Genomic DNA, 56,758 nt, shown 5'->3' with positions numbered 1-56,758 from the left:
CGAGGGACTCTCCGCCGTTTGGCGGTGCAAAGACAGAAAGTAGAACACCAACACCACCGGGACCAGGGCGAACGCGATATCCAACAGCTGGTAGGTTAAATCGAAGTACTCGCGTGTGCTCTGCGAGCGGTTGAGGGTGGACGTCGCATGGGCCAACGGCCCCTGGGTCATCTTGTCCAACAACTGCACCACGGAGTACACAGCCGATTGGCCCAGGGACAGGCCAAGGACAATCAGTACTTCGGCGCGCAACCGGCGCGTTGAGGCTAGGAGCATGCTCCTATCTTGCCTGCATTTGGCTGATGTTTTCCTTGGAGCCGAGTCGCAGATGTCCGCTTGCATGGCCGGGGCGGCTCCTGACCCTATGCTTGGTGGGATGAGCGCGCCAGCACGAATCTTCATGATCCGGCACGGCCAGTCAGCAGCCAATGCCGATACCTCCATCTACAACCGTGTGCCCGATTACCGCATCCCGCTGACGGAGCTTGGCATCGAGCAGGCACGGGCCGCGGGTGAGGCGCTGCGCAGGAAGCTCGACGGCGAGCCGGTGTGCGTTTATGTCTCGCCATACCTTCGGGCATACCAAACACTCGAGGCACTGAATCTGGGCAGCCTCACGGAAAGGGTGATCGAGGAGCCCCGGCTGCGTGAACAGGACTGGGCCAACTTCCAGATTGCCGGAGACATCGGGGACCAGAAGGAGCTGCGCAACCTCTATGGGCACTTCTTCTACCGGTTCCGCGAGGGCGAATCAGGCTCCGATGTCTACGACCGGATTTCGTCCTTCATGGAAACGCTGTACCGGCATTGGGAAAAGCCCGACTACACGCCCAACACCCTGCTGGTGACCCATGGCCTGACCATGCGACTCTTCTGCATGCGATGGTTCCACTGGTCGGTGGAGTACTTCGAGTCCCTCAACAACCCGGGCAATGCCGCCCTACGGACCCTTATCCGCAACGACCAGGGCAAGTACGATCTCGACACGCCCTTCAGCCAGTGGGTGCAGCGCAGCACGGACGAAACCGTGCTCAACGCTCCCCCGATGGTCTTCTAACGGGACGTTTCCGAAGCTACGCGTCCTTGGCCACGATCACTTCGGTGCCGCTGGCTTCAAATGCTGCCTTGTCCTCTGCCGTGATGCCCGAATCCGTGATGAGCCGCCGGAAATCGTACCCAGCCATCGCCGCGAACGCACGCTTGCCGATCTTCGTGGAATCGGCCAGGACATAGGAGTCCGTGGCGCGTCGGGCCATGACGGTATTCACCATGGCTTCCCCCTCGTCGGTGATGGTGGGCCCGATCTTGGGATCGACCCCGTTGACGCCGATGAAGGCGATGTCCAAGGCAACCTTCTGCATGATGACATCGGTGTAAGGCCCCACAAGTTCATACGAACGCGGGTTCAGGATGCCGCCGGTGACCATGATCTTGATGTTGGGGCGCACGGCAAGCTGGGCGGCGATGTTGATGGCGTTGGTGACCACCGTCAGCATGGGCCTGTTGGAGGGCGCGTTCAGGTCTTCGCGGGTGGACAGCACCTGGGCCAGGGCCGTATTGGTGGTGCCGCCGCTGAGTCCGATCACTGCCCCGGGCATGATGAGCTCCGAAGCTGCCAAGGCAATCTGCTGCTTGGCCTCGGCATGATCATCCCTGTTGTAGCGCCCCGGAAGTTCGTAGGCAACTGATCCCGTGGTTGCACCGCCGCGGGTACGGCTCAGGAGCCGCTGCTTGGCGAGGCTGTCCAGATCACGGCGCGCCGTGGCCGGCGAAACGGCCAGGCGGGTCACGATATCCTCGACCTCAACATGCCCTGACTCGGCGAGGAGATCAAGGATGGCTGTCAGTCGATCGTTGCGGGTCATCACGAACCTTCCGGAAATTGGGACTAATTCACTTTCGCGAACAGCGTCAGCAGACGTGCGGTTTCCAACACCAGAGCGTCCCGTCCGGCCTTGATGTACTTGCGGGAGTCCACCACGGAAGGGTTGGCATCCAGGTACTCACGGACGGCGCGGGTGAAGAACCCGTTCAAGTGTGTGGATACGTTGATCTTAGTCATACCGGCCCGGATTGCCGCCACCAGCGTTTCATCTGCGACACCGGAGGACCCGTGAAGGACGAGCGGCAGCTGGACGGCCTGCTTGAGCCGGGTGATGAGGGCCAAATCCAGGGCTGCGCTGCGTTCGGTCATGGCGTGCGAGGAACCGACGGCGACGGCGAGGGCGTCAACCCCGGTGGCGTCCACGAAGGAGCGGGCCTCGGCCGGATCGGTCCGGACTCCCGGAGCATGGGCACCATCCTTGCCTCCCACCTTTCCAAGCTCGGCCTCGACGTAGACCCCGTGGTCCTGGGCGTATCGGGCGACCCTGCGCGTGACTTCAACGTTCGAGTCATAAGGCAAGTGCGCGCCGTCGTACATGACGGACCCGAACCCGAGGTCGACGGCCTGCAGGGCCAGCTCTTCGGATTCGGCGTGGTCCAGGTGCAGGGCCACGGGCACCGAAGAGTCCCGGGCGATGGACATTGCGCCCCGGGCGATCGGCACGAGTCCGCCGTGGAAACGGACGCAGTTCTCCGAGATCTGCAGGATCAACGGGACGCCTGCCGCCTCCGCCCCGGCAACCAGGCCTTCCGCGGTTTCGAGGTGGATGACGTTGAAGGCGCCCTGTCCGATTCCGTTGGCCGCGGCGGTGTCCATGAGTTCCCGTGTGCTGACGAGTGTCACAGGGTCTCCTTCCAGCTGAGAATGAGTTGGTCTTCGAGGTCCGCGTAGAGCGGCGAGATCTCACCGGCGGCAGGCATGAGCACTGCGGCGGCGGACCAGGCTGTTGCCCGGCGGAGGATCGTGGGAATGTCGGTGATGCCGGCGGCGAGCGCGACGGCGGCTGCTGCCACCCCGGCGTCGCCGGCTCCGGTGGGGTTGCCGCTGAGTGGTTCCGGGAGCCGCGCGCTCCAATAGCCGCCGGGGGCGGCATGGTCGAACGCAAGCATGCCTTCGGCGCCGGCACTGACCAGGACCGTCTTGGCCCCGAGTGCGATCAATCGTTGTGCTGCGACGTCCAGGCTGCTTTCCCCGGTTGCTTCGAGGAGTTCGTGATTGTTGGGCTTGAGCAGATCCGCCCCGGCCCGTGCGGCGGCGATGATCCCGGGACCGGAGGTATCGACGACGGCGGGAATCCCGGCGTCGTGCGCCAAACGCACCAGCGCCGGGTAGAAGTCGACCGGCGCGCCGGGCGGCAGGCTGCCGGAACCGACAAGCACCCCCGCGCTTTGCCCGTCCAGGTTGTCGATCTCCAGGGCGTCGACGACGGCGGCGGCCAGCGCCTGCCATTCGGACGCTTGGAGAGGGCTCCCCTCTTCATTGAAGATGGACGTTTCGCCGCCCACCGTATCGACGAGGGCGATGCTGCGCCGTGTTTCCGCGACGACCGGAATCAGGCGATGCGGCACACCGCTGCTGCGCAATTCGGCTGCGAATTCGGCACCGGCCGGGCCGCCCGAGGGCGCGAGTGCCAGAACGGGATGGCCCAGCTGATGAGCCACGCGCGCAACGTTGAGGCCCTTTCCACCTGCGCGGCTGAGGGGTGCGGCTACGCGATGGCTTGCTCCGGGGGTGATCCCGGCGACATGGTAGCTGAGGTCTACCGCCGGATTGGGCGTGACGGTAATGACCCGTTTCATCGCCTGTTTCATGGCCTGTTCCCCGTGGCGGAGGCGGCCTTCGCGGCCGGGAGCAGCGCCCGGGCCCTCATGGCAGCGCCGAGCAAGCCTGCATCTTGGCCCAGTTGGGCGCGCATGATGATGGGCCGGCGCTGGAAATCGAGCAGCTCGTCGAGGCGGGAACGGAGTGGCTGCAGGAGTCCTTCTCCCGCTTCGGCTAGGCCGCCGCCCACCACCACTGCTTCGGTGCCGATGATGCTGACGCATTGGCTGAGGCTGAAGGCGAGGGCGTCCACCGCGTCGGCCCAGATCCGGGCAGCAAGGGCGTCGCCCGCATTGGCCCGCTCGAGGACTTCACGGGCACCGGTGCGCGGAGTTCCGGCTTTGTCGCTGTAGCGCCGGGCGATCGCTCCGGCGGAGCCGACGGCCTCGAGGATCGTGTGGCCAGGGCCGTCGGGGTCCGGAACGAGGGCGTGGCCCAGTTCCCCGGCGAAGCCGCCCGCGCGCACCGGGTACCCGTCGGAGATGACGGCGGCGGCAATCCCGGTGCCAACCACCATCACCACGACGTTTCGAAAATCACGGGCCCCTCCGAACCGGAATTCGGCTTCGGCCGCCGTGCTGACGTCATGGCCGAAGGAGACCGGCAGCCCGAGGCGCTGCGCGGCCTTTTCCCCGAAGGGAAAGTTCCGCCACCCCAGGTTCGCCGAATAGATCCCCACTCCGGTGTCTGAGTCCACGATTCCCGGAACAACAATGCACGCGGCCTTCGCCGGGTGGCCTGGGAATTCAGCCGCAAATTCCGAGGCTAATACCTCAACGGCGTCCAGGATCGCTTCGCCCGGCCGCAAGGGATCATGCGGAGTGGCAGCGCGGCGCAAGCCCAGGACATTCCCGGCCGTGTCGACAAGTCCTGCCTTCAGATCCGTCCCGCCGACATCAAAGGCCAGGACTGCGGATTCAGCGGCTCCGAGAACCATGGGATTACCTAGGCCGTGGCGTTCAGGACGACAGAGCGCGTGAGGTTGCGCGGCAGATCGGGGTTGAGGCCGCGCACGCGTGCCCGTTCCAGGGTGACCTTGTGGACGCGTGCCAACTCCGCGAGCGGGTGCTTGCCGGTGTTGACATAGAGGGCGCCCGTGCGGCTCATATCAGCGTCCAAGCCCTCGGGCTGCGGGCCGAAGATCCACGTGACCCGGCCAGGGGCCGCGATGGCAATGGGCCCGTGCCGGTATTCCATCGCCGCGTAGGATTCCGTCCAGCCCTGCACTGCCTCGCGCATCTTGAGCCCGGCTTCGTGTGCCAGGCCAACGGTCCAGCCGGTGCCAAGGAAGGTGAACTGTTCGGCGTCGAGCAACTCCTGCGAAACAGGCTCCGTGACGGCAGTGCGGGCGTCCTCTATTGCCTCCCCGAGTTCGATGCCAAGGCTCGTCAGAAGGTACACGAGGGCCGTGGTGGCGAAGCGGGTCTGGACCACCGATTTCTCGTCGGCGTACGGAAGGCCGATCACGGCGTCGGCCAAGGTGGTGATGGGCGAATTCACGTCCCCGATTACCGCAACAGTACGGACTTTTCCGCGCAAGGCTTCCAGGAGCTCAAGTACCTCCGTTGTGGTGCCGGAGCGGGTGATGGCGATCACGGCGTCGTACTGGCGACCGGGGCTGTTGTGATTAAGGAAGGCTTCGGACGCTGCGAACGCGTCGGTGACGCCCTTGCCCGCGGCTTCGCGGGCAGCGGCGTAGCTCTGCGCCATAAACCATGAGGTGCCGCAGCCGACGACGGCGATCCGCTCACCGTCAGCGGGCAGCAGGTGCTCCGCCTTGGACTGCCCGATGGCCCGCTTCCAGACCTCGGGCTGCGAAACAAGCTCTTCTTCCATGAAGGCCCCGAGGGTGTTGTTACTCATCGCACTTACCATTCCTGTCCGCGCTTCTTCAACGCGCTCTTCAACACTCAACGATTTGACGTTTTATGATCCATATAAACACTAAACGATCATATTCAATCGCACAAGGATCGTGGGGAGCTGTGGCGAGTCAAAGGAAAAAGCAGGGCCCCTCTGTCTGGAGGGGTCCAGCTTGGTGCTGCGAGATTGAGTTGTTGGAGCGAGCGCACCCCGGCCCTCTACACTCCGAAAAGTCAGCGGGATACCGGGCCGGTATGCCAGGTGCGTGGCCGACGGCGCCTTGTCAGCCAAACCCTGCATGCCAGTTGCAGGAGTAACGACGCTCCGGGTCAGATCCATCACGCCAACACACAGAGGACCTTCTGATGACACTCAAATTCTCCACTTTCGGTACTCATTTCGGCAGTTTTGGCACTCATTTCGTCGGAAATCCATACCTATCTGTGGGGACGGCTGTTTAGGATCAGCTAGGACCGGCGCCGATCCTGACCATCCAAATCACTTATGAGCATTGGGGAACATGAGAATGAAAAGACTCACCAGGATCGTATCTGTCACGATCGCAGCTCTCGCGGTTGCCGGAGCTACCATCGCACCCGCAACTGCCGCCCCTGCCAGCCACGGCGAGGCGACGCTTACGGTCACGCAGTTCGAGGCTGAACTGGCGCAGAACGCTGGACTGGCTCCTGAGGCGAAAGCAAACTACGAGAAGTTTGCGGCCTTCCATCAGGCGAAGAAGCAGAAGCTCGTCAACTACCTTAATGATCCAATCTTCCTGGCTGAGGTCATTTACGAGATGGGGCTACTTTCATCCGCAAACTCACCACAGGAAGTCAAAGTTACTCACGACGGTGACGCCGTAGTCACGAAGACCAGCAACCAAGAAAATTCCTTTGCCCAGAGTGCTGAGAAGAATGCGATGACGTTGGCAGCTGATCGAACGTTCGCTCGGGTTTCTCAGTACACATACTCATTGATGGGTATCACTCTGACGCGAGTTCGTTTGGACATGAACTTCGCCTACAACGCGTCCCGGATTACCGCCGTCAACTCTTGCGTTCCGAGCCACACCAACTACTTCCCGCTTCGTGGAATGGCAGCCACGCCTTCGTCCTACCTCAGCGGAAACAACGGCGTTTGCCAGGCAACCTGGCAGATTGCTGTCGGCTGGGTCAACGGATTGAACCTGGGCCAGCGTGCCGCACTTCAGAAGGTAGTTCAAGGGCCCTGGGGTTTGGTGAGTGATACCTTTGGCAACATCTGAGAGGGAGCCAATGTACTCGTCAATTTCAGCTGGCAATGATGTGCTCGCACCTACCGGATACGAGGTCTTTGCAGCCATGATTGCATTGATCGCAATCAGCCTGTTCATTTGGGCCCTGGTATCGCTTGCCCGCGACGCAAAGGCCTTGACGAATCGGGAGACCGTCCTCTGGCTTCTGCTGGTCGTTTTCGTCCCCCTCGTCGGGCCCGCCGCTTGGCTCGTGACGAGTCGGAGGTACCGGAGAAAGCCTGACGTCCAGTAGATTGTCGCGGGGACCGTGAACACAGTCCCCGCCGCGGCCCTAGACCGCGCGGACTCCTGCCCGCCACACCGCGAAAGTCAGCGGGATACCGGGCCGGTATGCCAGGTGCGTGGCCGACGGCGCCTTGAGCATGTGCAGGTCGGCGCGGTGCCCGACGGCGATCGAACCCACCGCCCGTTCGCCGTCGACGTCGTTGCCCGACTCCCTGCCCAGCGCCAGCGCACCGCCATACGTGGCCGCCCGGACGGCCTCGTGGACGCTCAAGTGCATCTGCAACACCGCCGTGGTGACGCAGAAGGCAATGGAGCTCGTGTAGGAGGTGCCGGGGTTGCAGTTCGCGGCCAAGGCAATCTGCACCCCGGCGTCGATCAGTGCGCGGCCCGGGGCGAGCGGCTGGCGGGTGGAAAGATCGCAAGCAGGCAGGCACGTGGCCACCGTGCCGCGCGCACCCGTTCCGGTGGAGGCATCCCAGCCGCTCCAGGTACCTGCGAGCGCCTCAATATCAGCCGCTGAAAGGTAATTGACGTGGTCAACGCTGGCCGCACCGAACTCCACAGCCAGCTGCACACCAGGTCCTTCACCCAATTGGTTGCCGTGGACACGCAGGCCCAGTCCCGCGTCGCGGCAGGCGGACAGGACGCGGCGCGACTGTTCCTCGGTGAAAGCGCCGCGCTCGCAGAAAACGTCGGCCCAACGAACGTACGGGCGGACGGCGTCGAGCATCGGACCGCAGACGAGGTCCGTGTATTCCTCGGCGTCGACTCCGGCCGGGACCAAATGCGCGCCCAGGTAGGTGACTTCGTCCACGGTGGCTGCCGCGATGCGAGCGCTGCGGGCCTCGTTCTCGAGGTCCAGGCCGTAGCCGGTCTTGCTCTCGAGGTAGGTGGTGCCCTGGGAGACGGCTTCGGCAACGCGTCCGGCGGCGAGGCGGGTCAGTTCCTCGTCGCTCGCGGCGCGCGTGGCGCCGGTGGTGACGGCGATGCCGCCGGCACTGTAGCTCTGGCCGGCCATCCTGGCCTCGAATTCGGCGGTGCGGTCGCCCGCGAAAATCAGGTGCGAGTGCGAGTCCACCCAGCCCGGGAGCACGGCGCGGCCTTCCGCGTCCACGTGCTCATCAGCCGAGGGAGCGTCCGACGCCGGACCGATCCAGGAAATCCGCTCACCTTCGATCACCACGGCGGCGTCCTTGAGGACACGATGCTCCGCGTCCTGGGTCATCAGTTCGCCGATGTTGCTGATCAGTGTGCTCGTCTGCCCGCTCATGAACCTATTGTTCAACGCCGGATGGACCAACGGGCCGCTGCCAGCTCCCTCGGTGTCCGGGATGCCGGACTGATGCCCGACGCGGAGCCAACCATCGCCGAACCCAGGATTTCCGCGGCCGCGAGCTCAGCGATGGCGGAAGAGGTCTGGAAACCGTAACCGCCTTGGCCCGCAAGCCAGAAGAAGCCGGGAGCCTCGGCATCGAAACCCACCGCCGGAACGCCGTCGGCAGCTTCGGTGCGCAACCCGGTCCAGGCTTTGGCCACGGAGCGGATGCCCAGGGACGTGAGCGAGTTCAGCCGAGCCACGAGCTCTTCCACGTCGCCGGGCCACGGCTGTGCGTCTTCGGGGCCGCTCGGCACCGTCTCCGACGGCGAGATGAGCACCTGTTCGCCCTCCCTCCGGAAGTAGTAGGTGTCATCCGCTGCCGCCACCATGGGGCTTCCGAGCGGAAGCGGGCGTTCGACGTCGACAATTGCCGCCGTGCGCCGGAACGGCTGCAAGCCCAGCTTCTCCACCCCGCTGAGCACCGCGAGCTCATCCGCCCAGGCACCTGCTGCGTTAACGACGACGGCGGACTGGAAGCCTTCCAGCCCGGCGCCCAATTGCCAGCCGGAACCAAGGCGTTGGGCCGAATGGACCCGGGCGCCGGTGATGATGTCCACTCCCCCGGCCTCGGCGCGTTGCCGGTGGTCTTCCAACAGCACGGGGGCGTTGCAGGCGAATGACCCTGTATCCAGGCCAGCGGCCGTGAAGGATCCGGGATTCAGTGCCGGGCACAACTCAAGGGCTTCGGCGTGCGTGATGGGGTGCATGTGCCCGCTGGCTTCTGCCTTGACGGTGGCTTCGTCGCCCACCAACATGAACGAGCGCGGTTCCAGCACCGGTACCGGCAACGCGGCGTCGCGGGCTGCCATCAGTTCCAGGGTGCGGACGGTGAGTTCCTGCACGACGGCGGGTCCGTAGCTTGGGTTGAGCTGCCGGGCCGAGCGGGAGGACGTGTGGTAGGCCAGCGTTTGTTCGGCCTCCACGAGGGCCACCGAGCACTGGCCGGCCAGCGCTGAAGCCAGCGACAACCCGGCGATGCCTCCACCGACAATTACCACATCATAATTTGCAGCCATCCCACCATCCTGTCAGCGCACACGCCCAGATGCGAGGAGCCCGGCTGCGAGGGGGCCGGCTCGGTGCGGGCTACTCCACCGCGGACGGCTTGATGCCGCTGTAGGGGGTCCACCACGTGAGCGGCTCCGTGACGGTGAAGCGCCGCCCGGAGATCGAGTCCGCGGGAACCCGCACGAAATGGTCCTTCTTCCCGGCTTCCCAGGGAAACAGGGGCAGCGAGAACGAGTTGACCACGTCGTCGAGCTGTTTCACCGCGTCGGCTTTGCCATGGAGCACAACACTCCATGCGACGCCGGTGTTTGGGTCCACGCCATCGACTTCCATGGCCACCGGGAATTCGCCCAAAGCCGCGGCGAGCTTTGTGCCCGCTCCGGTCCTGAAGACAACGGTCCCCTGGTCCACGGTGTAATTGATCGGAAAAATGTCAGGGTGGTCTCCGAGCCACACGGCCAGCCTGCCGACGGACACGCCCCTGAGGAGATTCCAGCATTGCTGCGAATCCAACACCTCGGTGACAGGTTGTGCTGCATCATTGTCCATGCTGCAGATACTAGGCCTCCGATCCCCCTTGGGACAGGGTTGCCGTGAAGGGGACCCAGCGCAGGTACTGGAGCTCCTCGAAATGGCGGATGTAGTCATCCAAGAGGTCGTGAGCCACCCTGACCGAGTCCACGAGCGGGTTCATGGCCATCGCCTTGTAGGCGGAGCGCCGGGAACCAGTGAGCGCAGCGTCGATCGTGGCGCGTTCCACCGCTTTGGCGTTGATGACGAGTCCCCGCGCGTAGTCCGGAAGAGCCTTGGCTGGGAGCAAGCGGACTCCAGCGGCATCCACGAGACAGGGCGCCTCGATGACGGCGTCGGCGTCGAGCTCTGCCAAGGTACCCGCATTGGGGACATTCAAGATCAGGCGGGCCGTTTCCCCCTGGCTGATGGCACGCATGATCGCCAAAGCGACGGCCTCGTAGCCGCCGGATACCAGGTCATCGGCGTCGCGTTCGAACGTGCCGGCTGCCTCCCTGTTGCTCTGCATGTACGTCTCTTCGCGATCGAGCTTGGTCTTTTCCCAAAGCCTGAGGGCTGATTTCGACGTCGGATCCCGCGGGGCAGGCTCCGCACCGCCGTCGTTTCCGTCCCGCAGCCCGCTGTAGAAGGACGATTGTTGCCGCGCCAAGTAGGCGCCGCGGGTGCTCGCGGCGCGCCGATCGGCGTCGAGCGCTTCCCGCCTGAAGTAGTAATAATGCAGATACTCGTTGGGAACCGCGCCCAGGGCCTTGATCCACGAAGCGCCGAACAGCCGGCCCTCTTCGAAGGACCCGATTGCGACGTCGTCGGCCAGGAGCCGCGGCAGCACATCCTCACCGTCGACCACCAGCCCGCGCAGCCAGCCCAGGTGGTTCAGGCCGATGTAGTCGATCTCCACGGAACCGTCCCGAAAGGCGTCCGTGCCGCGGTGGATTCCGGCTGCGAGCAGGCAGCGCCTGGCCAGTCCCACTGGCGAATCGCAGATCCCCACCACCTTGTTGCCAAGGACTCGCGTCATGACCTCGGTGATGACGCCGGCCGGGTTGGTGAAGTTGATGAACCAGGCCTCCGGAGCATGCTTCTTCACCGCCTCGGCGATGTCCAGGACCACGGGAATGGTCCGCAGGGCATACGAAATCCCGCCGGCGCCCACGGTCTCCTGCCCGATGACCCCGTGTTCAAGGGCGATCCGTTCATCGGCGGCGCGCCCCTCCAGTCCGCCCACCCGGATGGCGGAGAAGATGAAGTCGGTGCCGGGCAAGGCTTCCGACAGCTCCGTGAACATCCTCACTGCGGGTGCGTCGGGCACCTCCTCGGCCATGTCGGCGAGGACCCTGGCCACCACCCTTAGGCGCGCGGGGTCGGCATCGAACAGCCTGAGTTCGGTGACCCGGCCGGGCCCGTGGTCCCCCAGCAGTGCTGAATAGACCAGGGGAACCCGGAATCCCCCGCCGCCCAGGATGGTCAGGATCATGGGAACTCAGAGCCCCGCGGCGGCGCGGCTCTTTACGAAGGCCTCGACACACGCCTCAACGTCGTCGGAGCTGTGTGCTGCCGAGAGCTGCACGCGGATCCGGGCAGCTCCCTTGGGTACCACGGGGTAGCTGAACGCTGTGACGAACACTCCGTGGTGGAGCATCTCGTCGGCAACCTTCGCGGCCACCACGGCGTCGCCGAACATCACCGGAATGATGGCGTGCTCGCCGTCGAGCAGCTCGAAGCCTTCCTCGCTCATGCGGCGGCGGAACAGGGCAGCATTCTCGAAGAGCCTGGAGCGGAGTTCGCCCGAACCCTGGACCAGCTCAATGGCCTTGATGGTGGCTGCGACGATTGCCGGGGCCAAGGAGTTGGAGAACAGGTACGGGCGGGCCTTCTGGCGCAGCATGGCGACGATTTCGCTGCGGCCGGAGACGTAGCCGCCGGAGGCGCCGCCAAGGGCCTTGCCGAACGTGCCGGTGTAGATGTCGATCCTCTCGGAAACACCGGCGTGTTCCGGGGTTCCGGCGCCCGTGGCTCCCATGAAGCCGACGGCGTGGGAATCGTCCACCATGACCAGCGCGTCGTGCTTTTCCGCGAGATCGCAGATGGCCTCGAGCGGAGCGAGGTAGCCGTCCATGGAGAAGACGCCGTCTGTCACGATGATCTTGCGCCGGGCCGGTGCCTCGCCAGTTGAGGCCTCTATCAGCTTGGCTTCCAGGTCAGCCATGTCCTGGTTGGCATAGCGGAAGCGCTTGGCCTTGCTGAGCCGGATGCCGTCGATGATGGAGGCATGGTTCAGGGAATCGGAGATGATGGCGTCCTCGGCCCCGAACAGGGACTCGAAGACACCTCCGTTGGCGTCGAAGCAGCTGGAGAAGAGGATGGTGTCCTCGGTTCCGAGGAACTCTGAGACCCGGGCCTCAAGCTCCAGGTGCAGGTCCTGGGTGCCGCAGATGAAGCGGACGGACGCCATGCCGAAGCCGCGCTCGTCCATGGCGGACTTGGCGGCCGCGATGATGTCCGGGTGGTCTGCCAGGCCCAGGTAGTTGTTGGCGCAGAAGTTCAGGACGGTGTTCGCGGGCTGGCCGAGCTGGCCTGCGGAGATGTGGCTGGCTTGCGGCGAGTCAATGTGGCGTTCGGTCTTGAAGAGGCCTGCGGTGCGAATCTCTTCAAGTTCGCCCTGCAGCTGGTCTTTGATGCTTGAGTACATGGTGGCTCCTGGTGCTGGGGTCTTGGGAGGACTTTACGGTGTCTTAGAGTTCGGCGTTCTAAAGTTCGGTCCAGTCGAGGACAACCTTGCCGCCTGTGCCGGCGCGTGCGATTTCGAAGCCCTTTTCCCAGTCGGTGGCGGACAGCTTGTCCGTGACGACAGCGGAAATGTGGCTGTGCAGCACGGGGTTGGAGGACAGCATGGCGCTCATGGCGTACCAGGTTTCGTACATCTCGCGGCCGTAGATGCCCTTGAGGGTCAGCATGTGGGTGACTACTTTGCCCCAGTCAATGTCGATGGACTGGCTGGGCAAGCCAAGCATGGCGATGCGTCCGCCGTGGTTCATGTTGTTGATCATCTCAGGCAGGGCCGTGGGATGTCCGGACATTTCAAGGCCGATGTCGAATCCTTCGCGCATGCCGAGCTCGAGCTGGGCGTCCTTGACGCGCATCTTCGACACATCGACGGCGAGGTCCACGCCCATCTTCCGGGCGAGTTCAAGGCGGGGAGCCGAGACGTCCGTGATGGCGATCTTGCGGGCGCCGGCATGGCGCGCGACGGCGATTGCCATGAGTCCGATGGGCCCGGCACCTGTGATGAGCACGTCCTCGCCGACCAGCGGGAAGCTCAGGGCTGTGTGGACGGCGTTGCCGAAGGGATCGAAGATGGCGCCGAGCTCGGGGGTAATGGAGGGATCCTGGTGGACCCAGACGTTGGTCTCCGGGATGACGACGTATTCGGCGAAGGCACCATCGCGCTGCACGCCCACGGACACCGTGTGGATGCACATCTGGCGGCGGCCTGCACGGCAATTGCGGCAGATGCCGCAGACCACGTGGCCTTCACCGGAGACGCGGTCGCCGACTTTGACGTCGCGGACGTCCTCGCCCACGGAGACCACTTCGCCGTAGAACTCGTGTCCCGCGATCAAGGGAGTCTCGATGATGCTCTGCGCCCACGCGTCCCAGGACTGGATGTGCAGGTCCGTTCCGCAGATGCCGGTGGTCATGACGCGGATCTTGACGTCGCTGGGACCTGCCTCCGGCTCGGGCCGTTCGACGAGTTCAAAACCAGCGTGGGGACCGGACTTGTAGAGAGCCTTCATGGGTCTTCCTAACTCAAGGGATTGGGCCGTTTGTGTGCCGTTTCACTTCATTGAAGCCCCACGGACGGTTTAGCACAACTAGGTTTTTCTCAATCAACGATTTAGCATTTACTAAATGGAAGTACATCAGCTCCAAATGCTCAGGGAACTAGGAGATCTCGGCAGTGTCAAGGCCGTGGCGGAGACACTCATGGTCACTCCGTCGGCCGTCTCCCAGCAACTCGCACTCCTGCAGAAATCAGTGGACGTGCCCCTGACCCGCAAGGAAGGCCGGGCCCTGGTGCTCACCGATGCGGGCAGGGTCCTCGCCGACGCCGGAGCCGCCGTCGTGAGCGCCATGGCCGATGCCCGGGCCGCCATCGGCGCGTACCACGACTCCCCCGGCTCCACCGTGACCGTGAGCGCCTTCCACAGTGCGGGCCAGGCTTTGTTCGCTCCGCTCGCGGCCTTGCTGACCACCGCGCGGAACGCGGGTCCGGAAAGCAGCGTTCCCCGGGTGAAGCTCGCCGACGAAGACGTTGCCCAGGAAGACTTTCCTGGCCTCGCGGCACGCTATGACCTCGTGTTGGCGCACCGGATGGAGCACAGCCCCGGGTGGCCCATCGACAAAGTAGCCGTGATCCCGCTCGCCGACGAACCGCTCGATGTCGCGTTGCCTGCCGGGCACCCGCTCGCGGCGCGCCGCGAACTCAGGCCGGCCGACGTCGTCGGGCAGCCCTGGGTGACCAGCCGCGCCGGCTACTCCCCCGCGGACGTGCTGGCCGCCGTCGTCGCCGTCAGTGGGCGTCCGGCGGATGTCCTGCACCGCATCAACGACTACTCCACCGTGGCCTCGCTCGTGGCGGCCGGTGGCGCGATAGGTTTGCTCCCACGGTTCACCGCCCAGCGCGTACTGGACGCGGGCATAGTGCTGCGTCCGCTGGCGGGGGTGAATTCCGTGCGCAAGATCGACATCCTCGCGAGGCCGGAAACCCTGAAACGGAAATCGGTCATGACGGTCTGCGAAGCACTGCAAACCGTCATGACCGAACTCGCCGGGGGCACCTCACCCGGCGCCTCTCAGCCCAACTGACTCGCATTAGTTGTCGTTATGAGGCTCCAAAACGACAATAACTGCGAGTTACTTGGGCGCTCGAAGCCCTAAAGTTCCCGGACCCGGGCTGGCTGGCCGGCGTTGAAGTACTCCACAAGCTCCTCGGGCAATGCCGGAACTTCGCGCGCGCAACCGTCGCCGCGCAGGGACTCGGTAGCGAGCACTCCGGCGGCTACGGCCTCCCGGGCTGCGATCGGCGACGTCGCAGTGGCTCCGCCATCCTTGGCGAACCGCAGGAACTCGGCGATGAGCAAGGGGTCCGCACCGCCATGGCCGCCTTCTCCGTCACGGACCAAGACCTTCTGGTCGGGCTCGGCGAAGCCGGAAGTTGTCCGGGTGGTCCAAACGTAGATCTGGTCACCCGCGCCGTCACCGAAGTTCTCGATCCTGCCCTTGGTGCCGATCACGGTGTAGTTCCGCCAATAGTCCGGGGTGAAATGGCACTGCTGGTACGAGGCGAGTACGCCGTTGTCCAAGACCATGTTCATCATCGAGATGTCCTCGACGTCGATCGTCTCGGCGAGGTCCGTCTGTTCGGTCGGAGGCCAGTTGTCAACGGAGAACCAATCTCCCATGCGGCGAGCCGTGTTGTCGCGGCGGGAAGCGACGTCGCCGTAGACGGCGAGCTCGCCGATCGCCTGCACCTTGGTGCTGTATCCGCCGGCGAGCCAATGGATGACGTCGATATCGTGCGCGCCCTTTTGCAGCAGCAGCCCTGTGGTGTTGGCACGCTGGGCATGCCAATCCTTGAAGTAGTAATCCCCGCCGTTGCCCACGAAGTGCCGGCACCAGACTGCCTTGACGTCACCGATGGTCCCGGCCTGGATGATTTCGCGCATCTGCACCACCACGGGCATGTGTCGCATGTTGTGGCCCACATAGAGGCGCGTTCCGGTGTCGAAGGCCGTCTGGAGGATAAGGTCAGCTGCTTCCAGCGTGACGTCAAGCGGTTTCTCGCAGAAGGTGGGGATGCCGGCTTTGAGCGTCCGGACGGCGACGGCGGCGTGTTGGTTGTCCGGAGTCAGGACCAGGACAGCGTCCAGGCCAGAGGCCAACAAGACGTCCAAATCGTCGGTGATTACCGCCGTCGGGATCTTCTCGGCCGCGTCGGCCCTGCCCCGCTCGCCCAGATCGCAAACGATTGTGACTTCCGAACCGTGGCCGGGCTTGTGCGCGTGGCGCCACAACGACGACCGCAACCCGAATCCGACGATGCCTACTTTGAGGTCCATTAGTACTTTCCTAACTAGATAAGTTGATGCGCGGGCGTCATGGGGTCGTTTAACCCACGCGCTGCGCGATTCCTTGGTTGACCAGCTCGCGAACCCTCCGGTAATGAAGGGGGTCGTAGCTGAAGCTGTCCATGGCGAGGCTCCCGCCCGAGCCGTTCGTATCGATAAGCGCCAGCACGTCCTCGCGACCGGCCAGTTTTGCCAGCAGCGAGAGTGCCCGGTGGTCCCACATGGCCTGCGCGAACACCTTGTAACGGATCGATTCCCACGGCACTCCATCCGGTCCCGGGTAGACCATGAAGGCGTCGCCGCCCGGAAAAGCTCCTCCGGCACAGGTGTCCTTGAACGGGTCCACGGGCGCCAGCGAGTGGGCTGTGTTGTAAAAGTTGAATCCCCAATGCAGGAAGCCCGCACATGCCAGGGCGAAAAGCTGGTGACCTAACACCCGGTTTCGCACTGAAGGCATGGAAATGAACCGGTTGGCAACGCCGGTGTCCTGGGCGACGCAGTAATAGACCCATAGATCTTTCACGCCGGCTGCCAGGAACGGTGCCACGGCGTCGCTTGCCACCACGGGATTCGGCACTGCCCCGCTGCTGTAGAACCCAAAGTCGCTCAGGGCGTCAACCACCGTCAGCCCGTCCAGGAGATCCGCGACAACGCCCTTTGCCTGTTGGTACCCCGCCAGGGCTTCGGCGCCCTCCGGTTCATCGGAGATGTGGAATATGACCCGGTCAAGCGACCAGTGCTCTGCCAGGAATGAACGCAGGGCCGGAAGGAGTTCAGCCATGAGCTCCCGATATGAGGCGGACGTTGCCGGCACGTCCCAGCCAAAGCGCCGTTCCAAGCCTTGCGTGGCCTCGACATAAATCGCCGGCGTCGCCTTTGCCCCCCATTGTGTGAACAAGTGGGCGATTTCCAAGTACCGGATGCCATGTTTGGCACAAAGGCTCACCCAGCGCAGCAGCTTGCTGAAATCAAAGCGATAGCCGGAATCTTCGCGGATCCCAATCAGCTGGGTGGGCAGCCGCGTCCCCCCGACCGCTGTGTCCAGCGGAGGAGTCCACGTCGGAGTCAGGAGCGAGTTGGCTCCCATCCTTGCAGCAGACCCCATGAAGGCATCGATGATCGACCAATGCTCCTCGCTGAACACGCCGACGCCGTAATGGCTCGCCAGACCGTCGCAGTGGAACCAGTGGGCGTTCACGATCTCCAGTTCAGGGGCTTGCACCGGCACCACGGTGACGCCGATGTGGGTACTGAAGAGCGTGTTGCCTTGCATGTCCCGCACCGAGATCCCGAGTTCGTGATCGCCCGCGTGGTCCACGGAAGGCACCACGACGTCGATCCATGCCGCGGTCCACTGCCCATAGAGAGGCTGGATCAGCCCATCCGGGGCAGGCCGCAAAAGATCGGGATACAAACCGGGAGTGTCCCGGTCGTAGCCGCCATCATGCTGCGGGAATGCCGCCAAGGAACAAGGCACCAGTTCAACCTGCGAAATGGAGGCAAACCCTGCCGCCGTACCATCGATTGCAACTTCCAATGGCCCCGACAGCCGAAAATCATGCTTCATCGGGGGCCTGAGGGCCACTTGGACCGATGCAGTCTCGCCGGGGAAAACGGACATCGGGATGGTCCTGTCGAACGGCCGTGGTGGAGCGTCCGGGTAGACCTTTTCCAAGGAGTCCACTAGCACGAACGACCAGCCGTCCAGCTGGACCGGGTTCTGTTCCGTCAAGGCTGCGATCCTTCCTACTTGAGTCCGGAGCGGCCGATGCCTGCCATGACACGCTTCTGCATGAGCAGGAACATGATCAGAATGGGCGCCATGGCCATCAGCGATGCCGCCATGAGGATCGGGTAGTTGTTGGCGTGCTCTCCCTGGAGGTTCGAAAGCCCGACACTCAACGGTGCGGCGTTCGCCGTCGACGTCACCACCAAAGGCCACAGGAGGTCATTCCAGGACCACAGCACCGTAATGATGACCAGGGCCCACAGGCCGTTTGCCGCAAGTGGCAGCATGACCCGGAAGAAGATCTGGAACGGATTGGCGCCGTCGAGCCGTGCCGCGTCTTCGAGTTCGTCCGGGAGCCCCATGAAGAACTGGCGCATCAGGAACAGGCCGAAGGCGCTGAAGATGCCCGGAGCCACGATGCCGGCGATGCTGTTCAGCCAACCCAGGTTTTGGATGATCTGGTACTGCGGGATCAGGAACAACTGGGACGGCACCATGATGATCGACAAGACAATGGCCAGAATGAGCCCTTTGAAGCGGAACCGCATACGCGCGAAGGCGTAGCCCGCCATCGAACATAGGAGAACCTGGCCGATCACCCTGATGACGGTGATTGCAACGGTCACCCAGAGCTGTGAACCGAAATTCATGGAGGTGAAGACATCCGCGAAGTTATGCCATTGGACAACGCTCGGCCACAGGGTGGGCGGCGTGCTTTGGACTTCGGCGTTCGTCGAAAGCGACATGACGATCTGGTACAGGAGAGGCGAGATCATGGCCAACCCGCCAATGCCCAGTACACAGTGCGCCAGGACGTTCGAGCCCTGCTTGCCGCCTTTGGTGGCTTTGGTGCCCTGGCTCTTGGTGCCGCGGCCCTTGGCCCCGCGGCCGGCGGGTCCCGAGGGTGCGCCTCCAGCTTGAGACGGCCTCGTGGCAGCCGACCCGCTCCGTCGCGATTCGACGCCGCTTTTTGTTGAGAGCATCGATTCAGACATAGTTGACCCACCTCTTCTGGATACGGAATTGGAAAGCGGTCAGAAGAGCGATGATGAGCAGGATCAAGATACCGATGGCTGCCGCATAGCCCTTGTCGTTCTGCAGGAAGGCCTGGTTGTAGAAGATGTACACGAGGCTTTGCGTCTGCGGCATGGCCAGGTTCGCTTTCCCCATCATCACGTACAGAAGATCGAACAGCTGGAAGCCGCTGATCACGGTGACGATCGTGACGAAGAAGATGCTTGGCGTCAACAACGGAACGGTAATGCTGAAGAATTGGCGGACCCGGCTGGCCCCGTCCATTTCCGCGGCTTCGAAGAGCTCCCGCGGGATCTCGCGCAGTCCCGCGCTGATGATGATGAGGTTGAATCCCAACGACATCCAAAGCCCCACAGTAGCCACGGCGAGCAGTGCAAACCCCGGCGTGGATGTCCAGTAGGGGCCCTGGATCCCGAACAAGCCCAGGAACCAGTTGATGGGTCCGAAGTCACCGTTGTAGATCAACCGCCACACGATCCCGACGGCGGCCGGCATGGTGATGTAGGGAATGAAGTACAGCGTCCGGTACAGGGCTGCGAACCGCAGGCCGGGACGTTCGATCAAGGACGCAAGAATGACCGCGATGGGAATCCCCATCAGCACGACGACCGTATAGATCAGCGTATTGAGGATTGACTGCGGAATAGTGGAATCCGCGAACATCCGCACATAGTTGTCCAGGCCGATGAACTTGGTTCCGCCGAAGACTCCCCACTTGGTGAAGCTGTAGTAGAACGTCTGGACAATCGGCCAAAGGTAGAACACACCAATGCCCGCAACGGTGGGCACCACGAACAACCACGGCCACCAGCCATCCGACTTCGAGTTTCCTTTGCGACGATCCCCCTTTGCTTGGGTGGCACGGCCGCTCTTGGACGCCGGCGTCAGAGTCTGGGCTTTCATGATTCTTTGGCCAGCGCGGCATTCATCTGGCTGGCAAGGTCCTTGGCGACGTCGGCAACCGGCTTGGTCCCGGCGAACGCCTGCGGCAGCAAGGTATTCTCGAGTTCATTCCAGGCGGCCGTGTTGACCGACGCCGGGTAAGGCGAGGCATCCTTGGCCAAGTCAAGGAAGACGTTGAGGTCAGCGGAGGGAACAGACTTGACCCAGGCATCCTGTGTGCCGTTGAAGGCCGGGATGACGGTTCCGGTTTCCGCCTGGATCTTGGCAGCATCCTGGGTTCCCAGGAATGCTACGAAAGCCTGCGCCGCGGCCGGGTTTTTCGCATTCGCGGGAATCACGTTGGCAAGTCCGTGGATCACGCTCTGGTTGGTCTTCGGCCCCTTCGGGAGGCTGACAATGCCGAGATCGTCCCCAAGGGCCTTTTGGGCAGGCCCGACGGTCCAGGAGCCATCCATGGTCATAGCCAACTTCTTGGACGTGAACATGTCGCTCGAAGAGGTGTCCGTCAGCTGCTGCATCGAGGGAGATACGCCGGATTCGATCAGGTCGCGCCAGAACTGGAGGCCGGCGATGGAGCCGGCGGAGTCGTATCCGGACTTCTTGCCGTCGGTCGAGATGATGGTCCCGCCGGCTTCGATCATGGTGTTGTAGTAGCTGGTCTGGCCGCCTGTGAGGTCACCGGCATACCCGTAGACACCCTTGCCCTGGTAGAACTTGGACAGCTTGGCACCGGCGGATTTCACGTCGTCCCACGTCCAGTTGGACGTCGGCTCAGACACCCCGGCTTCCTTGAAGAGGGCCTTGTTGTAGAAAAGTGCGCTGGTATCGAAGTCCTTGGGGACCCCGTAGAACGCGCCGTTGACGGTGTACAAATCCACGAGGGCCTTGGGATAATTGGCCGTGTCCACTGCCTTGCCGGACACCAGGCCGTCCAGGGGCAACAGCTGGTTGTTTTGCGCGTAAAGCTTGATGTGCGGGCCGTTCATCCAGAAAACGTCCGGCAGGGTGTTGCTGCTTGCCTGGGTTTGGATCTTGGTCCAGTAGGCCGAACCCTTCGACGGCGTGACGTCGATGGTGACCTTGATGTTCGGGTACTGCTTGTTGAACTCGGTCACGATTTTCTGCATCGCGGGCTTCTGTGCCGCGTCCCAGATGGCGTAGCTCAGCTCGGCGCTCAGGTCCTTCGCGGGAGCAGCGTAGGCGGCCTTGGCTGCGCTACCCCCGGCGGCACTGTTCCCGCCGCAGGCGGCGAGCGAAACGACAGCGGCACCGGCAGCCGCAAAGGAAAGGAATGACCTGCGGGTCACGTTGTGGTTCATAAGAATTCTCCGATGTCTTGGTCAGAAGACCGACGGTCCTTCGGGGGCGGGCCCGCATTCGGCGAACAGCCAACCCAACTGGTGTTGTGCAGTTGATCACATCATGTTAATCGTTTAAAGGCAAGACGCTAAATGATCTTTCCTTAACTTTTACGGGCACAAAACGTCATCAACGTGCATGAAAGGGTGGGTCGCCTGATCATTGGCATGTACCTCGACATACCGCGGGGACACCCCCGGGGTCACGCCGAGGGCGCTGAGTTTTTACACCGAGGGCGCTGAGTCCCTCACGATGAGCTTCCAGGGGAATTCCAGAATGCCGGCAGGCCCCTCGGGATTCTCTGCCCGATCGAGCAAGAATGCAGCCAGGCCATCGAAAAATCCCTCAGGACCAACCGTGGTCAACGACGGCGTCATGCGCTCGCCTTCAGTGGTGTTGCCGATACCGAGCACTTCAACGTCTTCAGGAATGCGAAGTTGCAAACGCTGGGCCGCATGGATGGCGGCGATCGCCGCAAAGTCGGTGGTCGCATAGATCGCGGTGGGACGGTCCGTCCGCTGCAGGAGCCGCAGCGCGGCGTCGAACGCGCTGAGTCCGTCGCGGTCATACGTCTCGACGTAATCGGCCCGGTAATCCAAACCAGCCTTGGCCAGGCCACGGGTGTATGCCCCCAAACGGATGTCCAGGGTGCTCATCGAATTTGTTGAGGAGATCAGGCAACCCACCCGGCGGTGCCGCCCGGTGAGGTGATCCACGGCCTGCTCGCAAGACGAACCGGCCAAGGGTCGCACGACGTCGAATCCCTCAGGTTCCATGGTGTCGCTGAAAACCACCAAGCGCTGAAATCTCGCCGCTTCCGCCAGCAGTTCGACATCCCCGGGCTCTTCGGCGCCATCGATGAATGTCACGTCCGCATTTTGCCGTTTCAGGGCAACCCGCCAGTCGGTATCGGCCAGAATCATGGGCGTAATGCCACGTTGGGCAGCAGCCGTACCGACGGCGCGGCTGACATCCAGTGCCCACGGATCCGAGATCATGGTCAGCGACAACATGAGCAAGTTCGTTCGTCCAGTGCGGATCGCCCTTGCAGATTGGTTGGGGCGATATCCAAGGGCCAGTGCGGCCTCTTGAACCCGCAGCACGGTAGCGGCGGCCACTCCGGACCCGCTCCTGCCGCCGTCTTTGCCGCTCCTGCCTGAAAGCACATAGGACACAGTCGCCGTCGAAACCCCGGCTGCCGCCGCCACGGACTTGATCGTGGGGCGCATTCGTCTCCTTCTTGGCTAAGCCGCCGGACCACTGGCGCGGTTCGGCGGTAGTAGCATCATAGCCAGACGAACGGGTGCCATCGTGACCAGGGTCAGCTCAACCAGGGTCAGGAAGAGACGCTCCCGTAGCCCCGGCGCCGTCCGCCGTTACTGGGCGCTGCGGGCAAGGTACCTCCGATAATGCGGGTCGCCGTGACCGTGGTACCACTCTTCGTGCCGGAGACCGCGACGGTGTCGCCCGCCTTCAGATCGGTGGCCTTGATGGTTTGGAGCGATGGCCTCCGGCCTTGCATGCCCGTTCCCGCGGCGGGGAGCTTCACGATGGTGGTAGACGATGTGATCGCGTAACTCTGCGTGAATCCGTCATCGCTCTTCACGGAAATGCTCGAATCGCTGACGGACTGCACGGTGCCACGCTGTGACACGAGGGTCGTGAACGAGCCGTCCTTGTTCTTGACCGTGAACTCGCCGTGGATACCCGGACCTGCGAAGCCGCGAGGAAGTACGGGGAACGGCCGGGCCTTGCCGGGCGACGGGGTGGCAGGCGAAGTAGCCCCGGGCGACGGAGTGGCAGGCGAAGTAGCCCCGGGCGACGGAGTGGCAGGCGAAGTAGCCCCGGGCGACGGAGTGGCAGGCGAAGCCGTACTCGTCGGCGTCGCGCTCACCACGTAAGACGGAATGATCTCGCCGGCAGCCCAGACTGCGGCCACACCACCGCCGCTCAAGACGACGGCGATACCGACGACGATGAGGGCCTTGCGAAGCCCCGGAGTCATGGTGGACATGGCCGAATCCCTTCTCCGCTCCTCCCCGAGCCGGTAAGGGGCGGGCAGCAAAGAACTGATGAGTCCATGATGTGCCTCGAAGCTGTGTGAGGGCTGTGGATCCAAACCCAACTAGCCCGCAGTTGTTGTCGTTTTGACGGCTCATAACGACATTAACTGCGACCTAGTTGGGTGAGGCGGTGGGGGTCAGCCTTCGACGCCGAGCCGCTCCAGGATCAGTTCCTTGACACGGCCGGCGTCGGCCTGTCCACGGGTGGCCTTCATGACTCCGCCAACGATCGCACCGATGGCCTGAAGCTTACCGCTGCGGATCTTCTCCGCGACGTCGGGCTGGGCCGCCAGTGCGGCGTCGATCGCTTCCAGCAGGGGGCCGTCGTCGGACACGACGGCGAGGCCGCGCTTCTCGACGATCTCGGCCGGGGTGCCCTCGCCGGCGAGGACGCCGTCGAGCACCTGGGAAGCCATCTTGTTGTTGATCTTGCCGCCCTCGACGAGCTTGTTGAGCTCCACGATGGTTTCCGGCGTGACCCCGAGTTCGGAGGGATCGACGTCGGCCGTCTTGGCGCGTCCGACGATCTCGCCCATCCACCACTTGCGGGCAACCGAGGCGTTGGCACCGGCGGCGATGGTCTCCTCGATGGAGTCCATGACGCCGGCGTTGACGACGTCGCGGAACTCCAGGTCGGAATAACCCCAGTCGGCCTGGAGCCGCTTGCGGCGGGCCGCGGGCGGCTCGGGCAGCGTGGCGCGGAGTTCCTCAACCCATTCACGGGACGCAAGGACCGGAACGAGGTCCGGCTCCGGGAAGTAGCGATAGTCGTCGGCATCGGACTTTGCCCGGCCCGACGTCGTCGTGCGCGTGTCCTCGTGCCAGTGGCGCGTTTCCTGGATGACCGGCTCACCGGAGTCCAGGACGGCGGCGTGGCGCTGGATTTCGTAACGGACGGCGTGCTCGACGGCGCGCAGCGAGTTTACGTTCTTCGTCTCGGAACGGATGCCGAAACGTTCGCGACCGTGCGGACGCAGGGAGACGTTGGCATCGCAACGGACGTTGCCGCGTTCCATCTTTGCGTCGGAAACGCCGAGGTTCTTGACGATTTCGCGCACTGCGGCAACGTAGGCCTTGGCGAGCTCAGGTGCCCGGCTGCCCGCGCCTTCGATCGGCTTGGTGACGATTTCCACGAGTGGAACACCGGAACGGTTGTAGTCCACCAGCGAGTAGTCGGCACCCTGGATGCGGCCCGTGGCGCCACCCATGTGCGTGAGCTTGCCGGCGTCTTCTTCCATGTGTGCGCGCTCGATCTCGACGCGGAACACCGTACCGTCCGAGAGCTCGATGTCCAGGTAGCCGTCGTACGCGATGGGCTCGTCGTACTGGGACGTCTGGAAGTTCTTCGGGGTGTCCGGGTAGAAGTAGTTCTTCCGGGCAAAGCGGCAGTACTCGGCGATCTTGCAGTTCAGGGCAAGGCCGATCTTGATAGAGGACTCCACCGCCGTCCTGTTCACCACGGGGAGGACGCCCGGCATGCCAAGGTCCACCTCGTTGACGTTGGTGTTCGGCTCGTCGCCGAAGACGTTCGGGGCGGAAGAGAACATCTTGGTCTTGGTGTTGAGCTCCACGTGGACCTCGAAGCCGAGGACGGGATCGTACTTCTCCATGGCCTCTTCGAAGCTGAGGGTGGCGTCGGTAGACATCAGTTGGAACCTCCGGCGATGGTGGAGCTGGAACCGAGAGCGGGTGCCTTCGCGAGCAGCGGGCCACCCCACTTCTCTTCGAGCAAGGATTCAAGGACAGCGCCCACGCGGTACAGGCGGGCGTCCTCGCGGGCAGGCGCCAGCAGCTGGATGCCTACGGGCAGGCCGTCTTCGTCAGCCAGGCCGCCGGGCAGGGACAAGCCGGGGATGCCGGCCATGTTCGCCGGGATGGTGGCGACGTCGTTGAGGTACATGGCCAGCGGATCGTCCAGCTTCTCCCCCAGTTTGAAGGCCGTGGTGGGAGCCGTCGGCGAAATCAGGACATCGGCCTGCGCGAACGCGGCGTCGAAGTCACGCTGGATGAGCGTGCGGACCTTCTGGGCCGAACCGTAGTACGCGTCGTAGTAGCCGGCGCTCAGGGCGTAAGTGCCCAGGATGATGCGGCGCTTGACCTCATCGCCGAAACCGGCGGCGCGGGTAGCGGCCATGACGCGTTCGATCGTCATGGGGCCGTCCTCGGGCAGGACACGCAAGCCGTAGCGCACGCCGTCGAACTTGGCCAGGTTGCTGGAAACCTCGGACGGCATGATCAGGTAGTAGGCGCCCAGCGCGTACTTGAAGTTGGGGCAGGAAACCTCGACGATTTCCGCGCCGGCCTCCTTGAGCAGCTCAAGGGACTCGTTGAAACGGTTCTCGACGCCGGCCTGGTAGCCCTCGCCGTGGAGTTCCTTGATGATGCCGATCTTCATGCCCGTGACGTTGCCCGTCTTTGCTGCGGCAACGAGGGTGTCGAAGGGATCCGTCAGCGAGGTGGAGTCGAACGGGTCATGGCCGCCGATGACTTCCTGCAGCAAGGCCGAGTCCAGCACCGTCCGCGAAACCGGGCCGATCTGGTCCAGCGAAGAGGCCATGGCAATGGCACCGTAGCGGGAAACAGCACCGTAGGTGGGCTTCATGCCGACCGTGCCGGTGACGGCGCCGGGCTGGCGGATGGATCCGCCGGTGTCCGTGCCGAGGGCCAGCGGAGCTTCGAAAGCTGCGACGGCGGCCGCGGAGCCACCGCCGGAGCCGCCGGGAATGCGATCCAGGTCCCATGGGTTGCGGGTGGGGCCGTACGCCGAGTGTTCCGTGGAGGAACCCATGGCGAATTCGTCCAGGTTGGTCTTGCCCAGGATGGGCATCTTCGCAGCGCGCAGCTTCTTGATGACGGTGGCGTCATAGGGGCTGTGCCAGCCCTCGAGGATCTTGGAACCGGCAGTGGTGGGCTGGCCAATGGTGACAATGAGGTCCTTGACGGCGATGGGTACGCCGGCAAGCTCGTGCAGCGCTTCAGCCTCGGCACCGCCGGCGGCGCGAATCGCGTCCACTTCGGCGGCGACGGCGAGCGCCTCTTCAGCGTTGACGTGCAGGAAAGCGTTGACCTGCCCGTCTACGTCGGCGATGCGGTCCAGGTACGCCTGGGTGACCTCGACGGACGTGACCTCGCGCGCGGCCAGTTTCGCGGCCAGCTGCGCTGCGGACAGGCGGATGAGTTCGGAGTTGTTCAATTCAGTCATTCGCTTAGTCCTCATCCAGGATTGCCGGAACCTTGAAGCGGCCCTCGAAGGAATCCGGAGCGCCGGACAACGCCTGCTCGGCGGTGAACGTATGGCCCACGACGTCTTCACGGAACACGTTGCTCAACGGAATCGGGTGGGACGTAGCCGGGACATCGTCCCCGGCGGCTTCGCTGACGGACTTCACCGAATCCACGATGACGGCAAGCTCGCCGGCCATCCTGTCCAGCTCTTCGGCACTCATTTCAATGTGAGCCAGACGCGCAAGATGCGCGACGTCGTCACGGTTGATCGCAGCCATGGATCTCCCCTGCAAAGTTCAAATGGTTTTCCGGACTAGTCTACGTTGGTTGGACGACGAACAACGCGGGGTCACTTACGGCCCATCCGGAGGTCCGGAATGGGCCGTAAGTGACCCCGCGTTGCTTGGTGCGGGTGCTTGGTGGGACTACCCGATGCCGATTGCTCCCGTCAGCATGCCTACTGCGAGCATGACGACTGAGATTACCGCCGTGCGCCACAGGACCTTTTTGTGGTGATCTCCCAGTTCCACCTTGGCAAGGGAGACGAGGAGCAGGATCGCGGGGACCAGGGGGCTCTGGAGGTGGAAAGGCTGGCCTGTGATGGAGGCACGGGCCATTTCTGCGCCGCTGATGCCGTAGTGCGCGGCGGTTTCGCTCAGGACCGGCAGCACGCCGAAGTAGAAGGCGTCGTTGCTCATGAAGAACGTCATGGGGATGCTGAGCAGGCCGGTGATGACGGCCATGAACGGACCCATCTCGGCGGGGATGATGTGGACCAGCCACGCGGACATTTCCTTGACCATGCCGGTGCCGTTGAGGACACCCGTGAGGACAGCCGCCGCCATGACCATACTGACCACGGCAACAATCGACGGCGCGTGGGCCACCAGCTGCGCGCCTTGTTCCTTGACCTTGGGGAAATTCACCAGCAGGGCAATCGCGGAGCCCACCATGAAGACGTACGGCAACGGCACCAGGTTGGCCACGAGCATGACCATGACAGCGACCGTTAAGCCGAGGTTGAACCAGAAGAGCTTCGGGCGCAGGGTCTTGCGGTTGGGATCGAGTGCGGTGTCGGTCAAACCGGTATCGGCGAGGTCCACGAGGGTTTCGGTGCTTTCCAGGACCACGACGCCGGAGCTACCGCCGGCGTCAGGCTTAGCGGCCGTGCCAGGCCTAGCGGGGGTGCGGCCCGAGCCGGAACCGCGGCCCGAGGAACCGGCGCCCGAAGTTCCGGCGGCCGTGCCGCCGCGGTGCGTGCCGCCGTCGAACACGTCACCGGCGTCGGCGACGTCGCCCCAGATCTCGGGGGCCGTGGCGCGGAGGCGGTTGCGTTCCTGCAGGCCCAAAAGCCAGGAGAACACGAAGACGACGACGAGTCCTGCGATGAGGGACGGGACCATCGGTACAAACACGTCGTTGATGTCGACCTTGAGGGCGGTGGCCGCGCGGGCGGTGGGACCACCCCACGGCAGGATGTTCATGGTGCCGTTGGCCAGACCGGCCACACAGGTCAGGACCACGGGGCTCATCTTCAAACGGAGGTAGACGGGCAGCATCGCCGCGGTGGTGAGGATGAAGGTGGTGGAGCCGTCGCCGTCGAGCGATACTGCGGCGGCGAGGACGGCGGTGCCTAGGACCACCTTGGCGGGGTCATTGCCCAGCTTGCGGAGGATGAACTTCACCAGCGGGTCGAACAGGCCGACGTCGATCATGAGTCCGAAATACACGATCGCGAACATCAGGAGGGCGGCCGTGGACGTCATGGACTTCATCGAGTCCATCACCATGCTTCCGATGCCAAGACCGGCACCGGCAAACAAGCCGAAGATGGTAGGAACGATGATCAGCGCCAGAACGGGCGTCAACTTCTTTGTCATGATCAGGACCATGAACACCGCAATCATTGCGAATCCAAGCAATACCAGCACAGCCGGCTCCTTACTAAAGTGAACGGCATCACGTCGATGTGATGCGCGATACAGAACGTATAGTGGCGGCGCTCACAGCGGGGCGTTTGCGGGATTTGATTGGCATACTGCTGATTGAGAGCATTTTGCTCATTGTGCTCAATGCTTCAATGGAGAGGTAGACCTTGAAGTACAGCGCCGCTGCTGCCCCGCTCCAGCCGGCCACTCCCAGCCGGAAGGAGGCAGCATGCCGAAGCTTGCCCTGCGGTTCTCGACGCAGACCCTGCTCCTCCAGCTCGGCGTCGTCCTCCTGGTGGTGCTGCTCAGCGGCACCGTCCACGCGTGGCTCGTCTACGGGCGGATCGGCACAGAGGCAGAAAACCAGGCGCTTACCTTGGCGCGCACCGTGGCTTCGGATCCGGTGATCCGTTCCCAGGTCGAAACCATCAGCAAAGGGCCCGGAACCCCACCAGCTACGGTTCTCGCGGCTGGACCCATCCAAGCCGCTGCCGAGGCTGCCAGGAGCCGCACTGGCGCTTTGTTCGTGGTGGTCACGGACGAGACCGGCCTGCGGTTGGCGCACCCGGACCAAGCCCGACTCGGCGAACGGGTCAGCACCGATCCCTCGGATGCCCTGTCCGGGAAGGAAGTCACCACCAGGAATACCGGAACCTTGGGGCCGTCGGCGGGTGCCAAGGTGCCGGTTTACGCGCCGGGTTCCACAGCTACGGTGGTGGGCGAGATCAGCGTCGGCTACTCCATGGAGACCCTGGGCCAAAGCCTTGCCGAGGACATCGTCCCGATAGCCCTGACCGCGGCGGGCTCCCTGGTTGCCGGCGTCCTGGCGTCCTTCCTCCTCCGGCGCCGTTTGCAACGCCTGACCCTGGGCCTCGAACCCGAAGAGATCAGCACCCTGGTACATGACCAGGTTGCCGTGCTGCAAGGCGTGGACGACGGCGTGATCGGCATTTCCGCCGATGGCCGCATCACCGTCTTCAATGCCGCGGCAACGCGGCTGCTTGGTATGCCGGAAGCCTCGGGAGCTCCCGGCTCCCCGGCCACGGCCGGCGCCACCGATGGACATGTCCTGACCGGTACCGACTGGGAAAGAGCTGCCGTACCGGCGCAGCTGAAGGCCCTCACTCAACCCTCGGCACACGATGCCGAAGCCGTGGAAATCGTTGCGGGGGGCCGGGTCTTGGTTGCCAATGCCCGCAAGGCGCTGCACCGCAAAGAGGATCTCGGCTGGGTGGTCATGCTCAGGGATCGCACCGAGCTGCAGCAGCTGACACGCCAGCTCGACGCCGTCGGCACCATGTCCGCCGCGCTCCGGGCCCAGCGCCACGAATTCGCGAACCAGCTCCATACGATCGCCGGCTTCATGAGCATCGGCCAACACGGCCAGGCCAAGGACTACCTCGCCAAGATCTCCGCGACCGGGCCCCTGAAGTTTCCTGTCCAACAAGCCGAGCTCCTCCAGGATCCTTATCTGCAGGCGTTCGTCGGCGCAAAAAGCGTGGAAGCGGACGAGCGTGGGGTGGCATTGCGGATCGGTCCAGAGACCCTGGTGCGGGAGCACGTCACCGAGCCGCAGGACGTCACCACGGTGCTTGGCAACCTGATCGACAACGCCGTCAACGCCGCCGTCGCCGGCTCTTCGACGCAACGCTGGGTGGAGCTTGAGCTGCTCGACGAACCAGGGCCCGACGGCGGCACGCTGCACATCGTCGTCGCGGACTCCGGCGACGGCCTCGGCGGTGTCGAGCCCGAGAGGGTTTTCGTGGAGGGATTCACGACGGCGGAGCCCGCCGAAGGCCGTATCGGCAGCGCAGGTGGGCAGGGACTCGGCCTCGCGTTGGTCCGGCAACTCGCCCGCCGTCGCGGTGGCGACGTGCGCGTCCTGGAACCGGGCTCACCCGGCGGTCCTGGCGCCGTCTTCATGGCCACAATGCCGAAGGTTACCGGCGCGCCGGACGATGCCCCGGCAGCCGAACCCTCCCTAGCAGCCGAACGCTCCGCCGCAGCCGAACGCAAGGAAGGACACCAGTGAGCGAAGACTTCAGGGTGTTGATTGTGGATGACGATTTCCACGTCGCCAAGCTCCATGCCGCCTACGTGGACTCCGTGGCCGGTTTCCTTGCTTTGGCCCCGGTGGGATCCACGGCGCAGGCGCTCCAGTCCGTACATAGCCTTCGGCCGGACCTCGTGTTGCTGGATGTCTACCTGCCGGACGGTTCAGGCTTGGACCTACTGGGGCAACTCGATATGGATGCCATGATGCTGACCGCGGCTTCCGACGCGGTGTCCATCAGGACGGCCCTGCGCCGCGGGGCCTTGGCGTATCTGCTGAAACCGTTCACAGCTGAATCCCTGTCGCAGCAACTGCGTTCATATGCCAGATACCGGCGGATCCTCGGCCGGCAGCATGCCGTGGACCAGGACACGATCGAACGGGCCAAGCGGGCGCTCGTCGCAGGTGACGTGGCGCCGTCGGGCAAGCCGCGCTCGGCGACCGAAGCTTCGGTGCTGGACTCCTTGGCGCCGGGGGAACAATACTCGGCCTCGGAAGTGGCGGAACGGGTGGGCGTCTCACGCGCCACGGCGCAACGGTACCTCTCCTCGCTGGCCGATGATGGCGCCGTCGAGATCCAACTGCGTTACGGCAGCACCGGCCGCCCGGAACATCGCTACGGCGTCCCCGCGCGGCTCTCCCCCAAGTAGGCCCCACCCAACTGACTCGCAGTAGATGCCGTTATGAGGCGTCAAAACGACATCTACTGCGAGTCAGTTGGGATAGCTAGGCGCTCTTCTGGGCTACCAGTTCGATTTCGACCAGCATTTCCGGGTCGAGGAACGGCAGTACGTGGACCAGGGCAAGGGTGGGACGGATCTCGCCGAAGACTTCGCCGTGCGCGCGGCCGGCGTCTTCCCACTTGCTGATGTCGGTCAGGTAGAGCTTGGACTGCACGACGTCCTCGTAGGCGAATCCGGCGTCGGCCAGGACTGCACCCAGCTTTTCGAGGATGTATTTGGTCTGCGAGTAGAAGTCGTCGCCGACGATCGCGTTCTTGCCATCAACGGTTCCGGACGCCGCCGTGGCCGAAATGAAGAGAGTGTTGTCCACCTGGACCGCACGGGAGTATCCAAGGGTCTGTTCCCAGACCGAGCCCGTGCCGAATGTCTTGCGCATGCCGCGCCTTTCTCAGTTTCCGCACCCGGCCCGTTGGCCGGGGTTTACGAGGAAACTTTATGGCTGGCGGACATCCTGCCGGTAAACGAACAGCTTTATGTCGGTCCCGGGTACGAACCAATCGCGCTCGGGCTCACGCTCGAAACCGGTCTTGGCGTAGAGGGCATTGGCGCTTTCCCACGTGGCGCCTGTGGTGAGGGAAACAGCGTTGATGCCATCCATCGAGCGGGCTTGGTCGACTACCGCCTGCACAAGTGCCCGGCCCGCACCCGAGCGCTGAACTTCCGGATCAACTACCAAAGTGCGCATTTCGAGTTCGTCCGGAAGGCCAATATCCGAAAAGCCGCCTCCGGCCTTGGCTGACGTGACGGAGCCGATAACCTGGCCATCGCGCTCGGCGACGAAAACGTCGGCATACCGGGCGCGGCCTGCCACATCGCGCAGCTTCTCCAGGTACGGATGGTCCGGGCTGCCATAGTAGCCAGCGGTCACGTAGGACGCCATCGTGATACGGGCTACGGCGTCGTAGTCTTCGGGCAGGGCGGGACGGACGCTAATCTGCGAATGCACTGATCCATGGTAGTCGGGTCCGCGGTGCCGCGGGTGCCAAAGCGGCGTTTCCGTGACCGAACTATCACCCCGGGGCCGCACGCTCGCTCAGATATGCACCCCAATCCCCCGACGCTCGCTCAGATACATGTGAGCGAGCGTTGAGGAAATACCCCACATATGTGAGCGAGCGTCAGGTAGTACGACGGCGGCGGGCATCTTAGCGGCGCCGCACCCCCGATGCTCGCTCAGATACGCACCCCAATCCCCCGACGCTCGCTCAGATACGCACCCCAATCCCCCGATGCTCGCTCAGATATGCACCCCAATCCCCCGACGCTCGCTCAGATACGCACCCCAATCCCCCGACGCTCGCTCAGATACATGTGAGCGAGCGTTGAGGAAATACCCCACATATGTGAGCGAGCGTCGGGACCGCTCAAACATTGCTTCGCGTGGCGCCAGATTGAGTCTGGTTTCGGGCTGTGAAGCGCGGTTTCCTGCTGTTGCGGAAAGGTTTCGCGATGCTGGCGCGGGGCGGTTGTGGCGTGGTTGATTGGCGAGCAGGACACCACGAAAGGACCCCAGCATGAGCCCGCAACAACGCACACTACACTTGAACGCATTCCTCATGAGCACCGGCCATCACGAGGCTTCCTGGCGGCTACCGGAAAGCAACCCGCGCGCCAGCACCGACATCCGGCACTACCAAAACCTCGCACAAATCGCCGAGCGTGGCACGTTCGACTCCATCTTCTTCGCCGACTCCCCCGTGATCTTCGGCGACGTCGGACGCCGTCCCTCGGGCAAGCTGGAACCGACGGTGCTGCTCACCGCAATTGCGGCTGCCACCGAAAAGATCGGCCTCATCGCCACAGCGTCCACCACGTACAACGATCCCTTCAACCTGGCCCGGCGCTTCGCTTCGGTGGACTTCGTCAGTGGCGGTAGGGCTGGTTGGAACGTGGTGACCACAGCCGGACCGGAAGCAGCGCGGAACTTCGGTATAGCCGATCAGCCAGCCCACGCCACCCGCTATGAACGGGCAGCCGAATTCCTGGAGGTGGCGGCCAAGCTCTGGGACAGCTGGGAGGACGACGCCGTCCTTGCCGACAAGGAAGCCGGCGTCTGGGCAGACTCAGCCAAGGTCCGGCCCATCAACCACGTGGGCAAGCACTTCCGTGTCCGCGGACCGCTCAATGTGCCGCGTTCTCCCCAAGGCCATCCCTTGATCGTCCAGGCGGGCTCCTCCGAGAACGGCAAGGGCCTGGCCGCCAGGTACGCCGAGGCCGTTTTCACAGCCCAGCAAACCCTGGAAGATGCCCGGGCGTTCTATGGAGACCTGAAGGCTCGGACCGTCGCCCTCGGCCGGCCGGCAGAGAGCATCAAGATCCTGCCGGGAATTGTCCCGGTGATCGCCTCCACGCAATCCGAAGCGCTGCGCCTGGAACGTGAACTGGATGAGCTGATCCGGCCCGAATACGCGAGGGCCGAGCTAGCCAAGACGCTCCGCGTGAAGCCTGAAGACCTGCCGTTGGACCGCCAGCTTCCCGCGGATCTCCCAGACGAGGACTCGATCGAAGGAGCGAAGAGCCGATACACCCTCATTGTGGAGCTTGCCCGCCGGGAGAAACTCACGGTACGCCAGCTGATCGGCAGGCTGGGAGGCGGCCGCGGCCACCTGACTTTCGCGGGAACCCCGGAGCAAGTGGCCGATGCGATCCAGCTGTGGTTCGAAAGCGGCGCGGCCGATGGCTTCAACATCATGCCGGCCGTTCTACCGTCAGGTCTCGAAACCTTCGTTGACCAGGTGGTGCCGGTGCTGCGGCAACGGGGACTGTTCCGCAGCGAATACACCGGCAGCACGCTGCGGGACCACTACGGCTTGGAGCGCCCCGCCAACCGCTTCTCGATAACTGGGTCGCTCGCCGGGGTCTGATGCGCTAGCTCGCCGGGGCCGGGCCGGAAGCGCACGACGGCGGCCGGGCCGCCGTCGGGAAAACCCCGCGATCTTAGAGCGGGAACTTGCCCGAGAGCTCAAGGGTTCCCGCGCAGGTCCACGCTTCCAAACGGTCCGCGTCCGTGGGGCCGCCGTCCAGCGGGCTGGTCAGCCGTGGGCGGCGGACCCAGCATCCGGCTTCCTCGGCGATCAAGGCACCCGCCGCGTAGTCGTGTTCGTTGAGCCCGCGCTCTCCAAAGGCATCGTGGGTTCCATCGGCCACGAGGCAGAGATCCAACGCAGCGGAGCCGAGCCGGCGGAGATCGGCAAAGCCGTCCATGAGGTTCCCGAGCCCCGCGAACTGCTCGGCCCTCGTGGCCGGATCGTAGCTGAACCCGGAGGCCACAATCAGTCCCGTGCGGCCCAGGAGCGGTCCACTCAGCTGGGTGCGCTGCCCGTTTTCTTCAAGCCACGCTCCGTGGCCACGTGCCGCCGAGTAGATGCGTCCCAGCGCGGGGGCGTTGACGACCCCGGCCAGCCAGACGCCGTCGGCATCCGCAACGGCCACAGACGTGGCGTAGTAGACGATATTTCGGATGAAGTTGGTGGTGCCGTCCAGGGGGTCGATGGACCATCGGTAGCCACTGGGCTGCTCGGGCCTGGTGGTGCCGTGCTCTTCGCCCGTGATGGTGTCATGCGGGCGGGCTGCGGTAATGGCGCCCCGCACAGCATTCTCGGCCGCGACGTCGAACGCCGTCACCCAGTCGCCGGCGTCGCCTTTGTTCACGACGCCGAGGTTCCCCGCCGAGTTGGGGCCTGCAGGCCGGGCGGCGAGTACTTCCGCTCCTGACGCGGCCGCCGTGTGGGCGACAGCGAGAAGCTCCAAAACATCGGCCGTCATTCGGAGGCTTCCATTTCCGCCACAGCAACGGCTGCGTCTTCATCATCCAGGGCCGTGCCGCCGGCGGGTTCCAGGACGCCGTCGAGCAATGCCTTGAAGCCGTCCTCGTCCAATACCCGGATGCCGAGCTGCTCAGCTTTGTCCAGCTTGGAGCCTGCGTTCTCACCGGCCACGACGTAACTGGTGTTCTTGGAAACCGAGCCGGATGCCTTGCCGCCCCTGATGATGATGGCCTCCTTGGCTTCGTCCCGGCTCAGCGTGGGGAGGGAGCCCGTCACCACGATGGTGAGGCCTTCGAGGTTCCGCTGGATGCCGGCATCGCGTTCGTCGACCATGCGCACCCCGGCGGCTGCCCAGCTATCCACGATTTCCTGGTGCCAGTCAACGGCAAACCATTCCTTGAGTGCCGCGGCAATGGTCGGTCCCACCCCGTCCACGTTGGCCAGTTCCTCCTCGGAGGCGGCCCGGATTGCTTCCATGCTCCCAAGGGCCGTGGCCAGGGCCCGGGACGCAGTGGGGCCGACGTGGCGGATGGACAGGGCAACAAGGACTCGCCAGAGGGGTTGCGTCTTGGCTTTCTCGAGTTCCTTGAACAGTTTGTCCGTGGTGGCCGTGGGTTTTGAAGGGGTCTTGGCGGTGGCCTTGGAATAGAAGTAGGGCACCAGCTCGAACGTTCCCGTGCCCACGCCTTTGGAGCGCTTCTCACGGTGGATGCGGACCTCGGCGAGATCCTCCGGTGTGAGGCTGAACAGGGCCGCCTCACTGCGCAGGGGCGGAGTTTCCGGTTCCGCAGGCTGGGTGAGGGCGATGGCTGCTTCCCACCCCAGTGCCTCAATGTCGAAGGCGCCCCTGCTCGCCACGTGGAAGACACGCTCGCGCAGCTGGGACGGGCACGACTTCGCGTTGGGGCAGCGGATATCGACGTCGCCTTCCTTTGCCGGAGCCAGGGGCGTGTGGCAGGAGGGGCATTCCGTGGGCATCACGAACTCACGCACCGGAGGATCCTGCTGATCACGAAGCGCCAATACCGGCCCGACGATCTCGGGAATGACATCGCCGGCCTTCCGCAGGACTACGATGTCGCCGATCATGACACCCTTGGCCTTGACCACATCCTGGTTGTGCAGGGTGGCCATCTCCACAGTGGATCCAGCCACCTTGACCGGTTCCATCACACCGTAGGGAGTGACGCGGCCGGTGCGGCCAACGTTGACCTGGATGTCCAGCAGCTTGGTGTGGACTTCCTCCGGCGGGTATTTGTAGGCAACGGCCCAACGAGGCACCCGCGAGGTGTAACCGAGGGCACGCTGCGTGGCGAAGTCGTCGATCTTGACCACGATGCCGTCGATCTCGTGCAGGAGGTCGTGCCGATGGTCGCCGAAGTGCTTGATGAAGTCCAGGACCTCCTCAAAGGAGTCCAGGACCTTCAGGTAGGGGCTGACCGGCAGGCCCCACGCCTCCAGCAGCTTGTACGTTTCCGACTGGCTCGCGGAATCAAGTCCTTCGCGGGCCCCGATGCCGTGGACGAACATCCGCAACGGACGCTTGGCCGTTTCCGCGGGGTCCTTCTGGCGCAGGGAACCGGCCGCGGCGTTGCGGGGGTTGGCCAACGGCGCCTTGCCGGCCTCGATCAGCGCCTCGTTGAATTCAGCGAAAGCCTTGGACGGAATGAAGACTTCGCCCCGGATTTCCACCTCGGACGGAAATCCGCTGCCGCTGAGCTGGCGCGGGATCTCCTTGATGGTGAGCACGTTGTGGGTGATGTCCTCGCCCGTGGTGCCGTCTCCGCGCGTGGCGGCACGAACCAGCTTGCCGTCGCGGTAGAGCAGGTTCACTGCCAGGCCGTCGATCTTCAGCTCCGTCAGCCACGCAATGGGGGAAGCCGCCGTGCCCAACTTTTCGACCGAAGCCTCGGCCTTGCGGACCCACGCTTCCAACTCGTCCAGCGAGAAGACATCCTCAAGGCTGTACATCCTCTGAAGGTGCTCGACGGCGGCGAACGCGGCCGACACCTCGCCGCCCACTTCCTGCGTAGGCGAATCGTTGGACACAAGCTCTGGATGCAGCGCTTCGAGTTCCTCAAGGCGGCGGTACAGGGAATCGAACTCGGCATCCGAAACCGTCGGCGCATCTTCCTGGTAGTACGCGTAGCGGTACTTGCGGACGAGGTCCGCGAGGTTTTCGTACTCTTCCCGTACGGCTTCCGTTGGAACTGCGGTTTCGCTCTCTGCTGTGCTCACGTACCTATCTTGCCGCAAAGCCGCGACAAAATAGGGCCGCTGGGCGACAAGCAGGAATCACAAGCAGGGGCGACAAGCAGGAATCGCAAGCAGGGACCACAAGCAGGAATCAGTGCGAGAAGCGGTGGCGGCTCCACAATGCGAAGGCAATGCCGCCGGCCGCCACCAAAAGCACGCCGCCCATGATGGCAATCACGGCGAACATGTCGGAACCGGGCCCCTTGGCATCGCTCACCGCGGCGGCCTGGGTGGCCTTGAGCCCGTCCTGGATGGGGGTATTCCAATTGGACGACGCCGACGGCGAGGCGCTGCTCGTCGTCGGGCTGTCCGACGGAGTCGCCGGGCTGGAGGCCTCAGGAGCCTCCGACGGCGCCACGCTCGGTTCCGGTTCCACGGTCACCTGTGTCATGGGGGCCGGCGTGGGCGCTGCAGGTGCGGGCGCCACCGGGGCGGGTTGAACGGGCACGACGACGGGTGGCTTGGAGGGCGCGGGATCCACCACTATCGGCTGGGTCGGCTCAGGTGATACCGGTGCTGGGGCCGGGGACGGGATCGGGGCAGTGGTCGATTGGCTATTCTGAGGGGCCACGACGGTCTCGGCGTGGGCCGAAAGCAGCGGGAAAGCGCACATCGCCACAGCCATGGCAATGCCCGCGAGGACAACTGAGAACGGGCGTCGAACAGCGGCACGGGTCGCGCCGCCAGAGCGCACGGAGGAGCGTTGGGTCATGTTTACCTCTGCAGGACGGCACGGGCCGCCCGGAGTTGGGGTGGTATTGACCGGAATCTTCCTACAAAGTCCGGGCGTGTCGCAAATCCCGTTCCCCAAAAACGCTATTGGGAGGAGCGGGTACCGGCCTCTTCGGCGTCGTTTTGCGCGATCCTGGCATCCACCACAATCGCGGTGACGTTGTCCCGTCCACCACTCAGCAACGCCTCCTGGATGAGGGCATCCACCGCGTCCTGGGGCTTCTCCACGGTGCACAGGATCCGGAACATGTGCTCGTCGCTCAGCTCACCCGTGAGTCCGTCCGAGCAGATCAGTATCCGGTCTCCTTCCTGGATGGGCAGCAACCAGAAGTCCGCTTCGTTTTCGCCGCCGGTGCCGAGTGCCCGGGTCACCACATGGCGGCGCGGATGCACCGTGGCCTCTTCACGGGTGATGCTGCCGGCGTCCACGAGTTCCTGGACTTCCGAATGGTCCACGCTGATCTGCCTGAGATCGCCGGCGCTCAAGCGATACGTCCGCGAATCACCGATGTTCATGACCAGCCAATACGGGACGCCCATGTGCTCTGCGACGACGACGCCGGACAGCGTGGTTCCGGCGCGGCCACCCGTGGCGCTCCGGATCTGGGAGTCGGCGGCAAGGATGCACTTTTGCAAGCCAACGGCGGTCGCCGACCGCACGCCCGCCGCCAATTGCGGCATGCTGCCAAGGGTACGTACGCACAACGCGCTGGCAATCTCGCCTGCCTCATGCCCGCCCATACCGTCAGCCACCGCGAAGACCGGATCCACTGCAATGAGCGAATCTTCGTTGAGTTCGCGGCTGAGCCCACGGTCCGTCCCGTAGCCATAGCTCAACGTGAATCCCGGCTCAGGGGCGGTCGCTGCGGACTGTGTATTCATCAGTCGAGAACCAGTCCCTTACCAAGGCCGCGGGCAAGCCGGACGGGGAGGATTTCGCCGAAGCCACGAACGTTCTCGGCCGTCTGCGGAACCAAGACGAAGCGTTCGTCCTGGCCCAGCGCTGCTGCCGTCATCTCGTCCACCAGGACCGTGCCGGGTTCAGCCAAGGCCGTAAGGCGGGCCGCCAAGTTGACGGTAGGGCCGTAAATATCGCCGAGACGGGAAAGGATGCGTCCCCAGACCATGGCCACCCGGGCTTCTGGCAGGATTTCGTCTTCAGTGAAGGCTTGGGCGAGCGCCAAGGAGATCTCAGCACCCGCGGCCGGCGTCTCGGCGATGTAGAGGACTTCGTCGCCGACGGTCTTGACCAGGCGTCCGCCGCCGATGGAGATGATCTCCGCGCACTTGTTCTCGAAGCGCTGGACCAACTGGGCCAGGGTTTTCTCGTTCATGCGGCGCGACAAGCTCGTGTAGGAGACGAGGTCGGCAAAGCCCACGGCGCGCGCCAAGGGCAACGGGGCATCGTCTTCGTCGCCTTCGCGGCCGGCCTCGCTGGCCTGCAAACCGGCCTCGGCACGGACGGCCAGGCGCTGAACGCCGGCGTTCATCTGGCGGCGCCACGAGTACAGCAGGATCTCTTCCATGGCATCCACGAGGTTGGGCAGTTCGTTGACCAATTGTTTGCGGGCAACGGCATCGGGAATGCCCTGCTGCACCACCATGTCTTCGATCAGTGCCTCGACTTGCCACACCACCATGCGGTCGGTCATCTGGCCGATGGCGCGCGTCACGGAAATGGCAGCTTCCTCGGTGAGCTTTCCGGCGCGGACAAGGTCAAGGATGGTGGAAAGCGCCCCAAGGTCGCGCTCGGTGAACGCCACGTCCTGGTCGCCGAAGTTGGGAAAACCCAGCGCCCGCCATAGCTTGCGGGCTGACAACAGCGAGACGCCTGCGCCCGCCGCCACTTCGCGTCGCCGGAGCTTGCGTTCCCCGCCAAGGAGCCTCGTTTCCAGGGCCTTGATGGCAAGCCGTTCTGCTGACAGGGCACCGGTTGGCGGGGACACGACGGGGAGGACCCCCGTTGGTGCTTGGTCTACGGAAGGTTCGGGCACGGCGTCGGGCTCGTGGTCCATGTACTCAGGCTCCTGCTCGTCAACGCTCATCTCTTCCACCTTCTCTCATATCCCAGGGCAACGCGGCATCCGGGTAGTCAACCGGCCCGGCAAAATGGCCATAATCGCCGGTATCCGTCACAGTCCCGGGGCCGAACCCGGCACTCGTCGGAAGCTCGGCCATGGCATCCAGGATGAAACTTCGAAACTTGCCGACCTCCGGAACGTCCGCGAGAACGGCCTCGCCGGGGTGCCCGGTATCCAAGGATATATTCCCGGAGCGCAATATCCGTTGGAGCAGCGATTGTTTGATCCCCACGCTGCGCACCGCGGCCAGCGGAACCTGCCAGTCGCCCCGGCGAAGCATTCCGAAACGGGCAACTATCCGTCCGTTTGTCAGGATGTACCGTATGCCACGCCAGCGGATGAATCGCGGGAGGCTGTAGCCGAGCAGCACGAGTGCCACTATGGCCAGGCACGCGGTCACCAACCATTGGGTCCAGTCGCTCGTGATGACCGGAAGCAACTTGCCTGGTCCGCCCTTGACTATCCATGCACAGGCGAACGCCGCCGCAGCGGGGACCAGTATGAATGCCAGGACGGGACCAAAGAGCATCCTGGGCTGCTGCCGCGTGATCACGATGACTTGCTCCCCACGCAGGAGCTCTTTACGCATAACCGCTTTCGGTAGCCCTCAGATGGACGACGTCGCCGGCGGTCACGACGTGCTCACGGCCACCATGGTCCACCACCAGAAGGGAACCATACTCATCCAACCTGGACGCATGCCCCACCAATTCGTGGTCGCCGGGTAAATGCGCCTTCACTTCGCGTCCCAGGGTGACCATGACAGCTTCCACCCGCTTGTGCAGGGAGGAGCCGCCAGCCAATCCCGCTGTAGGGTCGCCGTCGGCGTTGCAGAAACTGCGGTAGAGCGCCGCGAAGCGCGACAAGTAGTTCCGAAGGAGGACGGTGCGGTCCGTGGTCGTGGCGCCCTCGAGCAGGAGGGAGGTGGCCGTCGGGACAGGCAATTCATCCTCGCTGAGCGTCACGTTGAGTCCGGTACCCAGGATCACGGCCGGAACCGATCCGTCCCCCATCGGCCCCATCTGGGCCAGGATGCCGGCAATCTTCTTGCCTCGGACGAGGACATCGTTGGGCCACTTGATCTCGGCAGGCAGGCCGGCGCTTTCCAGGAGGGTCTCGCGCAAGGCCAGCGCGCCCAGGAGGGACAGCCAGGAGTAGCTCTGGGTCGGGACGGGCAGCCCTTGGGAATTGACGGGACGCAGGACGATCGAAACGGAAATCGCCGAACGTGCGGGAGATTCCCAGTGACGGTCGAGCCGGCCCCGCGCCGCCGTCTGGTGCTCGGCGGTGAGGACTGCGAGGTCGGCCCATTCCTTGGGCTCCGTGGTGACGGCGCGCAGCAGATCAGCGTTCGTGGAGCCGGTGGTCTCCACGATCTTCAATTGCGAAATACCGGCGGCCGCGAGGAAGTCGGGGTGAAGCAGGGCATCACGGTCCAGGCCCGAGCGCGGGGCACGTGGTTCGCTGCTGGCAGGCTGTTCGACATCCATAGACAGAATCCTATCCAGCCAAGCTGGTCCCGGAAGAAGTTGTCCGCTTAGAGGAAGATATCCGCCACCAGCTTCTCCTCGGGTGCGCCCAGACTGTAGGGCCTGAAGTCTGAAACGCCCGCAGCCCTGAGCACTTGTTCGTCCGTGTAGAAGTTGCCCGTATTGCTTGTCGAACCGCCTGAGTCTGCGGTCAGGTTTGACCCGGTCAGGACAGCGTGGGCCGCATCGGCCATGATTTCCGAACCTCTGGCGGCTTGGACGATCTGTTCCCCGCCAGGCATATTTCGGATGGCGGCGGTATCGATAAGCGTGCAGGGCCACAGCGAGTTGACCGCCACGCCGTCGTTCTTGAGTTCTTCGGCCAGACCCAGCGTGGTGAGGCTCATGCCGTACTTGGCCATGGTGTACGCCAAGTGCATGCCGGCCCACTTCGGGTCGAGGTTCAGCGGCGGAGAGAGAGTCAGGATGTGCGCGTTGCTCGATTTCCGCAGGGCCGGAAGCGCGAGCTTGGACAGCAGGAAGGTGCCGCGGACGTTGATGTCCTGCATGAGGTCATAGCGTTTCATGTCAATCGCGTCAGTGCGGGAGAGATCTATCGCCGAGGCGTTGTTGACCACGACGTCGATTCCGCCAAAGCGCTCGACGGCGGCGGCAACCGCCGCGGCAACGTCGCCGTCGTTTCGGACATCTCCCACGAGCGGCAGCGCCTGGCCGCCGGCCGCTTCCAGTTGCTCAGCGGCCGTGAAGACCGTTCCTTGCAGCTTCGGGTGCGGTTCTCCGGTTTTGGCCATGATGACGATATTGGCGCCGTCGCGGGCAGCCCGGGTGGCGATTGCCAAGCCGATGCCGCGGCTGCCGCCGGACATCAGGATGGTGCGGCCCTTTAGTGATCCACGTGCCTGGTAGGGAAGGACAGGGCTTGCAGAAGCATCGTTGCTCGAGGTCATGAGGACACTGTAGCCCAACTATGTTACTGGCGAGTAACATTGCTCGATGCTCGACTTGAAGTCGGAAAATTGTAGGGTTTCTACAGCGGTCTGTGGCTTTTGCGTCATTAGACTAGCCAACAGGGCCCGCACTTTGTACGGATGCTACTTAAGAGCGCATGCCTAACGAAGCAGTGCCAGCGTAAATCAGCTACAGAGCCGGAGACATTTGATGAGCCACGATCTGACAACGACAGCGGGAAAGATTGCCGACTTCCGCGACCGCCAGGCCCGTGCAGAACAACCTTCCGGCCCCGAAGCCATCGAGAAGCAGCATGCCCGCGGCAAGAACACCGCCCGTGAACGCATCGACATGCTCCTCGACGAAGGCTCCTTCGTAGAGTTCGACGCCTTGGCCGTCCACCGCTCCACCGCGTTCGGCATGGAGAAGAAGAAGCCCCTCGGCGACGGCGTGGTCTCAGGCTACGGCACCGTCGACGGCCGCCTCGTCGCCATCTATAGCCAGGAATTCAGCGTTTACGGCGGTTCCCTGAGCCAGGTCAACGGCGAGAAGATCGTCAAGGTCCAGGAATTCGCGCTCCGCAACGGCTGCCCGATGGTGGGCATCAATGACGGCGGCGGCGCGCGCATCCAGGAAGGCGTCGCCTCGCTGGCCATGTTCGCCGACATCTTCCGCAACAACGTCCATTCTTCCGGCGTCGTCCCCCAGATTTCCCTCATCATGGGCCCGTGCGCCGGCGGGGCCGCCTACTCCCCCGCCCTCACCGACTACGTGGTGATGGTGGACAAGACCTCCCACATGTTCATCACCGGCCCCGACGTCATCAAGACGGTCACCGGCGAAGACGTGGACATGGAAACCCTCGGCGGCGCGCGCCAGCACAACGCCACCACCGGCACCTCCACATACCTCGCCAGCGACGAAGCCGACGCGATCGAGTTCGTCCGCGAACTCCTGGACTTCCTGCCGTCCAACAACCTGTCCGAGGCCCCCGTCCTGGAGCACGAGCAAGAGCTGGAACTCGACGACGACGACCTCACCCTGGACACGCTCATCCCGGACTCGGCCAACCAGCCCTACGACATCCGCAAGGTCATCGAGCAGATCGTGGATGACGCCCATTTCCTCGAAATGCAGTCGCTTTACGCCCCCAACGTGATCATCGGCTATGGCCGGGTTGAAGGCCACACGGTTGGGATCGTGGCCAACCAGCCCATGCAGTTCGCCGGCACGCTGGATATCTCCGCTTCGGAAAAGGCCGCCCGCTTTGTCCGTCACTGCGATGCCTTCAACGTTCCGATCATCACTTTGGTGGACGTCCCGGGCTTCCTGCCCGGCAAGGACCAGGAATTCCAGGGCATCATCCGCCGTGGAGCCAAGCTGCTTTACGCCTACGCCGAGGCCACCGTGCCCAAGCTGACGGTCATCACCCGCAAGGCCTACGGCGGAGCGTACATCGTGATGGGTTCCAAGAAGCTTGGAGCCGACTTGAACTTGGCCTGGCCTACGGCACAGATCGGCGTCATGGGCGCCCAGGGTGCCGTCAACATCCTGTACCGCCGCGATCTTGCCGCTGTCGCCGAGGCCGGTGGCGACGTCGAAGCCAAGCGTGCCGAGATCATCCGCCAGTACGAGGAAGAACTCCTCAACCCCTACCAGGCAGCCGAGCTTGGCTACGTCGACGCTGTCATCGCGCCGTCGGAGACCCGCCTGCAGATCATCAAGGGCCTCCGCGCCCTTCGCGACAAGCGCGCCAGCCTGCCCACCAAGAAGCACGGAAACATCCCCCTGTGAGCGTCGAACAGAACCTTCCGGACTCCGGGCCCGATTCCGCTGACGCGGCGCCGGCCGAGCCGTTGCTTTCGGTTGCGTTGCTTTCGGTCGTGAAGGGCGACCCGACGCCGGAAGAGCTCGCGGCGCTTGCCGCCGTCGTGGCTTCCCTTGGATCGCCGGGGGAAGCCGAAACTGTGCTGCCCAGCACCCGGCACTGGCTGCGACGCCAGCAACTGCGCCTGGATCCCACGCCCGGGCCAGGCGCCTGGAAGCGCAGCCGGGGCTGAGTCCCGTGGTGACCCAACTGAGTCGCATTTGATGTCGTTTTGAAGGCTCAAAACGACATCAAATGCGGGGGCCCACGCCGCCAGGGTTCCCTGGCCGAGCTTGCGAGGCGAGGGTGGCGGTGGGGACAGTTGGGTTTGCCGAGGAAACCGTGCAACAACCCTTTCACAAGAGTCTTGTCGCGGTTAGGCTCGTGGGGTGACTACTCCTAACACAGCTCCGGCACGCCTCCAGACTGCCATCGACGCGGTCGCCGACGCCTACACGGACACCCTCCTTGCCCTCAACCCGAGCCTCGCCACCACCCTCGGCCTGCCCGGACACGAAACCGAATACCAGGATTTCTCGCCTGCCGGCGCGGCGGCATTCGCCAAGGCAGCAGGCCGCACCCTCGACGAGCTGGCCGCCCTCGAACCGGCGGACGCCTCCGATGTCGTCACCCTTGACGCGATGCGGGAACGGCTAGGCCTGGCCCTCGAGATCCACGAGTCCGGTTGGGACGCCGCGGACCTGAACAACATCGAGTCTCCGGCCCAAACCATTCGCGCGATCTTCGACCTCATGCCTACCGATACTGCCGAACACTGGGAGCACATCGCCGGCCGCGCGGCCAACGTTGTGGAAGCGATCGACGGGTACATCGTTTCCCTTCGTTCGGCCAAGGACTCCGGGAAGGTCTCCGCGGTCCGCCAAGTCAAGATCGTCATCGAACAGACCAGCAAATACGCGGCCGAAGACGGCTTCTTCGCCAGGCTCGCCTCCGAAGCCACCATCGATGGCCAGCCGCTGTCGGCGGAACTGCAGGAAAAGCTCGACGCCGGTGCCGCCGTCGCACGTTCCGCCTACTTGCGCCTTGCCGCCTTCCTCGAAGCGGAGCTTCTGCCCTTCGCGCCGGAAAAGGACGCCGTGGGCCGGGAACGCTACGCGCTAGCCTCGCGTTCCTTCCTCGGAGCAACCGTGGACCTGGAGGAAACGTACGCCTGGGGCGTGCAGGAACTCGACAGGCTCATCGCCGAACAGGAACGGGTGGCCGAGCAAATCAAGCCCGGCGCGTCCATCGAGGAAGCCAAAGCCATCCTCGACAACGATCCCGAGCGGCAAATCAAGGGCACCGATGCCCTCAAAGCCTGGATGCAGGAGCTCTCCGACCGCGCAGTATCCGAACTGGCCGACGTCCACTTTGACATCCCGGACATCATGAAGACGCTCGAATGCCGCATCGCGCCCACGGACGAAGGCGGCATCTACTACACGGGTCCCTCTGACGACTTCTCACGGCCCGGCCGCATGTGGTGGTCCGTCCCCGCCGGCGAAGACACCTTCACCACCTGGGCCGAAACCACCACAGTGTTCCACGAAGGCGTCCCCGGCCACCACCTCCAGGTGGCCACCGCCGTCTACCGCCGCGAACTCCTCAACAACTGGCGACGCAACGTCTGCTGGGTCTCAGGGCACGGAGAAGGCTGGGCCCTCTATGCCGAAAAGCTCATGCTGGAGCTCGGCTACCTCAAGGACCCGGGCGACCACATGGGCATGCTGGACATGCAGCGCATGCGCGCGGCCCGCGTGGTGTTTGATATCGGCGTCCACCTCGAGCTGCAAGTTCCGGAACGTTGGGGCAGCGGCACCTGGACCTCGGAAAAGGGCTTCGAATTCCTCAAGGCCAACCTTCCCATCAGCGCGGGCCAGCTCCAGTTCGAATTCACCCGGTACCTCGGCTGGCCGGGCCAGGCTCCGTCTTACAAGGTGGGGCAGCGCCTCTGGGAAGAAATCCGGGCTGAACTCGAACGCCGCGACGGATTCGACCTGAAGTCCTTCCACACGGATGCGCTGAACATCGGCTCGGTTGGCCTGGATACGCTTCGCCGGGCGCTGCTGGGGTAACCCAACTGACTCGCATTTGTTGTCGTTTTGAGCCTTCAAAACGACAACAAATGCGAGGTAGATGGGTCAAGCCGCAGGAGACATTCCCCACATTCCGTCCGGGAATAACTTCATAAATGGGTGGATCGGCGGCGAATTCGTGGGCTTGTTTGATTGTTGGTCGGAATTGTTCTCGTAACATTTCTCAACGTCGGGTCGCGGTGGTATTTGTCGGGGCCTAGTTTGTTCCGGTGAGCAATTCATCCAACACTTTGACTTCCGCCGGAAAGACCTCGTCCCGGCTTCCCAAGTGGGCAACGTCCTTCGGCGTCCAGATCATCGCGGCCCTGGTGATCGGCCTGGCCCTCGGTCTTCTGGCCAAAGCCACCGGCAGCACCACGAAGGCTCCCAACGGGCTCGGCGCTACGCTGCAGACCATCGGCTCAAGCTACGTCTCGCTGTTGCAGACCGCCGTCGTGCCCTTGATCTTCACCGCAGTGGTGAGTTCCATCGCGAACCTCCGCCAAGTGTCCAATGCGGCGAAACTGGCGTGGAACACCTTGCTCTGGTTCGCTATCACCTCGCTCATCGCCGTGATGATCGGCATCGGACTTGGAGTGCTCTTGCAGCCGGGCTCCGGGACGGGCATCACCAAGAAGGCCGAGTACGCCGGGAAGACCGGCGACTGGTGGGCGTTCCTCACCGGCCTCTTCCCCAAGAATTTCCTGGGCATTGGCGGCAGCACTACCGTCACGGACGGCGTCGCCAGCACTTCGATCACCTTCAACGTGCTGCAGATCCTGGTGATCGCCATCGCCGTCGGCGTCGCAGCCCTCAAGGTCGGCAAGCAGGCCGAACCGTTCCTGAACCTCAACGCTTCCGCCCTGGCCGTCATCCAGAAGGTCCTCTGGTGGATCATCCGCATCGCCCCGCTGGGCACCATCGGCCTGATCGGCAACGCTGTGGCCGTCTACGGTTGGGACACGATTGGTTCGCTCGGCAAGTTCACGGTGGCCATCTACGCAGGCCTCGCCCTGGTGCTCTTCGTCGTCTACCCCATCCTGGTCAAGACCCATGGACTGTCTGTCAAGCAGTACTTCTCGGGCGTGTGGCCCGCCGTGCAGCTGGCGTTCGTCTCGCGTTCCTCGATCGGCACGCTGCCGCTCACGCAGCGCGTCACCGAACGCAACCTCGGAGTTCCCCAGGGATACGCATCCTTCGCCGTGCCGCTCGGCGCCACCACCAAGATGGACGGTTGCGCTGCCATCTACCCGGCCGTTGCAGCGATCTTCGTCGCCCAGTTCTTCGGCATCAACCTGGACTTCAGTCAATACCTGCTGATCGTAGTTGTTTCGGTCCTTGGCTCCGCGGCAACAGCAGGTACTACGGGCGCCGTCGTCATGCTCACGCTCACCCTGTCCACGCTGGGACTGCCGCTTGCCGGCGTCGGGCTCCTCCTGGCGATCGACCCCATCCTGGACATGGGCCGCACGGCCGTCAACGTGGCAGGACAGGCGCTCGTTCCGGCCATCGTCGCCAAACGGCAGGGAATCCTGGACGAATCGCTCTACAACGCGCCCCGCAAGGGAACGGCGTTCGCGGACGAGACTGAGTCTGCGTCTCCGGAGGCATCCGAGGATACTCGCGAGCTCGCTGACGCCAAGGCCTAACGGCGGCTCACCATCGCAACGACAAATCCCCGGGGAATGCCCTGGGGATTTGTCCATTTAACCGTGGGAAACGGTCAATTCTGGATAGGCTCTGTCCATGCTGATAGTCACCTCAAACAAGATTCCGGGCCACAGGATCGACGCCGTCTTCGGCGAAGTCATGGGCCTCACCGTCCGCTCACGGGATCTCGGCTCCCAAATGATGGCCGGTTTCCGCTCCCTCGGCGGCGGCGAACTGCCCGAAATGACCAAGGCCCTCTATGAAAGCCGCCAGGAAGTCATGGCCCGCATGGTCAACGAGGCACAGCAGCGCGGCGCGAACGCAATCGTCGCCATGCGCTTCGACACGTCCGAGATGGGAGGCAACTGGACCGAAGTGTGCGCCTACGGCACTGCGGTGTTCGCCATCCCCCTGGGCGAAGGCGAGCCCGGCGCCACAGGCCAGTCGATCTACCTGACCAGCGCCGCAGCCCAGCAGTCCGCCCAGCCCACGACGCCGGCGGCACCGCAGGGACAAACGGCACCGCCAGCGCCCGGACAGTTCCCCGCTCAGCACTCTCCCCAACAGCCTTTCCAGCAGTAAGGCGGACGACAACGGCCGGCGACGCACAAGCGTCGCCGGCCGTTCGCTTTGGTGCTCCGGAGATTTAACTTGCCCGGAGTGCAAAGTTGCACTTAGTGTAAATACGTGACAACTTCCGACACCACCGCCCTCCCCTCGCGCCGGGAACAAAACAAACTGGCCACCCGCCAAGCGATCGCGGACGCAGCCCTCGCCATGTTGCGCAGCAGGGGCGTTGGCAATTTCACCGTGGAAGACATCGCGGAAGGGGCCGGCGTATCCCGGCGCACCTTCTTCAACTACTTCCCCAGCCTCGAAGCCGCTTTGGCCTCCGTGACCGAAGGTTTCCTGGACCATGCCCTGGAACAGTTCCGATTGCGCCCTTCGGACGAACCCATCCTCGATTCCGCCCGGGCCGCCCTCATGGCGCTGGCTGACCCTATGACGGTCTCCCCCATGGCCGAGCTCTTCAGCCTGACCCACGACAACCGGGCCCTGGTCCGTTCCGAACTCGAAGCCTGGGACCACTGCACCACGCAGATCATCGAGGCCGCCCGTCATCGCCTAGGCCCGGATGTCAATGAGCTCTATTTGCGGGCCTTGGCCGGGTCCATCATTTCGTGCGGCAAGGCGGCCATGAGCGTCTGGTTCGAACAACACGGCCCGGATCTTTCCCCTGAATCCCTGGCGAGCTTGCGGCAGCACTTGATCGACGCAATTGGCCTGCTCGGTTCGGGCTTCACGGCACCCGCCGCTCACAGCCCTGGGCCGGTTCAAAACCCGGCATCGCACGGCACACAGCCGGGGGCAGACCCCCAACACTCGGCATAACCACACACCGACAGATCGGTTCCGATATGGCACTCCTGCTCTACCGTCTTGGCAAGTTCTCCTACCGTCACCGCTGGCTGGTGATCTCCCTCTGGCTAGCCGTGCTTGTGGCCGTCGGCGGCTCCGCGGCCGCCTTCCACGGCACCATGTCCAACAACTTCCAGATCCCCGGCACCGAGACCCAGCAGATGCTGGACAAGCTCAAGAAGGACCTTCCGGCGTCCTCGGGTGGTTCCGCGGGAATCGTCTTCGAAGCCGGCGACGCCGGATTCAACCAAGCCGGCAAGGACGCCATTGCGTCGGCCCTCGCTCAGCTCGAAAAACTGCCGGACGTGCAGTCCACGGTCAACCCCTTCACAACCCAAGCCACGTTGGACAAGGCACCGTCCGATCTTGCTGCCGGGGAACAGAAAGCGGCCGCCGGGCAGGCTGAGTTGGACAAGGCCCGGGCCACGCTCGACGCGGGTGATGCCCAACTCAAGGCCGCCGAGCAGCAAATGACCACTGCGGGCATGCCCGCTGCGCAGATCCAGGCCCAACTTGCCCCGCAGAAGGCCGAGCTGCTGGCCGGGCGCCAAAAGCTTGATGCCGGCCAGAAGCAAGCCACTGATGGTGCCGCTGCCCTTGCGTTGGCCAAACGCCAGGTGACAGCTTCCCAAGGCATGCGTTTCGTCTCCGAAGACGGTAAAGCGGCGATCGCCCAGGTCCAGTTCAAGACCTCCATCAACGGCCTGACCCCCGCCGTCCGGCAGCAAGTCCAGGACATTGTCCACGGAGTCTCCTCGGCAGGTGTCACAGCCCTGGCTAGCAAGGAAATCACCGAGGACGTCTCCCAATTGTTCGGTGTCTCGGAAATCATCGGCATCGCCGTGGCGGCCATCGCCCTCATCGTGATGCTGGGAACGCTCGTCGCCGCGGGCCTCCCCCTCCTCATGGCGATCATTGGCGTGGCCGTGGGCGTCGGCGGAACCATTGCCCTCACCGGTGTCATTGACATGAGTTCCATTTCCCCGATGCTCGCGCTCATGCTGGGCCTCGCCGTCGGAATCGATTATTCGCTCTTCATCGTCAACCGCCACCGCGGCCAATTGCTTTCGGGGATGGACGCGGAGGAATCAGTGGCTCTTGCCACCGGTACCTCGGGCAACGCCGTCCTCTTCGCCGGCCTCACTGTCGTCATCGCGCTTGCCGCACTGGTGGTTCCGGGGCTCCCGTTCCTGGCCGTCATGGGCCTGTCGGCCGCGGCGACCGTGGCAGTCGCCGTCGTCGTCTCCCTCACGCTGACTCCGGCAGTCCTCTCGCTAGTGGGCCGCAAGCTGATTTCCAAGCGGGCTTGGGCCAAGGCAGAGCGCCACAACGCGGAGCCGGACCACGCCTCTGCGGACCGCGCCGAGGACCAGCGCCGGAGCAGCGGTGGTTGGGGCGGGCTGGTGACCCGGCATCCGGTGGTCTCGCTGCTTGCCGGCGTCGTGCTGCTCGGAGTGCTGGCCCTCCCGGCCTCCCAGCTGCGCCTCGCTCTGCCCGACGGCGGTTCGGAACCCGTGGATTCGCAAGCGTTCAAGGCCTACGACCTCACCCGCACGAGCTTCGGCGAAGGCATGACCGGTCCCATAGTGGTTGTCGGCACGTTCCCGTCCGGCCTCAGTGACGACCAGGCCAAGACCAAGCAGTTCGACGTCGCGGACAAACTGCGCAGCGTCGACAACGTCGTGGCAGCCGTTCCGGTGGCCCTCAGCCAGGATCACCGCACTGCCGTTTTCCAGGTCATCCCCAAGGACGGGCCCGCGAGCGCCAGTACCGTCCAGGTGGTCTCGGAACTGCGTGCGAAGGGTTCGGAAATCCAGCAAACCACGGGCGCCACCATCGGGCTGACGGGGCAAACAGCCGGCAACATCGACGTCTCCGCGAAGCTCGGTGCCGCGTTGCCGCCATACTTGGCGATCGTCGTCGGGCTCTCGCTGGTCCTCCTGCTGCTGGTGTTCCGCTCGATCGTCGTCCCGCTGCTCGCCACCGGCGGCTTCCTGCTCTCGCTCGCGGCAGCCTTTGGCGCAGTGGTGGCCGTATACCAGTGGGGCTGGCTGGGTACCGTGTTCGACGTGCCCAATCCCGGAGCCGTGCTGAGCTTCCTGCCGATCATCCTGATTGGTGTGCTGTTCGGCCTGGCCATGGACTACCAGGTGTTTATCACCTCGGGCATGCGCGAATCGTTCATGCACGGGGAGAACGCGAAGCAGGCGGTCCGAAGCGGCTTCAGCCATGCCGCAGCTGTGGTCACGGCCGCCGCCATCATCATGGTCAGCGTGTTTGCCGGCTTCATCTTCAGCCACCTGACCATGGTCCGGCCGCTCGGTTTCGCGATGGCGTTCGGCGTGCTCGTGGATGCGTTCGTGGTGCGGATGACCATTGTTCCGGCCGTGATGTACCTGTTGGGCGAAAAAGCCTGGTGGCTGCCGCGCTGGCTGTCCCGGATCCTGCCCGACGTCGACGTCGAGGGTGCCAAGCTGCAGCGCACGACGGCGGCAGGCGGGGCCAAGGAGCTGGTCCACTAAGGGTCTGCTTTTGTTCCAATGCGCCCGGAGCGGGCGTCGGTTCTGCGTTCAGGACCGACGCCCGCTCACTTTCAACGCACTTTCCCCAAACCCTCGCTCACCTATGGGGCCCTTTCCCCAAACGCTCGCTCACCTATGGGGCCCTTTCCCCGAACGCTCGCTCACCTGAATTCAAGGGACATGTCCACCCTGGGGTCATGTCTGCAGGAGCGTTCACCGCATGGGCGGCATAAGTGAGCGAGCGTCCGGCCAAACACCCACATAAGTGAGCGAGCGTCGGGGGATTTGGGGCTATAAGTGAGCGAGCGTCGGAGGGGGCGCCGCGTACTACGCTTGAGCCGTGACCCGATTGATCCTGGCTTCCCAGTCCCCCGCCCGCACCAAACTCCTCACGGACGCCGGCATCCACCACGAGGTGCTCATCTCGGACGTGGACGAGGACGCCGTGCAAGCCCGGTATGGCGTGACCGATGCGCATGACACCGCACTCCTCCTGGCCCGCGCCAAGGCCGAAGCCGTCGCTTCCCTGCCCGACGCCGAGGGGGCCCTGGTGATCGGCTGCGATTCCGTATTCGAGTTCGACGGCGAATCGCACGGCAAGCCGTACTCAGTGAACGTGGCCAAGGAACGGATGCTTCGCATGAGCGGCTCCAAGGGCGTCCTCCACACCGGGCACTGGCTGGTGGATTGCCGCGAAACCGCAGCGGACGTTAACGACGGCGAGGCAGCCGACGGCACCGGCGCCACAGTCGGCGCCGTGTCCAGCGCAGAAGTCCACTTCACGGAGATGAGCGAGAACGACATCGACGCCTACATCGCCACGGGCGAGCCCCTGCACTGCGCGGGTTCGTTCACGATCGACGGCTTGGGCGGGGCGTTCATCCGCAAGGTCGACGGCGACCCGCACGCGGTGGTCGGGCTCTCGATCTCGACCCTCCGCGATCTGCTCGGGCAAGCGAACGTTGGAATCACCGAACTTTGGACTCTGGACGGCTCCGAGACGGCGAAAAAATAGAGCGGTAATGCGGCGAGAATTGCCCTGAAAGAGAGCAATTCTCCGTGATATTGTTCACATGGACTGGGCTTCGAGGGATTGCAATATGGCAGCCAGTCACCTGCCGGCACTGGGGGCAGAATTCCTCGCTACAACATGGTCTCAAGGGGGTCCAGGATGAGTCCTGCTATTTTGGCGTCCAGTTCGCAGGTCCGGCTTTCGCCGTTATCCCACAAGATTCAGCTTTCAGCTTTGGGTTTGCTGCTTGCCGTCGCAGCGACGGGATGCACAGCGTCCAATGGCAGCACCAATTCTGGTACGTTCAGCGCCTGCCTCAACACCCAGCAAGGAACCATCAGCGCGGTTTCGCAAGGAACCGATAAGAAAACGTGCGGCGACGGCGCAGTGGCAGTTTCCTGGGGCAAAGACGCCAACGCGTCGGTAGCGGGCGCCACCGGCGCACCGGGTACAACTGGAGCCACGGGGGCGCAAGGACCGGCCGGTCCGACTGGCGCGCCGGGTCCGGCAGGACCACAAGGACCGCAGGGTGACACTGGCGCGACGGGAGCTACTGGCGCGACGGGAGCTACTGGCAACACAGGTGCCACTGGATCTCAAGGCGCCACAGGTGCTTCGGGCGCGAAGGGTGACACTGGAGCTGCTGGTGCAACCGGTGCGACAGGCGCAATCGGCGCCCAGGGCGCCCAAGGCATCAAAGGCGACACCGGAGCAACCGGTGCAAATGGTGCTGATGGGGCCACCGGTACCCAGGGCGCAGCAGGTGCCACCGGCGCGCAAGGAGCCACAGGCGCGACCGGCGCCCAAGGCCTCAAGGGCGACACCGGGGCCGCAGGCGCAAACGGTGCCACCGGCGCTCAAGGCGCGACCGGCGCCCAAGGCGTCAAAGGCGACACCGGGGCCGCAGGCGCAAACGGTGCTGATGGTGCCACCGGCGCCCAAGGCGCAACCGGCGCCCAAGGAGCCACAGGCGCGACCGGCGCCCAAGGCGTCAAAGGCGACACCGGGGCCGCAGGCGCAAACGGTGCTGATGGTGCCACCGGCGCCCAAGGCGCAACCGGCGCCCAAGGAGCCACAGGCGCGACCGGCGCGCAAGGTGTTCAAGGCGCCCAAGGCGCCCAAGGCATCAAGGGCGATACGGGAGCCACCGGCGCCAACGGGCTTCCAGGAACCGACGGCAACAGCGTCCTCAGCGGTGCCGGTGCACCGACTGCCGGTGTCGGCAAGGACGGGGATTTTTACCTCAACCTTTCGGACTACAAGATGTACGGACCTAAGTTCCTGGGCACGTGGCCAGGAACGGGGCAGTCCCTTATCGGACCAGCCGGCCCCATCGGCCCTCAAGGCCCCACCGGCGCAACGGGTGCCACAGGCGCAACTGGAGCCCAGGGCGCGGCGGGCACAAACGGCACAGCAGGTACAAACGGTGCTACAGGCGCTCAAGGCGCGGCCGGCCTTGATGGGCCGCCTCCGGTCTTCACCGGATCCGTGAGATTCATCGATCCCGCCGATCCCACCGGGTACTTGCCCCTTTCCGGCAGCTCGGGCATTGCGGGAGCCGAGTCCGACGCCGCGATTGTCATGCCTCGCGCCGGAACCATCAAGGGACTGACAGCGAACGTCACCAGCGGCCCAGCTGTGACCGTCACGGTCATCGTCAACGGGTCTGCCTCTGCATTAACTTGCTCCATCGCGGCGGTGGCCACCACGTGCAGCGACGGCGCGGACACAGCTGCAGTTGCTGCGGGGCAGAGCGTCAGCATCAAGGTGACCCACGCCAACGGGGTCGCCGTGCGGAATCTCCGGTTCTCGCTCGGCTTCAACGCAGGCTGAAAATGGAAACCTCATACAAGCTCAGCCGCAGGACGCTCTTGATCGGCGGGGCGGGGGCGATCGTTCTGGCGGTAGCGGGTCCGCTCACATCCCAGGCCTCTGAACCGGATGTGTTCACTCTTGCCAGCTGGACGCCACTCGTTGGCCAACAGCTGGCGGCGGGCACCGCCGTCGTTCGCTTGGAAAGCGTGGAGGATCTTAGGCGCGCGCCGCGGCCCGGGGAGCACGTGGATCCGGCCGAGCGATTCCGGTTGGGCTTCAGCCTGGTCAGTGGAGCGTTTCCTCCGGAAACGATCGCCATCAGCCATCCCAGGAGCGGAGCGGTCAATCTCTTCATTACCCACAACGACGGCAAAGCCACCGCTGTCATCGACAGGAGGGGCGCCACGCTGTTGCCTCCAACAGCTGCAGCCCCCAGTAGCAAAGGACCGAATTCATGAGTGACCCGTTTGTCGGCGAGATCCGGCTTGTTGGCTTCAACTTTGCCCCAACGAACTGGGCATTGTGCAATGGCCAGCTCCTGCCGATCAGCCAGAATGCTGCCCTCTTTTCCTTGCTAGGCACCATGTACGGAGGGAACGGAACGACAACCTTTGGCCTGCCCGACCTGCGGGGTCGGGCGGCGTTGCACAATGGCCAAGGGCCGGGGCTTTCCAACTACTACCAAGGCCAAGTCAGCGGCACGGAAGCGACAACGCTGATCACCTCGAACCTTCCGCCCCACACCCACCCCGGAATGTTTGCCTCGACAACCGAGACGACGGACCGGCCTTCAGCGGGAATGGCGCCGGCCCCTGGCGGTTCCTACGGACCGCCAGACTCCGGAGTGGCGTTGGCCTCAACCCAGCAAGCCGGGGGCGGGCAACCAATCAGCATTCTTCAGCCAACCTTGGCGCTCAACTACATCATTTCGCTGTTCGGGATCTACCCATCGAGGAACTAGACGGAGCGGCCACCTCGGTGGAAAGAGCGCTTCAATTCCGAACCCCTGAAGAGCGCGACGCCGGTTTCCTCCTGGACCTCTTCTCATCAGCCGCGCCGGGGCGGGATTTTCTCCCGCCGCCATTGCTGGAGATGCAACAACAGGCGCAGCATCAGCAATGGTCGGAGTTGTGGGGCGGCAATGGAAACGTCGTTGTAGAGTTCGACGGCGTGCCGGCCGGCAGGATCTGGACCGCTTGGGGCACGCGTGACGTTCGGTTGGTAGACATCGCCCTCTTACCGGAATTTCGCGGCGCCGGCCTGGGCGGGCGACTCCTCGGCAACGTATGCGAGGCGGCCGACGTCGCAGGGATGGATGTTCGGCTGGCGGTCGCGCGCGACAACATTGCGGCCTTGGCCCTGTACCAGCGGAGCGGCTTCGTGATGGAAGAGGCGGGAGCCGTTTTTCTGTCATTGCGCAGATGGCATGAGTCGGCAGCTGTGGGCGTGCACCGTCCGAGCCGGGGCGGCCTGACGTAACCACGATTCACGATTTGTAGCAACCCTACAAAGACAGGCCGTCTCACACACGGAATCCCCCATCAATATGGGCGGAACCCTCAAAATCACGCTAGGCTCCCTGAAGGACAGAAGGAGTCAACTTGTCAGCTAATCCGGCGCAGCCCATTTCCAGCCCTCTCACCAAGGTCTTGATCGCCAATCGAGGCGAAATCGCGGTCCGCATCATCCGCGCAGCCCGGGATGAAGGCATCGCTTCCGTGGCCGTCTACGCAGACCCCGACCGCGACGCCCTGCACGTGCGGCTGGCAGATGAGGCATACGCGCTGGGCGGCAACACCGCTGCCGAGTCGTACCTCGTGATGGACAAGTTGATCGCGGTCGCCAAGCAGTCGGGCGCGGACGCCATCCACCCCGGCTATGGCTTCCTCGCCGAGAACGCCGAGTTTGCCGCCAAGGTCATCGACGCCGGCATCACCTGGATTGGGCCGTCCC

General features: G+C 64.1%; 53 protein-coding genes (2 of these 53 running past the window's edge). 20 read left to right on the top strand and 33 right to left on the bottom strand.

What is annotated here, in order from left to right:
* A protein-coding gene (locus NFJ07_RS06935; RefSeq protein ID WP_269993378.1) for a CPBP family intramembrane glutamic endopeptidase crosses the window boundary here: on the bottom strand, positions 1–276 show its 5' portion. Its footprint begins 489 nt before the window's first position; 276 of the gene's 765 nt are visible here — the first part of the coding sequence; its start codon is at positions 274–276; the stop codon falls past the left edge of the window.
* A gap of 100 nt (positions 277–376) precedes the next feature.
* On the opposite strand from NFJ07_RS06935, the gene NFJ07_RS06930 reads away from it, so the two are divergent.
* Positions 377–1,057: a histidine phosphatase family protein gene (locus NFJ07_RS06930; RefSeq protein WP_269993377.1), complete on the top strand. Its 681-nt coding sequence runs from the start codon at positions 377–379 to the stop codon at positions 1,055–1,057.
* A gap of 16 nt (positions 1,058–1,073) precedes the next feature.
* Here NFJ07_RS06930 and NFJ07_RS06925 read toward each other — a convergent pair whose 3' ends face one another.
* The 5 genes from NFJ07_RS06925 to NFJ07_RS06905 are packed head-to-tail and all read right to left on the bottom strand — an operon-like array spanning position 1,074 to position 5,569.
* Positions 1,074–1,865 carry a DeoR/GlpR family DNA-binding transcription regulator gene (locus NFJ07_RS06925; RefSeq protein ID WP_234750768.1) on the bottom strand — a complete coding sequence of 264 codons (792 nt, stop codon included), beginning with the start codon at positions 1,863–1,865 and terminating at the stop codon, positions 1,074–1,076.
* 23 nt (positions 1,866–1,888) lie between these two features.
* Positions 1,889–2,728: a class II fructose-bisphosphate aldolase gene (locus NFJ07_RS06920; RefSeq protein WP_269993376.1), complete on the bottom strand. Its 840-nt coding sequence runs from the start codon at positions 2,726–2,728 to the stop codon at positions 1,889–1,891.
* On the bottom strand, positions 2,725–3,696 hold the full coding sequence (locus tag NFJ07_RS06915) for a 1-phosphofructokinase family hexose kinase (RefSeq protein WP_269993375.1): 972 nt from the start codon (positions 3,694–3,696) through the stop codon (positions 2,725–2,727). The genes NFJ07_RS06920 and NFJ07_RS06915 overlap by 4 nt, the downstream gene beginning before the upstream one ends.
* Entirely contained in the window at positions 3,693–4,643 is a 951-nt protein-coding gene (locus NFJ07_RS06910) for an ROK family protein (RefSeq protein ID WP_269993374.1), read from the bottom strand. Before NFJ07_RS06910 ends, NFJ07_RS06915 begins: the two co-directional genes overlap by 4 nt.
* A gap of 8 nt (positions 4,644–4,651) precedes the next feature.
* Positions 4,652–5,569: an SIS domain-containing protein gene (locus NFJ07_RS06905; RefSeq protein ID WP_269993373.1), complete on the bottom strand. Its 918-nt coding sequence runs from the start codon at positions 5,567–5,569 to the stop codon at positions 4,652–4,654.
* Between the two features lie 526 nt (positions 5,570–6,095).
* Between NFJ07_RS06905 and NFJ07_RS06900 the strand changes: the two genes are divergently transcribed.
* Together NFJ07_RS06900 and NFJ07_RS06895 are read left to right on the top strand one after the other, a co-directional pair.
* The gene (locus tag NFJ07_RS06900) at positions 6,096–6,833 is read left to right on the top strand and encodes a hypothetical protein (RefSeq protein ID WP_269993372.1); all 738 of its coding nucleotides are present in this window, start codon (positions 6,096–6,098) and stop codon (positions 6,831–6,833) included.
* Positions 6,834–6,843: 10 nt separating this feature from the next.
* On the top strand, positions 6,844–7,095 hold the full coding sequence (locus NFJ07_RS06895; protein ID WP_269993371.1) for a PLDc N-terminal domain-containing protein: 252 nt from the start codon (positions 6,844–6,846) through the stop codon (positions 7,093–7,095).
* A 39-nt stretch (positions 7,096–7,134) separates the two neighbouring features.
* Here NFJ07_RS06895 and hutI read toward each other — a convergent pair whose 3' ends face one another.
* The 6 genes from hutI to tdh form a co-directional block, all read right to left on the bottom strand.
* On the bottom strand, positions 7,135–8,358 hold the full coding sequence (gene hutI, locus NFJ07_RS06890; RefSeq protein WP_269993370.1) for an imidazolonepropionase: 1,224 nt from the start codon (positions 8,356–8,358) through the stop codon (positions 7,135–7,137).
* A gap of 11 nt (positions 8,359–8,369) precedes the next feature.
* Positions 8,370–9,482 carry an NAD(P)/FAD-dependent oxidoreductase gene (locus tag NFJ07_RS06885; RefSeq protein WP_269993369.1) on the bottom strand — a complete coding sequence of 371 codons (1,113 nt, stop codon included), beginning with the start codon at positions 9,480–9,482 and terminating at the stop codon, positions 8,370–8,372.
* Positions 9,483–9,552: 70 nt separating this feature from the next.
* On the bottom strand, positions 9,553–10,023 hold the full coding sequence (locus NFJ07_RS06880) for a pyridoxamine 5'-phosphate oxidase family protein (protein ID WP_269993368.1): 471 nt from the start codon (positions 10,021–10,023) through the stop codon (positions 9,553–9,555).
* Positions 10,024–10,033: 10 nt separating this feature from the next.
* Complete coding sequence (locus NFJ07_RS06875; protein ID WP_269993367.1) at positions 10,034–11,479, bottom strand: 6-phospho-beta-glucosidase; 1,446 nt, start codon at positions 11,477–11,479, stop codon at positions 10,034–10,036.
* A 6-nt stretch (positions 11,480–11,485) separates the two neighbouring features.
* Entirely contained in the window at positions 11,486–12,694 is a 1,209-nt protein-coding gene (locus NFJ07_RS06870) for a glycine C-acetyltransferase (RefSeq protein WP_269993366.1), read from the bottom strand.
* 58 nt (positions 12,695–12,752) lie between these two features.
* Positions 12,753–13,799, bottom strand: a complete 1,047-nt coding sequence (tdh, locus tag NFJ07_RS06865) for an L-threonine 3-dehydrogenase (protein ID WP_269993365.1) — start codon at positions 13,797–13,799, stop codon at positions 12,753–12,755.
* Between the two features lie 115 nt (positions 13,800–13,914).
* Here tdh and NFJ07_RS06860 point away from each other — a divergent pair, with 115 nt between their 5' ends.
* Positions 13,915–14,871 (top strand): LysR family transcriptional regulator, encoded by a 957-nt coding sequence (locus NFJ07_RS06860; protein ID WP_269993364.1) that lies wholly within the window; start codon positions 13,915–13,917, stop codon positions 14,869–14,871.
* Positions 14,872–14,939: 68 nt separating this feature from the next.
* On the opposite strand, the gene NFJ07_RS06855 is transcribed toward NFJ07_RS06860, so the two are convergent.
* From NFJ07_RS06855 to NFJ07_RS06805, 11 genes are all read right to left on the bottom strand, one after another.
* Entirely contained in the window at positions 14,940–16,124 is a 1,185-nt protein-coding gene (locus NFJ07_RS06855) for a Gfo/Idh/MocA family protein (protein WP_269993363.1), read from the bottom strand.
* 49 nt (positions 16,125–16,173) lie between these two features.
* Entirely contained in the window at positions 16,174–17,865 is a 1,692-nt protein-coding gene (locus tag NFJ07_RS06850; RefSeq protein WP_269993362.1) for a DUF4091 domain-containing protein, read from the bottom strand.
* A gap of 14 nt (positions 17,866–17,879) precedes the next feature.
* Positions 17,880–18,857, bottom strand: coding sequence for a carbohydrate ABC transporter permease (locus NFJ07_RS06845; RefSeq protein WP_269993361.1), 978 nt, complete (start codon positions 18,855–18,857; stop codon positions 17,880–17,882).
* Positions 18,850–19,800 carry a carbohydrate ABC transporter permease gene (locus NFJ07_RS06840; RefSeq protein WP_269993360.1) on the bottom strand — a complete coding sequence of 317 codons (951 nt, stop codon included), beginning with the start codon at positions 19,798–19,800 and terminating at the stop codon, positions 18,850–18,852. Before NFJ07_RS06840 ends, NFJ07_RS06845 begins: the two co-directional genes overlap by 8 nt.
* Positions 19,797–21,119, bottom strand: coding sequence for an extracellular solute-binding protein (locus tag NFJ07_RS06835; RefSeq protein WP_269993359.1), 1,323 nt, complete (start codon positions 21,117–21,119; stop codon positions 19,797–19,799). Before NFJ07_RS06835 ends, NFJ07_RS06840 begins: the two co-directional genes overlap by 4 nt.
* Positions 21,120–21,383: 264 nt before the next feature.
* Complete coding sequence (locus NFJ07_RS06830) at positions 21,384–22,388, bottom strand: LacI family DNA-binding transcriptional regulator (protein ID WP_269993358.1); 1,005 nt, start codon at positions 22,386–22,388, stop codon at positions 21,384–21,386.
* Positions 22,389–22,495: 107 nt separating this feature from the next.
* Positions 22,496–23,173, bottom strand: coding sequence for a DUF5666 domain-containing protein (locus NFJ07_RS06825; RefSeq protein ID WP_269993357.1), 678 nt, complete (start codon positions 23,171–23,173; stop codon positions 22,496–22,498).
* Between the two features lie 186 nt (positions 23,174–23,359).
* Positions 23,360–24,868 (bottom strand): Asp-tRNA(Asn)/Glu-tRNA(Gln) amidotransferase subunit GatB, encoded by a 1,509-nt coding sequence (gatB, locus tag NFJ07_RS06820; RefSeq protein ID WP_269993356.1) that lies wholly within the window; start codon positions 24,866–24,868, stop codon positions 23,360–23,362.
* The gene (gene gatA, locus NFJ07_RS06815; RefSeq protein ID WP_269993355.1) at positions 24,868–26,424 is read right to left on the bottom strand and encodes an Asp-tRNA(Asn)/Glu-tRNA(Gln) amidotransferase subunit GatA; all 1,557 of its coding nucleotides are present in this window, start codon (positions 26,422–26,424) and stop codon (positions 24,868–24,870) included. The genes gatB and gatA overlap by 1 nt, the downstream gene beginning before the upstream one ends.
* 4 nt (positions 26,425–26,428) lie before the next feature.
* The gene (gatC, locus tag NFJ07_RS06810) at positions 26,429–26,725 is read right to left on the bottom strand and encodes an Asp-tRNA(Asn)/Glu-tRNA(Gln) amidotransferase subunit GatC (protein ID WP_078105822.1); all 297 of its coding nucleotides are present in this window, start codon (positions 26,723–26,725) and stop codon (positions 26,429–26,431) included.
* Positions 26,726–26,872: 147 nt separating this feature from the next.
* Positions 26,873–28,432: a CitMHS family transporter gene (locus tag NFJ07_RS06805; RefSeq protein WP_333482042.1), complete on the bottom strand. Its 1,560-nt coding sequence runs from the start codon at positions 28,430–28,432 to the stop codon at positions 26,873–26,875.
* Between the two features lie 172 nt (positions 28,433–28,604).
* On the opposite strand from NFJ07_RS06805, the gene NFJ07_RS06800 reads away from it, so the two are divergent.
* Together NFJ07_RS06800 and NFJ07_RS06795 are read left to right on the top strand one after the other, a co-directional pair.
* Positions 28,605–30,407, top strand: a complete 1,803-nt coding sequence (locus NFJ07_RS06800) for a sensor histidine kinase (RefSeq protein WP_269993353.1) — start codon at positions 28,605–28,607, stop codon at positions 30,405–30,407.
* On the top strand, positions 30,404–31,078 hold the full coding sequence (locus NFJ07_RS06795) for a response regulator (RefSeq protein ID WP_269993352.1): 675 nt from the start codon (positions 30,404–30,406) through the stop codon (positions 31,076–31,078). The genes NFJ07_RS06800 and NFJ07_RS06795 overlap by 4 nt, the downstream gene beginning before the upstream one ends.
* Positions 31,079–31,154: 76 nt before the next feature.
* Here NFJ07_RS06795 and NFJ07_RS06790 read toward each other — a convergent pair whose 3' ends face one another.
* Together NFJ07_RS06790 and NFJ07_RS06785 are read right to left on the bottom strand one after the other, a co-directional pair.
* Entirely contained in the window at positions 31,155–31,547 is a 393-nt protein-coding gene (locus tag NFJ07_RS06790) for a RidA family protein (RefSeq protein ID WP_269993351.1), read from the bottom strand.
* Positions 31,548–31,604: 57 nt separating this feature from the next.
* A complete protein-coding gene (locus tag NFJ07_RS06785; protein WP_269993350.1) occupies positions 31,605–32,117 on the bottom strand; it encodes a GNAT family N-acetyltransferase in 513 nt (170 codons plus the stop codon).
* A 568-nt stretch (positions 32,118–32,685) separates the two neighbouring features.
* On the opposite strand from NFJ07_RS06785, the gene NFJ07_RS06780 reads away from it, so the two are divergent.
* Positions 32,686–34,035, top strand: a complete 1,350-nt coding sequence (locus NFJ07_RS06780) for an LLM class flavin-dependent oxidoreductase (RefSeq protein WP_269993349.1) — start codon at positions 32,686–32,688, stop codon at positions 34,033–34,035.
* A 73-nt stretch (positions 34,036–34,108) separates the two neighbouring features.
* Here the strand turns inward: NFJ07_RS06780 and NFJ07_RS06775 are convergent, their stop codons facing one another.
* From NFJ07_RS06775 to NFJ07_RS06740, 8 genes are all read right to left on the bottom strand, one after another.
* Complete coding sequence (locus tag NFJ07_RS06775; protein ID WP_269993348.1) at positions 34,109–34,936, bottom strand: inositol monophosphatase family protein; 828 nt, start codon at positions 34,934–34,936, stop codon at positions 34,109–34,111.
* A complete protein-coding gene (ligA, locus tag NFJ07_RS06770) occupies positions 34,933–37,194 on the bottom strand; it encodes an NAD-dependent DNA ligase LigA (protein ID WP_269993347.1) in 2,262 nt (753 codons plus the stop codon). The genes NFJ07_RS06775 and ligA overlap by 4 nt, the downstream gene beginning before the upstream one ends.
* A gap of 91 nt (positions 37,195–37,285) precedes the next feature.
* Positions 37,286–37,906, bottom strand: a complete 621-nt coding sequence (locus NFJ07_RS06765) for a hypothetical protein (RefSeq protein ID WP_269993346.1) — start codon at positions 37,904–37,906, stop codon at positions 37,286–37,288.
* Positions 37,907–38,010: 104 nt separating this feature from the next.
* Positions 38,011–38,808, bottom strand: coding sequence for a PP2C family protein-serine/threonine phosphatase (locus NFJ07_RS06760; RefSeq protein WP_269993345.1), 798 nt, complete (start codon positions 38,806–38,808; stop codon positions 38,011–38,013).
* Complete coding sequence (locus tag NFJ07_RS06755) at positions 38,808–39,971, bottom strand: adenylate/guanylate cyclase domain-containing protein (RefSeq protein WP_269993344.1); 1,164 nt, start codon at positions 39,969–39,971, stop codon at positions 38,808–38,810. The genes NFJ07_RS06760 and NFJ07_RS06755 overlap by 1 nt, the downstream gene beginning before the upstream one ends.
* Positions 39,961–40,596 carry a PH domain-containing protein gene (locus tag NFJ07_RS06750; protein WP_269993343.1) on the bottom strand — a complete coding sequence of 212 codons (636 nt, stop codon included), beginning with the start codon at positions 40,594–40,596 and terminating at the stop codon, positions 39,961–39,963. The genes NFJ07_RS06755 and NFJ07_RS06750 overlap by 11 nt, the downstream gene beginning before the upstream one ends.
* Complete coding sequence (locus NFJ07_RS06745; RefSeq protein ID WP_269993342.1) at positions 40,589–41,497, bottom strand: biotin--[acetyl-CoA-carboxylase] ligase; 909 nt, start codon at positions 41,495–41,497, stop codon at positions 40,589–40,591. Before NFJ07_RS06745 ends, NFJ07_RS06750 begins: the two co-directional genes overlap by 8 nt.
* A 47-nt stretch (positions 41,498–41,544) precedes the next feature.
* Entirely contained in the window at positions 41,545–42,444 is a 900-nt protein-coding gene (locus tag NFJ07_RS06740) for an SDR family oxidoreductase (RefSeq protein ID WP_269993341.1), read from the bottom strand.
* 211 nt (positions 42,445–42,655) lie between these two features.
* On the opposite strand from NFJ07_RS06740, the gene NFJ07_RS06735 reads away from it, so the two are divergent.
* The 13 genes from NFJ07_RS06735 to NFJ07_RS06675 form a co-directional block, all read left to right on the top strand.
* Positions 42,656–44,239 carry an acyl-CoA carboxylase subunit beta gene (locus NFJ07_RS06735; RefSeq protein ID WP_269993340.1) on the top strand — a complete coding sequence of 528 codons (1,584 nt, stop codon included), beginning with the start codon at positions 42,656–42,658 and terminating at the stop codon, positions 44,237–44,239.
* A complete protein-coding gene (locus NFJ07_RS06730; protein ID WP_269993339.1) occupies positions 44,236–44,505 on the top strand; it encodes an acyl-CoA carboxylase epsilon subunit in 270 nt (89 codons plus the stop codon). The genes NFJ07_RS06735 and NFJ07_RS06730 overlap by 4 nt, the downstream gene beginning before the upstream one ends.
* A 196-nt stretch (positions 44,506–44,701) precedes the next feature.
* Positions 44,702–46,387, top strand: coding sequence for a DUF885 domain-containing protein (locus tag NFJ07_RS06725; protein WP_269993338.1), 1,686 nt, complete (start codon positions 44,702–44,704; stop codon positions 46,385–46,387).
* A gap of 230 nt (positions 46,388–46,617) precedes the next feature.
* Positions 46,618–48,036, top strand: a complete 1,419-nt coding sequence (locus NFJ07_RS06720; protein WP_269993337.1) for a dicarboxylate/amino acid:cation symporter — start codon at positions 46,618–46,620, stop codon at positions 48,034–48,036.
* A gap of 97 nt (positions 48,037–48,133) precedes the next feature.
* A complete protein-coding gene (locus NFJ07_RS06715; protein ID WP_269993336.1) occupies positions 48,134–48,619 on the top strand; it encodes a YbjQ family protein in 486 nt (161 codons plus the stop codon).
* 105 nt (positions 48,620–48,724) lie between these two features.
* Complete coding sequence (locus NFJ07_RS06710) at positions 48,725–49,429, top strand: TetR/AcrR family transcriptional regulator (protein ID WP_269993335.1); 705 nt, start codon at positions 48,725–48,727, stop codon at positions 49,427–49,429.
* Between the two features lie 26 nt (positions 49,430–49,455).
* Entirely contained in the window at positions 49,456–51,978 is a 2,523-nt protein-coding gene (locus NFJ07_RS06705; RefSeq protein WP_269993334.1) for an MMPL family transporter, read from the top strand.
* Positions 51,979–52,318: 340 nt separating this feature from the next.
* The gene (locus NFJ07_RS06700) at positions 52,319–52,993 is read left to right on the top strand and encodes a Maf family protein (protein WP_269993333.1); all 675 of its coding nucleotides are present in this window, start codon (positions 52,319–52,321) and stop codon (positions 52,991–52,993) included.
* A gap of 156 nt (positions 52,994–53,149) precedes the next feature.
* Positions 53,150–54,823 (top strand): hypothetical protein, encoded by a 1,674-nt coding sequence (locus NFJ07_RS06695; RefSeq protein ID WP_269993332.1) that lies wholly within the window; start codon positions 53,150–53,152, stop codon positions 54,821–54,823.
* 2 nt (positions 54,824–54,825) lie between these two features.
* Positions 54,826–55,263 (top strand): DUF6916 family protein, encoded by a 438-nt coding sequence (locus NFJ07_RS06690; protein WP_269993331.1) that lies wholly within the window; start codon positions 54,826–54,828, stop codon positions 55,261–55,263.
* Positions 55,260–55,766 (top strand): phage tail protein, encoded by a 507-nt coding sequence (locus NFJ07_RS06685; RefSeq protein WP_269993330.1) that lies wholly within the window; start codon positions 55,260–55,262, stop codon positions 55,764–55,766. The genes NFJ07_RS06690 and NFJ07_RS06685 overlap by 4 nt, the downstream gene beginning before the upstream one ends.
* Positions 55,767–55,783: 17 nt before the next feature.
* The gene (locus NFJ07_RS06680; protein WP_269993329.1) at positions 55,784–56,284 is read left to right on the top strand and encodes a GNAT family N-acetyltransferase; all 501 of its coding nucleotides are present in this window, start codon (positions 55,784–55,786) and stop codon (positions 56,282–56,284) included.
* 122 nt (positions 56,285–56,406) lie between these two features.
* On the top strand, positions 56,407–56,758 hold the beginning of the coding sequence (locus NFJ07_RS06675) for an acetyl/propionyl/methylcrotonyl-CoA carboxylase subunit alpha (protein WP_269993328.1). Its footprint extends 1,457 nt past the window's final position; the window shows 352 of its 1,809 coding nt (coding positions 1–352); the start codon lies at positions 56,407–56,409; its stop codon lies beyond the right edge, outside the window.

It is taken from the genome of Arthrobacter sp. B2a2-09 (assembly GCF_027587375.1).
GTDB lineage: Bacteria > Actinomycetota > Actinomycetes > Actinomycetales > Micrococcaceae > Arthrobacter.
This window is presented reverse-complemented; position numbering and strand designations above follow the sequence as displayed.

What these genes read in the sequence shown, in the direction of transcription:
- NFJ07_RS06930 (WP_269993377.1), top strand. Translation starts at nt 377, where the DNA reads ATGAGCGCGCCAGCACGAATCTTCATGATCCGGCACGGCCAGTCAGCA.
- NFJ07_RS06925 (WP_234750768.1), bottom strand. Translation starts at nt 1,865, where the DNA reads ATGACCCGCAACGATCGACTGACAGCCATCCTTGATCTCCTCGCCGAG.
- NFJ07_RS06915 (WP_269993375.1), bottom strand. Translation starts at nt 3,696, where the DNA reads ATGAAACAGGCGATGAAACGGGTCATTACCGTCACGCCCAATCCGGCG.
- NFJ07_RS06910 (WP_269993374.1), bottom strand. Translation starts at nt 4,643, where the DNA reads ATGGTTCTCGGAGCCGCTGAATCCGCAGTCCTGGCCTTTGATGTCGGC.
- NFJ07_RS06905 (WP_269993373.1), bottom strand. Translation starts at nt 5,569, where the DNA reads ATGAGTAACAACACCCTCGGGGCCTTCATGGAAGAAGAGCTTGTTTCG.
- NFJ07_RS06900 (WP_269993372.1), top strand. Translation starts at nt 6,096, where the DNA reads ATGAAAAGACTCACCAGGATCGTATCTGTCACGATCGCAGCTCTCGCG.
- NFJ07_RS06895 (WP_269993371.1), top strand. Translation starts at nt 6,844, where the DNA reads ATGTACTCGTCAATTTCAGCTGGCAATGATGTGCTCGCACCTACCGGA.
- hutI (WP_269993370.1), bottom strand. Translation starts at nt 8,358, where the DNA reads ATGAGCGGGCAGACGAGCACACTGATCAGCAACATCGGCGAACTGATG.
- NFJ07_RS06885 (WP_269993369.1), bottom strand. Translation starts at nt 9,482, where the DNA reads ATGGCTGCAAATTATGATGTGGTAATTGTCGGTGGAGGCATCGCCGGG.
- NFJ07_RS06880 (WP_269993368.1), bottom strand. Translation starts at nt 10,023, where the DNA reads ATGGACAATGATGCAGCACAACCTGTCACCGAGGTGTTGGATTCGCAG.
- NFJ07_RS06875 (WP_269993367.1), bottom strand. Translation starts at nt 11,479, where the DNA reads ATGATCCTGACCATCCTGGGCGGCGGGGGATTCCGGGTTCCCCTGGTC.
- NFJ07_RS06870 (WP_269993366.1), bottom strand. Translation starts at nt 12,694, where the DNA reads ATGTACTCAAGCATCAAAGACCAGCTGCAGGGCGAACTTGAAGAGATT.
- tdh (WP_269993365.1), bottom strand. Translation starts at nt 13,799, where the DNA reads ATGAAGGCTCTCTACAAGTCCGGTCCCCACGCTGGTTTTGAACTCGTC.
- NFJ07_RS06860 (WP_269993364.1), top strand. Translation starts at nt 13,915, where the DNA reads ATGGAAGTACATCAGCTCCAAATGCTCAGGGAACTAGGAGATCTCGGC.
- NFJ07_RS06855 (WP_269993363.1), bottom strand. Translation starts at nt 16,124, where the DNA reads ATGGACCTCAAAGTAGGCATCGTCGGATTCGGGTTGCGGTCGTCGTTG.
- NFJ07_RS06845 (WP_269993361.1), bottom strand. Translation starts at nt 18,857, where the DNA reads ATGTCTGAATCGATGCTCTCAACAAAAAGCGGCGTCGAATCGCGACGG.
- NFJ07_RS06840 (WP_269993360.1), bottom strand. Translation starts at nt 19,800, where the DNA reads ATGAAAGCCCAGACTCTGACGCCGGCGTCCAAGAGCGGCCGTGCCACC.
- NFJ07_RS06835 (WP_269993359.1), bottom strand. Translation starts at nt 21,119, where the DNA reads ATGAACCACAACGTGACCCGCAGGTCATTCCTTTCCTTTGCGGCTGCC.
- NFJ07_RS06830 (WP_269993358.1), bottom strand. Translation starts at nt 22,388, where the DNA reads ATGCGCCCCACGATCAAGTCCGTGGCGGCGGCAGCCGGGGTTTCGACG.
- NFJ07_RS06825 (WP_269993357.1), bottom strand. Translation starts at nt 23,173, where the DNA reads ATGTCCACCATGACTCCGGGGCTTCGCAAGGCCCTCATCGTCGTCGGT.
- gatB (WP_269993356.1), bottom strand. Translation starts at nt 24,868, where the DNA reads ATGTCTACCGACGCCACCCTCAGCTTCGAAGAGGCCATGGAGAAGTAC.
- gatA (WP_269993355.1), bottom strand. Translation starts at nt 26,424, where the DNA reads ATGACTGAATTGAACAACTCCGAACTCATCCGCCTGTCCGCAGCGCAG.
- gatC (WP_078105822.1), bottom strand. Translation starts at nt 26,725, where the DNA reads ATGGCTGCGATCAACCGTGACGACGTCGCGCATCTTGCGCGTCTGGCT.
- NFJ07_RS06800 (WP_269993353.1), top strand. Translation starts at nt 28,605, where the DNA reads ATGCCGAAGCTTGCCCTGCGGTTCTCGACGCAGACCCTGCTCCTCCAG.
- NFJ07_RS06790 (WP_269993351.1), bottom strand. Translation starts at nt 31,547, where the DNA reads ATGCGCAAGACATTCGGCACGGGCTCGGTCTGGGAACAGACCCTTGGA.
- NFJ07_RS06780 (WP_269993349.1), top strand. Translation starts at nt 32,686, where the DNA reads ATGAGCCCGCAACAACGCACACTACACTTGAACGCATTCCTCATGAGC.
- NFJ07_RS06775 (WP_269993348.1), bottom strand. Translation starts at nt 34,936, where the DNA reads ATGACGGCCGATGTTTTGGAGCTTCTCGCTGTCGCCCACACGGCGGCC.
- NFJ07_RS06765 (WP_269993346.1), bottom strand. Translation starts at nt 37,906, where the DNA reads ATGACCCAACGCTCCTCCGTGCGCTCTGGCGGCGCGACCCGTGCCGCT.
- NFJ07_RS06760 (WP_269993345.1), bottom strand. Translation starts at nt 38,808, where the DNA reads ATGAATACACAGTCCGCAGCGACCGCCCCTGAGCCGGGATTCACGTTG.
- NFJ07_RS06755 (WP_269993344.1), bottom strand. Translation starts at nt 39,971, where the DNA reads ATGAGCGTTGACGAGCAGGAGCCTGAGTACATGGACCACGAGCCCGAC.
- NFJ07_RS06750 (WP_269993343.1), bottom strand. Translation starts at nt 40,596, where the DNA reads ATGCGTAAAGAGCTCCTGCGTGGGGAGCAAGTCATCGTGATCACGCGG.
- NFJ07_RS06745 (WP_269993342.1), bottom strand. Translation starts at nt 41,497, where the DNA reads ATGGATGTCGAACAGCCTGCCAGCAGCGAACCACGTGCCCCGCGCTCG.
- NFJ07_RS06740 (WP_269993341.1), bottom strand. Translation starts at nt 42,444, where the DNA reads ATGACCTCGAGCAACGATGCTTCTGCAAGCCCTGTCCTTCCCTACCAG.
- NFJ07_RS06735 (WP_269993340.1), top strand. Translation starts at nt 42,656, where the DNA reads ATGAGCCACGATCTGACAACGACAGCGGGAAAGATTGCCGACTTCCGC.
- NFJ07_RS06715 (WP_269993336.1), top strand. Translation starts at nt 48,134, where the DNA reads ATGCTGATAGTCACCTCAAACAAGATTCCGGGCCACAGGATCGACGCC.
- NFJ07_RS06705 (WP_269993334.1), top strand. Translation starts at nt 49,456, where the DNA reads ATGGCACTCCTGCTCTACCGTCTTGGCAAGTTCTCCTACCGTCACCGC.
- NFJ07_RS06695 (WP_269993332.1), top strand. Translation starts at nt 53,150, where the DNA reads ATGAGTCCTGCTATTTTGGCGTCCAGTTCGCAGGTCCGGCTTTCGCCG.
- NFJ07_RS06690 (WP_269993331.1), top strand. Translation starts at nt 54,826, where the DNA reads ATGGAAACCTCATACAAGCTCAGCCGCAGGACGCTCTTGATCGGCGGG.
- NFJ07_RS06685 (WP_269993330.1), top strand. Translation starts at nt 55,260, where the DNA reads ATGAGTGACCCGTTTGTCGGCGAGATCCGGCTTGTTGGCTTCAACTTT.